This window comes from Paraburkholderia sp. MM5384-R2 (assembly GCF_014201025.1).
In the GTDB taxonomy this organism is placed as follows: domain Bacteria; phylum Pseudomonadota; class Gammaproteobacteria; order Burkholderiales; family Burkholderiaceae; genus Paraburkholderia; species Paraburkholderia tuberum.
Genome location: NZ_JACHDI010000001.1, coordinates 1 through 57671 on the forward strand (window position 1 = coordinate 1; position 57671 = coordinate 57671).

General features: G+C 66.0%; 48 protein-coding genes and 2 pseudogenes (1 of these 50 running past the window's edge). 27 read left to right on the forward strand and 23 right to left on the reverse strand.

What is annotated here, in order from left to right:
- Positions 1–504: pseudogene (locus HDG37_RS00005) on the forward strand (threonine ammonia-lyase, biosynthetic); the annotation flags it as partial.
- A gap of 238 nt (positions 505–742) precedes the next feature.
- Positions 743–1933: a 4-hydroxybenzoate 3-monooxygenase gene (locus tag HDG37_RS00010; protein WP_184043302.1), complete on the forward strand. Its 1191-nt coding sequence runs from the start codon at positions 743–745 to the stop codon at positions 1931–1933.
- Between the two features lie 35 nt (positions 1934–1968).
- On the opposite strand, the gene HDG37_RS00015 is transcribed toward HDG37_RS00010, so the two are convergent.
- Positions 1969–2859: a helix-turn-helix domain-containing protein gene (locus HDG37_RS00015; RefSeq protein WP_184043304.1), complete on the reverse strand. Its 891-nt coding sequence runs from the start codon at positions 2857–2859 to the stop codon at positions 1969–1971.
- A 178-nt stretch (positions 2860–3037) separates the two neighbouring features.
- Here HDG37_RS00015 and HDG37_RS00020 point away from each other — a divergent pair, with 178 nt between their 5' ends.
- The 4 genes from HDG37_RS00020 (at position 3038) to HDG37_RS00035 (ending at position 7606) form a co-directional block, all read left to right on the forward strand.
- Positions 3038–3919, forward strand: coding sequence for an SDR family NAD(P)-dependent oxidoreductase (locus HDG37_RS00020; RefSeq protein WP_184043306.1), 882 nt, complete (start codon positions 3038–3040; stop codon positions 3917–3919).
- Positions 3920–3929: 10 nt separating this feature from the next.
- Positions 3930–5717 carry an FAD-dependent oxidoreductase gene (locus HDG37_RS00025; RefSeq protein ID WP_184043308.1) on the forward strand — a complete coding sequence of 596 codons (1788 nt, stop codon included), beginning with the start codon at positions 3930–3932 and terminating at the stop codon, positions 5715–5717.
- Complete coding sequence (locus HDG37_RS00030; RefSeq protein ID WP_018417780.1) at positions 5714–6052, forward strand: NIPSNAP family protein; 339 nt, start codon at positions 5714–5716, stop codon at positions 6050–6052. The genes HDG37_RS00025 and HDG37_RS00030 overlap by 4 nt, the downstream gene beginning before the upstream one ends.
- Before the next feature lie 171 nt (positions 6053–6223).
- Positions 6224–7606: an aromatic acid/H+ symport family MFS transporter gene (locus tag HDG37_RS00035; RefSeq protein ID WP_184043310.1), complete on the forward strand. Its 1383-nt coding sequence runs from the start codon at positions 6224–6226 to the stop codon at positions 7604–7606.
- A gap of 46 nt (positions 7607–7652) precedes the next feature.
- On the opposite strand, the gene HDG37_RS00040 is transcribed toward HDG37_RS00035, so the two are convergent.
- The 5 genes from HDG37_RS00040 to kduI all read right to left on the reverse strand — a co-directional run bounded on the left by HDG37_RS00040 (position 7653) and on the right by kduI (position 11714).
- Positions 7653–7901 carry a hypothetical protein gene (locus HDG37_RS00040; RefSeq protein WP_026225344.1) on the reverse strand — a complete coding sequence of 83 codons (249 nt, stop codon included), beginning with the start codon at positions 7899–7901 and terminating at the stop codon, positions 7653–7655.
- A gap of 75 nt (positions 7902–7976) precedes the next feature.
- Positions 7977–8357: a hypothetical protein gene (locus tag HDG37_RS00045; RefSeq protein ID WP_184043312.1), complete on the reverse strand. Its 381-nt coding sequence runs from the start codon at positions 8355–8357 to the stop codon at positions 7977–7979.
- A 693-nt stretch (positions 8358–9050) separates the two neighbouring features.
- Complete coding sequence (gene kdgR, locus HDG37_RS00050; protein ID WP_184043314.1) at positions 9051–10001, reverse strand: DNA-binding transcriptional regulator KdgR; 951 nt, start codon at positions 9999–10001, stop codon at positions 9051–9053.
- Between the two features lie 99 nt (positions 10002–10100).
- A complete protein-coding gene (gene kduD / locus HDG37_RS00055; RefSeq protein ID WP_184043316.1) occupies positions 10101–10856 on the reverse strand; it encodes a 2-dehydro-3-deoxy-D-gluconate 5-dehydrogenase KduD in 756 nt (251 codons plus the stop codon).
- Positions 10857–10877: 21 nt separating this feature from the next.
- On the reverse strand, positions 10878–11714 hold the full coding sequence (kduI, locus tag HDG37_RS00060) for a 5-dehydro-4-deoxy-D-glucuronate isomerase (RefSeq protein ID WP_184043318.1): 837 nt from the start codon (positions 11712–11714) through the stop codon (positions 10878–10880).
- 293 nt (positions 11715–12007) lie between these two features.
- Here kduI and kdgT point away from each other — a divergent pair, with 293 nt between their 5' ends.
- Positions 12008–13030, forward strand: a complete 1023-nt coding sequence (gene kdgT / locus HDG37_RS00065; protein WP_184043320.1) for a 2-keto-3-deoxygluconate transporter — start codon at positions 12008–12010, stop codon at positions 13028–13030.
- A 31-nt stretch (positions 13031–13061) separates the two neighbouring features.
- Here the strand turns inward: kdgT and HDG37_RS00070 are convergent, their stop codons facing one another.
- Together HDG37_RS00070 and HDG37_RS00075 are read right to left on the reverse strand one after the other, a co-directional pair.
- Positions 13062–13682, reverse strand: a complete 621-nt coding sequence (locus HDG37_RS00070) for a GNAT family N-acetyltransferase (protein WP_184043322.1) — start codon at positions 13680–13682, stop codon at positions 13062–13064.
- Positions 13683–13815: 133 nt separating this feature from the next.
- Positions 13816–15261: an NAD-dependent succinate-semialdehyde dehydrogenase gene (locus tag HDG37_RS00075; protein WP_184043324.1), complete on the reverse strand. Its 1446-nt coding sequence runs from the start codon at positions 15259–15261 to the stop codon at positions 13816–13818.
- 292 nt (positions 15262–15553) lie between these two features.
- Between HDG37_RS00075 and HDG37_RS00080 the strand changes: the two genes are divergently transcribed.
- From HDG37_RS00080 to HDG37_RS00100, 5 genes are all read left to right on the forward strand, one after another.
- Positions 15554–15757: a cold-shock protein gene (locus HDG37_RS00080; RefSeq protein ID WP_007181784.1), complete on the forward strand. Its 204-nt coding sequence runs from the start codon at positions 15554–15556 to the stop codon at positions 15755–15757.
- A gap of 36 nt (positions 15758–15793) precedes the next feature.
- Positions 15794–16204, forward strand: a complete 411-nt coding sequence (locus tag HDG37_RS00085; RefSeq protein WP_184043326.1) for a hypothetical protein — start codon at positions 15794–15796, stop codon at positions 16202–16204.
- Positions 16205–16596: 392 nt separating this feature from the next.
- The gene (gene hpnJ / locus HDG37_RS00090; RefSeq protein ID WP_184043334.1) at positions 16597–18018 is read left to right on the forward strand and encodes a hopanoid biosynthesis associated radical SAM protein HpnJ; all 1422 of its coding nucleotides are present in this window, start codon (positions 16597–16599) and stop codon (positions 18016–18018) included.
- On the forward strand, positions 18015–19175 hold the full coding sequence (hpnI, locus tag HDG37_RS00095) for a bacteriohopanetetrol glucosamine biosynthesis glycosyltransferase HpnI (RefSeq protein ID WP_090805232.1): 1161 nt from the start codon (positions 18015–18017) through the stop codon (positions 19173–19175). The genes hpnJ and hpnI (HDG37_RS00095) overlap by 4 nt, the downstream gene beginning before the upstream one ends.
- 151 nt (positions 19176–19326) lie before the next feature.
- Entirely contained in the window at positions 19327–20388 is a 1062-nt protein-coding gene (locus HDG37_RS00100; protein ID WP_184043336.1) for a lysylphosphatidylglycerol synthase domain-containing protein, read from the forward strand.
- Positions 20389–20403: 15 nt separating this feature from the next.
- Here HDG37_RS00100 and HDG37_RS00105 read toward each other — a convergent pair whose 3' ends face one another.
- The gene (locus tag HDG37_RS00105) at positions 20404–21807 is read right to left on the reverse strand and encodes an ATP-binding protein (protein WP_184043338.1); all 1404 of its coding nucleotides are present in this window, start codon (positions 21805–21807) and stop codon (positions 20404–20406) included.
- Positions 21804–22463, reverse strand: a complete 660-nt coding sequence (locus tag HDG37_RS00110; RefSeq protein ID WP_090805227.1) for a response regulator — start codon at positions 22461–22463, stop codon at positions 21804–21806. The genes HDG37_RS00105 and HDG37_RS00110 overlap by 4 nt, the downstream gene beginning before the upstream one ends.
- Positions 22464–22844: 381 nt before the next feature.
- Between HDG37_RS00110 and HDG37_RS00115 the strand changes: the two genes are divergently transcribed.
- Genes HDG37_RS00115 through hpnK form a run of 3 tightly spaced genes read left to right on the forward strand, consistent with a single transcriptional unit; the run spans position 22845 to position 25310 of the window.
- Entirely contained in the window at positions 22845–23195 is a 351-nt protein-coding gene (locus tag HDG37_RS00115; protein ID WP_184043340.1) for a hypothetical protein, read from the forward strand.
- A gap of 19 nt (positions 23196–23214) precedes the next feature.
- Positions 23215–24480: a bacteriohopanetetrol glucosamine biosynthesis glycosyltransferase HpnI gene (hpnI, locus tag HDG37_RS00120; RefSeq protein WP_184043342.1), complete on the forward strand. Its 1266-nt coding sequence runs from the start codon at positions 23215–23217 to the stop codon at positions 24478–24480.
- Positions 24480–25310 (forward strand): hopanoid biosynthesis-associated protein HpnK, encoded by an 831-nt coding sequence (hpnK, locus tag HDG37_RS00125; RefSeq protein WP_184043344.1) that lies wholly within the window; start codon positions 24480–24482, stop codon positions 25308–25310. Before hpnI (HDG37_RS00120) ends, hpnK begins: the two co-directional genes overlap by 1 nt.
- 38 nt (positions 25311–25348) lie before the next feature.
- On the opposite strand, the gene HDG37_RS00130 is transcribed toward hpnK, so the two are convergent.
- The 3 genes from HDG37_RS00130 to HDG37_RS00140 are packed head-to-tail and all read right to left on the reverse strand — an operon-like array spanning position 25349 to position 30934.
- Complete coding sequence (locus tag HDG37_RS00130; RefSeq protein ID WP_184043346.1) at positions 25349–28411, reverse strand: efflux RND transporter permease subunit; 3063 nt, start codon at positions 28409–28411, stop codon at positions 25349–25351.
- Entirely contained in the window at positions 28408–29532 is a 1125-nt protein-coding gene (locus HDG37_RS00135) for an efflux RND transporter periplasmic adaptor subunit (RefSeq protein WP_184043348.1), read from the reverse strand. The genes HDG37_RS00130 and HDG37_RS00135 overlap by 4 nt, the downstream gene beginning before the upstream one ends.
- Positions 29522–30934, reverse strand: coding sequence for a TolC family protein (locus HDG37_RS00140; protein ID WP_184043350.1), 1413 nt, complete (start codon positions 30932–30934; stop codon positions 29522–29524). Before HDG37_RS00140 ends, HDG37_RS00135 begins: the two co-directional genes overlap by 11 nt.
- 222 nt (positions 30935–31156) lie before the next feature.
- Between HDG37_RS00140 and HDG37_RS00145 the strand changes: the two genes are divergently transcribed.
- The 3 genes from HDG37_RS00145 (at position 31157) to HDG37_RS00155 (ending at position 34173) form a co-directional block, all read left to right on the forward strand.
- Positions 31157–31819 (forward strand): response regulator, encoded by a 663-nt coding sequence (locus HDG37_RS00145; protein WP_018417800.1) that lies wholly within the window; start codon positions 31157–31159, stop codon positions 31817–31819.
- Complete coding sequence (locus tag HDG37_RS00150) at positions 31816–33180, forward strand: ATP-binding protein (protein WP_184043352.1); 1365 nt, start codon at positions 31816–31818, stop codon at positions 33178–33180. The genes HDG37_RS00145 and HDG37_RS00150 overlap by 4 nt, the downstream gene beginning before the upstream one ends.
- Positions 33181–33270: 90 nt before the next feature.
- Positions 33271–34173: a ProQ/FinO family protein gene (locus tag HDG37_RS00155; RefSeq protein WP_184043354.1), complete on the forward strand. Its 903-nt coding sequence runs from the start codon at positions 33271–33273 to the stop codon at positions 34171–34173.
- A gap of 27 nt (positions 34174–34200) precedes the next feature.
- On the opposite strand, the gene HDG37_RS00160 is transcribed toward HDG37_RS00155, so the two are convergent.
- From HDG37_RS00160 to HDG37_RS00170, 3 genes are all read right to left on the reverse strand, one after another.
- Positions 34201–35550: a TAXI family TRAP transporter solute-binding subunit gene (locus HDG37_RS00160; RefSeq protein ID WP_184043356.1), complete on the reverse strand. Its 1350-nt coding sequence runs from the start codon at positions 35548–35550 to the stop codon at positions 34201–34203.
- A 123-nt stretch (positions 35551–35673) separates the two neighbouring features.
- The gene (locus HDG37_RS00165) at positions 35674–36561 is read right to left on the reverse strand and encodes a LysR family transcriptional regulator (RefSeq protein ID WP_184043358.1); all 888 of its coding nucleotides are present in this window, start codon (positions 36559–36561) and stop codon (positions 35674–35676) included.
- 132 nt (positions 36562–36693) lie between these two features.
- Positions 36694–36855, reverse strand: a complete 162-nt coding sequence (locus tag HDG37_RS00170) for a hypothetical protein (RefSeq protein WP_184044524.1) — start codon at positions 36853–36855, stop codon at positions 36694–36696.
- 615 nt (positions 36856–37470) lie between these two features.
- Between HDG37_RS00170 and HDG37_RS00175 the strand changes: the two genes are divergently transcribed.
- On the forward strand, positions 37471–38217 hold the full coding sequence (locus HDG37_RS00175) for a glucose 1-dehydrogenase (RefSeq protein ID WP_184043360.1): 747 nt from the start codon (positions 37471–37473) through the stop codon (positions 38215–38217).
- 115 nt (positions 38218–38332) lie between these two features.
- On the opposite strand, the gene HDG37_RS00180 is transcribed toward HDG37_RS00175, so the two are convergent.
- Positions 38333–39232, reverse strand: coding sequence for a LysR substrate-binding domain-containing protein (locus HDG37_RS00180; RefSeq protein WP_184043362.1), 900 nt, complete (start codon positions 39230–39232; stop codon positions 38333–38335).
- A 119-nt stretch (positions 39233–39351) separates the two neighbouring features.
- On the opposite strand from HDG37_RS00180, the gene HDG37_RS00185 reads away from it, so the two are divergent.
- Together HDG37_RS00185 and phnX are read left to right on the forward strand one after the other, a co-directional pair.
- Positions 39352–40602 carry a 2-aminoethylphosphonate--pyruvate transaminase gene (locus HDG37_RS00185; protein ID WP_221311853.1) on the forward strand — a complete coding sequence of 417 codons (1251 nt, stop codon included), beginning with the start codon at positions 39352–39354 and terminating at the stop codon, positions 40600–40602.
- A gap of 62 nt (positions 40603–40664) precedes the next feature.
- A complete protein-coding gene (gene phnX, locus HDG37_RS00190; RefSeq protein ID WP_184043363.1) occupies positions 40665–41468 on the forward strand; it encodes a phosphonoacetaldehyde hydrolase in 804 nt (267 codons plus the stop codon).
- A gap of 4 nt (positions 41469–41472) precedes the next feature.
- Here the strand turns inward: phnX and HDG37_RS00195 are convergent, their stop codons facing one another.
- The gene (locus tag HDG37_RS00195) at positions 41473–42402 is read right to left on the reverse strand and encodes a LysR family transcriptional regulator (protein ID WP_184043365.1); all 930 of its coding nucleotides are present in this window, start codon (positions 42400–42402) and stop codon (positions 41473–41475) included.
- Between the two features lie 621 nt (positions 42403–43023).
- Between HDG37_RS00195 and argG the strand changes: the two genes are divergently transcribed.
- From argG to HDG37_RS00220, 5 genes and pseudogenes are all read left to right on the forward strand, one after another.
- Positions 43024–44358, forward strand: a complete 1335-nt coding sequence (gene argG, locus HDG37_RS00200; RefSeq protein WP_184043367.1) for an argininosuccinate synthase — start codon at positions 43024–43026, stop codon at positions 44356–44358.
- 179 nt (positions 44359–44537) lie between these two features.
- A complete protein-coding gene (locus HDG37_RS00205; RefSeq protein WP_311540826.1) occupies positions 44538–45569 on the forward strand; it encodes a diguanylate cyclase in 1032 nt (343 codons plus the stop codon).
- A gap of 157 nt (positions 45570–45726) precedes the next feature.
- The gene (locus HDG37_RS00210) at positions 45727–47262 is read left to right on the forward strand and encodes a transglycosylase SLT domain-containing protein (RefSeq protein WP_184043369.1); all 1536 of its coding nucleotides are present in this window, start codon (positions 45727–45729) and stop codon (positions 47260–47262) included.
- Positions 47263–47378: 116 nt separating this feature from the next.
- Positions 47379–47897 carry a RidA family protein gene (locus HDG37_RS00215; protein WP_184043371.1) on the forward strand — a complete coding sequence of 173 codons (519 nt, stop codon included), beginning with the start codon at positions 47379–47381 and terminating at the stop codon, positions 47895–47897.
- 38 nt (positions 47898–47935) lie between these two features.
- A pseudogene (locus tag HDG37_RS00220) lies at positions 47936–48382 on the forward strand (3-hydroxybutyrate oligomer hydrolase family protein); the annotation flags it as partial.
- A 109-nt stretch (positions 48383–48491) separates the two neighbouring features.
- Here HDG37_RS00220 and HDG37_RS00225 read toward each other — a convergent pair.
- The 5 genes from HDG37_RS00225 to HDG37_RS00245 all read right to left on the reverse strand — a co-directional run bounded on the left by HDG37_RS00225 (position 48492) and on the right by HDG37_RS00245 (position 56208).
- Positions 48492–51359, reverse strand: coding sequence for an Hsp70 family protein (locus HDG37_RS00225; protein WP_221311854.1), 2868 nt, complete (start codon positions 51357–51359; stop codon positions 48492–48494).
- Between the two features lie 5 nt (positions 51360–51364).
- Positions 51365–53212 (reverse strand): Hsp70 family protein, encoded by a 1848-nt coding sequence (locus HDG37_RS00230; RefSeq protein ID WP_184043375.1) that lies wholly within the window; start codon positions 53210–53212, stop codon positions 51365–51367.
- Complete coding sequence (locus tag HDG37_RS00235; RefSeq protein WP_184043377.1) at positions 53209–53808, reverse strand: DUF2760 domain-containing protein; 600 nt, start codon at positions 53806–53808, stop codon at positions 53209–53211. Before HDG37_RS00235 ends, HDG37_RS00230 begins: the two co-directional genes overlap by 4 nt.
- 334 nt (positions 53809–54142) lie before the next feature.
- On the reverse strand, positions 54143–54739 hold the full coding sequence (locus HDG37_RS00240) for a hypothetical protein (RefSeq protein ID WP_184043379.1): 597 nt from the start codon (positions 54737–54739) through the stop codon (positions 54143–54145).
- 224 nt (positions 54740–54963) lie between these two features.
- Positions 54964–56208 carry a tyrosine-type recombinase/integrase gene (locus tag HDG37_RS00245; protein ID WP_184043381.1) on the reverse strand — a complete coding sequence of 415 codons (1245 nt, stop codon included), beginning with the start codon at positions 56206–56208 and terminating at the stop codon, positions 54964–54966.
- A 546-nt stretch (positions 56209–56754) separates the two neighbouring features.
- On the opposite strand from HDG37_RS00245, the gene katG reads away from it, so the two are divergent.
- A protein-coding gene (gene katG, locus HDG37_RS00250; RefSeq protein WP_184043383.1) for a catalase/peroxidase HPI crosses the window boundary here: on the forward strand, positions 56755–57671 show its start. It continues 1342 nt past the right edge of the window; only the first 917 of its 2259 coding nucleotides appear in the window; the start codon lies at positions 56755–56757; the stop codon falls past the right edge of the window.

A 57671-nucleotide genomic window follows, 5' to 3' on the forward strand; every position in this document is an offset into this window, starting at 1 on the left:
TTCAGGCGCTTCTGCGAGCTGCTCGGCACGCGCAGCGTCACCGAGTTCAACTACCGGATCGCCGACGCGAACTCGGCGCATATTTTCGTCGGCGTGCAGATCCGCAATCGCAGCGAATCGGCGCAGATCGCCGGCGCCTTCGAAGCGCACGGCTTCGCCACCGTCGACCTGACCTTCGACGAACTGTCGAAGCAGCACATCCGCTACATGGTCGGCGGCCGCTCGCCGCTCGCGCGCGACGAACGGCTGTTTCGCTTCGAATTTCCGGAACGTCCGGGCGCGCTGATGAAATTCCTGTCGTCGATGGCGCCGAACTGGAACATCAGCCTGTTCCACTACCGCAACCAGGGCGCGGACTACAGCTCGATTCTGGTCGGCATTCAGGTGCCCGGGAGCGACCACGCGGCGTTCGAGCGCTTTATCGAAACGCTCGGCTATCCGTGCTGGGAAGAGACGAAGAATCCCGTCTACCGACTATTTCTTGGCGAGTTGAAGCTCGTTTAGCGGATCGGGGTTTACCTGAGGGCACGCCATGCCGCAGCACGAGCCGCGGGTCGTCCAAATCGCCGGAAAACCCCACCAGTCTTGCGTTTGCGGCCGAAACAGCCGCGCGGCGCTGGCTCCCGCCTTACACCTTCTATCGCGCAACGCGATACGGCCTATCCGCTATATCGCATTGCGGGATAGGCGTCGCGATCGTCACACTGAGCGCAAATTTCATCACCGCATTCAGGAGACATACATGCGCACCCAAGTCGGCATCATCGGTGCAGGGCCCGCTGGCCTGCTTCTTTCCCATCTGCTTCATTTGCGCGGTATCGACTCGGTCGTGCTCGAAACGCGCACGCGCGATCAGATCGAATCGACGATTCGCGCCGGCGTGCTCGAGCAGGGCACGATGGACCTGCTGACGCAAACCGGTCTCGGCGAACGCATGAAAGCCGAAGGCGCGCTGCATCACGGTTTCGAACTCGCGTTCGAAGGCAAGCGTCGCCGCATCGATCTGACCGGCCTCACCGGTCATGCGATCACGGTTTATGCCCAGCACGAAGTGATCAAGGATCTAGTCGCGGCGCGCGTCGCCGCGGGCGCGGAATTGCGTTTCGGCGTATCGGAGACGTCGGTGCACGGCATCGATACCGAGAAGCCGTCGATCCGCTATCGCCATGAAGGCACGGAGCACGAACTGCAATGCGACTTCGTGATCGGCTGCGACGGCTCACAAGGCGTGTCGCGCCAGGCGATCCCGCAGACGCTGCGCAAGGATTTCGAACGCGTCTATCCGTTTGGCTGGTTCGGCATTCTGTGCGAAGGCCCGCCGTCGTCGGACGAGCTGATCTACGCGCGCCACGAGCGCGGCTTCGCGCTGATCAGCACGCGCTCGCCGAACGTGCAGCGCATGTATTTCCAGTGCGATCCGAAGGACTCGGTCGACAACTGGTCCGACGATCGCATCTGGGCCGAGCTGCATGCGCGCGCCGATTCGGACGAAGGCCACAAGATCATCGACGGCAAGATCTTTCAGAAGAACATCGTCGGCATGCGCAGCTTCGTGTCGACGACGATGCAATACGGGCGCCTGTTCCTCGCTGGCGACGCCGCGCATATCGTGCCGCCGACTGGCGCGAAGGGCATGAACCTCGCGGTCGCCGACGTGAACGTGCTCAGCAAGGCGCTCGACGCGTTCTACAAGGAAAACCGCGCCGATCTGCTCGACCGTTACAGCGAAACCGCGCTCAAACGCATCTGGCGCGCCGAGCACTTCTCGTACTGGATGACCAGCATGCTGCATCGTATCGAAGGCGCTTCGGCGTTCGAGCAGCAACTGCAGGTCGCCGAGCTCGAGTACGTGACGACGTCGCGCACGGCCGCGACCGTACTGGCGGAGAACTACGTCGGCGTCGCCGGCGCGCAGATGCAGACGCAGCTGTAAGCGTTACTGCAAGCACCGCGCGATCATCGGGATCGCTAATTGATCGACAGATCCCGATGCGCGGCCGCCTGAAACTCCTTGGGCGTGACGCCGGTCTGCTTGCGGAAATAGCGGCTGAAATAGGCCGCATCTTCGAAACCGAGCGCATGCGCGATCTGTTTGATGCTCGAACCCGAGTAGACCAGATCGCGCTGCGCCTCGCGTATCAACTGATCGTTGACGAGCGACAGCGGCGAATGGCCAAGCTCCTCACGACAGATGCGGCCCAGTTGCGCCGCGGTCACCCCCAATTTTTCCGCATAAAAATCGATTGGCAGATGCTCGCGCACATGCGTGGCGATCAGTTCGCGTAGCCGTTTGATCTGCGCGGCGCGCCGGTCGTTGACGGTCGCGCCCGCGCTCGACGCGGCATCGGTCAGCCGGGCGACCTGCAAAAAAAGTGCAATCATCAGCGACATGCCCGCGGCGATATGGCCGCGCGCGCTGCCGCGAAATTCCTGCTCCAGCAAACCGAACAAGGGCATCAACGTGCGCTCGCCGACCGAGGGCCGCACGGCAATCAGCGCGGGCCGTTGCAGCACCGGCACGAGGCCCGGCGACACCGCTTTCGAAATCGACTCCAGCGCGCGCTGCGCGGCGGTAATCACGAGCCCGTCGATCTCCGGCGAAAACACGAAACCGTGCACCGTTTGCGCTGGAATCAGGATCAGGCATGGCGCTTCGATCGTGAGCTTTTCGCTTTCGATCAGCACGTGGCCCGAACCGCTGCGGATATAGAGAATCTGCAGCAATGCATCGTGCCGGTGCGCGGCGATATGCCAGTCGTTCGGACGACTGCGCTCGACGATCCATTCGAAATTGAACGCGTCGTACCACGGCGGCCGCGCGGACTCTCCGTACAGATCGTAGTTAGGGATATTCCTCATGCGGTTTTGTCTCCAATGTTCGAATTGTCCTGCGATGCGCTGCCTTTGTCCAATTTCGTCCCGAACCGCGTGGCTATACTTTTTCCATCGAAGACGCGGTCGGATGACGCAGTTTGGTGAAGCCAGCCAACCTAAGCTCGCCGCTATCGTGAACATGGAGATCGGGAGGACTAAGCAAATGAATCAACGGAAAGATCGGCGCGACACACCCGCCAACGCGCGACACTGGCTCGGGCTCGAAGGCAGCGTCTGCGTCGTGAGCGGCGCGGCGGGCGGCATCGGCAGCGCGATTGCTCAGGTGTTGGGCGACGCTGGCGCACGCGTGGCGCTGCTCGATCGCGATGAGCAGAAGTGCCGTAACGTCGCGCAAGCGCTGAACGCGAGCGGTGTCGAAGCGCTGGCGCTCGCCTGCGATATCGGCGACATCGATAGCGTGCGCGGCGCGGTGTCGGAGGTCCAAGCGCGCCTCGGCGTCGCCGATGTGCTCGTAAACAACGCGGGCCTGTTGCGGCCGGGGGGCATCGAAGAGATTGGACTCGATGCATGGAACGCGATGCTGCGCGTGAATCTGACCGGCTACATGCTGTGCTCGCAGCAATTCGGTCAACGCATGCTGAAGCGCGGCGCTGGCGCAATCGTGCATGTCGCGTCGGTGGCCGCGCATCATCCGCAGACCTATAGCGGCGCTTACAGCGCGGGCAAGGCCGGTGTCACGATGCTGTCGAAGCAGATCGCGGCGGAGTGGGGGCCACGCGGTATTCGCAGCAATACCGTGTGCCCGGGCATGATCCGCACGCCGCTGTCGGCGGCGTTCTACGAGCACGGCGATATCGAACGCCGGCGCAGCGCGATGACGGCGAGCCGCCGGATCGGCGAGCCGAACGATATCGCCGATGTCGTCGCGTTTCTCGCGAGCGAACGCGCCGCCTATGTGAACGGCGCCGAAGTCGTCGTCGATGGGGGCTTCGAAAGCATGCTGATGGATCTCGTGCCGCGTCCCGGCTTCGAAGCCAACCAGGCCGCGCAAGCCACCCAGGCCGACCGCCAGGTCCGCGGGTAAGGAGACCGTCATGACCAACGCAACACGCGGCGCGACACTCACGTGCGACGTGCTCGTGATCGGTTCGGGTGCGGGAGGGCTGTCGACCGCGATCACCGCGCGCAAACACGGTCTCGATGTCGCCGTGATCGAGAAGGAGCCGTTCTTCGGCGGCACGACCGCCTTTTCAGGCGGTGTGCTGTGGATTCCGGGCAACCGTCACGCAAACAGCAACGGCGTCAGCGATACGCGCGAAGCGGCGCTGACCTATATGCGCAGCGAAACCGGCGCGTGCTTCGATGCCGCCGCCGTCGACGCGTTTCTCGACACGGGCCCTGAGATGCTCGACTTCTTCGAGCGCGAAACTGCCGTCAAATTCGTGCCGACGCTGTATCCCGACTATCACCCGAACGTGGGCGGCGGTGTCGACATTGGCCGCTCGGTCGTCGCCGCACCGTTCGATGCGCGCGCGCTGGGCCAGGACATCTCGCGATTGCGCCCGCCGCTGAAGACGATCACGTTCATCGGCATGATGTTCAACTCGTCGAACGCGGACCTGAAGCACTTCTTCAATGCGACGCGTTCGCTCACCTCCGCGCTGTACGTCGCGAAGCGCCTCGCGAGCCATCTGAAGGATCTTGCGCTGTACCGGCGCGGCGTGCAGATCACGAGCGGTAACGCGCTCGCCGCGCGGCTCGCGAAGTCCGCGCTCGATCTCGGCATTCCGATCCATACGAACACGGCCGCTCGCGAGCTGACCGTGGCGAACGGCAGCGTGACCGGCGCGCTCGTCGCCGGACCGCAAGGCGAGATGCGCATCGTCGCGCGACGTGGCGTCGTGCTCGCGTGCGGCGGCTTCTCGCATGACGTCGCGCGGATCGCCCGCGCGTATCCGCATCTGCGGCGCGGCGGCGAACACCTGTCGCCGGTGCCGCGCGGCAATACGGGCGACGGCGTCGGCATGGCCGAACGTCTCGGTGCGCAAGTGACGATCCGTTATCCGCAGCCCGCCGCATGGATGCCGGTGTCGCGCGTGCCGATGAGCGACGGCAGCGTCGGCGTGTTTCCGCATCTGGTGGATCGCTACAAGCCTGGCGTGATCGGCGTGACGCGCGCGGGCAAGCGCTTCACCAACGAAGCGAATTCATATCACGACGTGGGTGCCGCGATGATCGAGGCCTGCGCGAACGAACGCGAAACCGCGATGTGGCTGATCTGCGATCACGCGACGATCCGCAAATATGGGCTCGGTTACGCGAAGCCGGCGCCCGTGCCGCTCGGCCCGCTGCTGCGCAACGGCTATCTGAGCAAGGGCCGCACGCTCGCGGAACTCGCGCGCAACGCGGGTCTCGACGGCACGGCGCTCGAGGCGACCGTGAAGCGCTACAACGCCGACGCGGTGCGTGGCGAAGATCGCGAATTCGGCCGCGGCACGACGTCGTTCAATCGCTATCTGGGGGACCCGGAGCACCAGCCGAACCCGTGCGTCGCGCCGATCGGCGACGGTCCGTACTACGCGCTGAAGGTCGTGATGGGCGATCTCGGCACCTTCGACGGCATCTCGACGAACGTGACCGGCGAAGTGCTCGATGTGAAAGGCGCACCGATCGCCGGCCTGTACGCGGTCGGCAACGATCGCGCGAGCGTGATGGGCGGCAACTATCCGGGCGCGGGTATCACGCTCGGGCCGATCATGACGTTCGGCTATATCACCGGTCGTCATCTCGCGGGCGTGAGCGTGACAAGCGCAAACAGCGCGAAGAGCGCAAGCAACGCGGACCCCCGCGCAGCCGAAACCGTATTGAGGACCGGCATATGAGCCAGGGCAAACCTTTCGTCGATCATCGCATCTACACGATCCGTCCGCGCGGCATGGCGGAGTTCATCGACGTTTTCGACCGGCTCGCGATGCCGATTCAGCTCAAGTATCTGGGCGCGCCAGTCGGCTTTTACATGAGCGATATCGGCGCGCTGAACCAGGTCGTGCATCTGTGGGGCTACGAGAGCATCGGCGACTACGATCAGCGCCGCACCGCGCGCGATGCCGATCCGGAGTGGCCCGCGTATCTGCAGGCGTCCGCGCATCTGATCGTCGCGCAGGAGAGCCGCATCATCAGGCGAGTCGACTTCAGGACGCTGACGATGCTGCGCTAGCCGCCCGTTCGAGGAGGAGACAGGCATGAACGAACGGACAGCGCGACGCTCGCAAGCACGGTCGCGACCACCGTCGCGGCGTCCGCGCGTTGAACAGCAATTCGAACAACAAGAAAACACCTCTTCATCTCAAGGAGACATCGCAATGAACCAGCTGAAAGGAGCACGCACATGAGCCGCTCCGAACGCAGTGTAGACGTGCAGGCCTTTATCGACGGACAGCGCTTTTCGCCGTTTCAATGGACGATTCTGGTGCTGTGCTTTCTGGTCGTCGCCGCCGACGGTTTCGACACCGCCGCGGTCGGCTTCATCGCGCCGTCGCTCGTGCAGCAGTGGGGCATCGCGCGCAGCGCGCTCGGCCCGGTGATGAGCGCGGCGCTGGTGGGACTCGGCATCGGCGCACTCGCGGCCGGCCCCTGCGCGGACCGCATCGGACGCAAGACGGTGCTGGTGCTGTCGGTGTTCTTCTTCGGGCTGTGGAGTCTCGCGGCGGCCCGCGCGAGTTCGATCGAATCGCTGACCTTGCTGCGCTTTTTCACGGGCCTCGGTCTCGGCGCGGCGATGCCCAACGCGGTCACGCTGATGGCCGAGTACGCACCCGCGCGGATTCGCGCGGTCGCCGTCAATGCGATGTTCTGCGGCTTTTCAGGCGGTCTCGCGATCGGCGGTCTCGCATCCGCATGGCTGATTCCGCATTTCGGCTGGCCGAGCGTGCTGGTCGCCGGCGGCGCCGGTCCGCTCGTGCTGAGCGTGATGCTGATACTGTTTCTGCCGGAATCGGCGCAATTTCTCGCGGTGCGTAAGCGCGCCGATCAACGGATCGCGCGAATCCTGCAACGCATCGCGCCCCACGACCGCTTCGACGGGTGCCGTTTTTTCGCGGTCGACGTGCGCCGCAATACCGGCGACGCACGTTCGCAATGGGCGCTCGCGATCATCCTGTCGGCGCGCTACCGCTTCGGCACGCTGATGCTGTGGCTCGCCTATTTCATGGGGCTACTGATTTACTATCTGCTGACCAACTGGCTGCCGACGCTGTTCAAGGACACCGGCTTCTCCGGTGAAAAGGCCGCGTTGATGACGTCGCTGTTTCCGCTCGGGGGCATCCTCGGGAATCTGTGCGTCGGCTGGGTGATGGATCGCTTCGCCGGGCATCGCGTGATCGCGTTCACCTATGTCCTCGTCGGCGCGCTCGTGTTGCTGGTCGGGCGGGGCGTCGGCCATCAGGTCTGGCTCGGGACGCTGATCTTCCTGACCGGCACGGTCGCGACCAGTGCGGTCACGTCGATGTCGGCGCTCGCGGCGAGCTTCTACCCGACCCGGGCGCGCGCGACGGGCGTGGCGTGGATGCTGGGAATCGGCCGCGTCGGCGGCGTGGCGGGCGCGCTCATCGGTGCGGCGTTGATGGGGTTCGGCTGGCACTTCGGCGCGGTGTTCAGCCTGCTCGCGGTGCCGGCCGTGATTGCGGCGGGTGGGGTGGTACTGATGATGCGGCGCGAGCCGCTCGATCACGCATCGGTCGATGAAAACGTCGGCGCCATAGCGATCGAATGAGCGCGGCGTCGGGCGTGCCGCTACGTCTCGAAAGACGCGCGACGACTCAGGACGCGCGCAGCAACGCCATTTCGTTGTGCAGCAGCGCGAGCAATTCGTCGTCGGTTGGCCGCGTGCCCCAGTGGCGCGCGCCGGCCACCGACGCGATCGCCATCCACGAATGCGGCGGAAACCATTCGCGCACCAGCGTGCCGTCCTGGCGCAGGCACAGCTGGCCGGTCAGCTCGCTGTATTCGGCGCAAATGTGCGCGCCGTCGACCTGCGCGGTTACTCGTCTCGGATCATTGCGTAGCACGTCGTCGCTCCTGTCAAAGGGGTGGCGCGAATGCAATCGCGACACGGTGGCGCGATGGACGCCACCTGCCGTCTATCAATGGTCATGCCCGCGATCGTCATGACCATGACCGTGCCAGCCGTTGTCGTGCCAGTCGCCGTGCGGGCCGCGTGCGTCGCGCCATTCGTCGTGATGACGCTCCCACTGGCGACGCTCCCAATAGCGATGACCATCGTAGTAGCGTTCGCCGTACCAGCCCGGAGCGACTATGACCGCGGGAGGCGGCGCAGGCGCATAGACGGGCGCGGGCTGCACATAGACGGGCGGCGGAGCCTCGATCACGGCGGGCGCGACCGCGATGCCCGGCACGCCGATGTTCACGCCGACATCGACGTGCGCGAAAGCGGCCGTCGATGCGCCGATCGCGAGACCCGCGACGACGGTCAACGATACCCAGCGGTTGCGTGAAAGACTCATGATTGTTCTCTGTTGTGTGGATGTCTGTGATGAAGTGGCGAGCCGGACGCGCACCTACTGCGCGTGATGGCCCGATCAATAGCGTTCGTAGTAGTGGTCATGATGCGGATGATCGCCAGGGACGACGATGCAGCCGCTCAACGCGCCACCGAGCGTGGCGGCAAGAATGACCAATGCGAGGATTTTTTTCATGATGTTGCTCCCTGAAATCTGTGATGCGAGTGCCTGTCGTGCGAAGCGTTTCATCTGATCCGCTTTCGTTTGAACCGAACTCTACTGAGCGGCGCGATTACCGGTGTGTTTGTGTGTAACAGGACGTGTCGATCCGAGCTCGCGCCGAAACGTCGATGCGAGTGCGATGAACGAGGAGGGAAGGCGCCGTGGGTTACGGGTCGAAGTGCCGGACGACTGTCAAGCGCGCGTGCAAACCCTTGAAGGGTCTATGAAAAAAAACGCATTCAAAGGCAGACGAAGCATGGATTCGAAGCGAAGGTTCGGCGGCTCGCTTGCTGAAAAAAGAAGCGCATCGATTTTCGGCATATGTATGCGGCGCAGATACATTCGGTTGCAGACTGGGTAAGAAGTTCGGTAGTGCGCTCGGGCAAGCGTGATGGAAAGACGCTACACCTGTAGCGTCATCAGCTTGTCTTAAGCTTCGGTGGGATAGGTAAAAACGCATCGCGCGCGCGCAACCTACTGCGCGGCCGCGGGCTCCGGGGCGGTCGCTTCGCGATAGCCGAGCCGCGTCGAAATCGCGAGACCGGCCTCTTTGAGCAACGCGACGTAATGCTGCTTCGTGTCGGCACCGCAGCGCATCGTCGGAAACGAAATCGACAGACCGGCGATCACACGGCCGAAGCGGTCGAACACGGGCACCGCGATGCATTGCAGGCCTTCTTCCTGCTCCTCGTTGTCCTCGCCGTAGCCCTGCTCGCGTACGCGCGGCAGGATGCTCAACACCGCTTCGGCGCAGGTCAAGGTTTTTTGCGTCGACTTGCGAAATTCGATGTGCGAGAGCACGTCACGCGCGTCGGCCGGGTCCATCCATGCGAGCAGCACCTTGCCGATCGCCGTGCTATGCAGCGGATTGCGTCGGCCGATCCGCGACTGCATGCGCAGCCCGTAGTCGGCGTCGATCTTGTGGATGTAGATGATCGCGTCGTCGTCGAACGCGCCCAGGTGTACCGCTTCGCGCGTCATCTGGCCGATGCGGCGCATCTCGATGTCGGCCTCGCGCACCAGATCGACGCTTTCGAGCGCTTTCGCGCCGAGCTCGAACAGACGGATCGTCAGCCGATAGCGTTCGGTTTCGACTTCCTGGCTCACGTAGCCGAGCGCCTTCAGTGTTTGAATCACACGATGCACGGTCGTCTTCGACATGCCGAGCCGTTGCGACAGCTCGCTGATGCCGATCTGTCCGGTGTCGCCGATCGCGCCGAGAATCGCGAACACGCGCCCGATCGACGACGCCGATTCGCCGCGCTCACCGCTGTCCGCATCGAGCGACGCTGCGCCGGCGGGTTCCTTGCGGGCTTTGCCGCGGGTCTTATCGAGCGCCTTGTCGAGCGTCTTGTCGCGCGCAGTGTTCCTCGCAGTATTCCTCGCAGTATTCCTGTGTGTTCCCGTTGCCGCCATGTCCGTCATTCCCTGTCTGTGCCAACTCGCCGCTGCCGCATCGAGCCGATGCTCAGCGGCGCGAGAGCATAGCGCGTGGCGCGCACTCGTGGCGAGCTTGTGCCGTCCCTAACGCGCGAGCCAGCCGCCATCCACCGCCAGTGTATGCCCATGCACGTAGTCCGACGCCGACGAGGCGAGAAAAACCACCGGCCCCGCGAGATCGTCGGGCACGCCCCAGCGGCCGGCCGGAATGCGGCCGAGTATCTCCTCGTTGCGCTGCGCGTCGTCGCGCAACGCTGCGGTGTTCGCGGTCGCCATGTAGCCGGGCGCGATCGCGTTCACGTTGATGCGTCGCGCGGCCCATTCGTTCGCGAGCAGTCGCGTCAGACCGAGCACGCCGCTTTTCGATGCGGTGTACGACGCGACGCGGATGCCGCCCTGGAACGACAGCATCGACGCGACGTTGATGATCTTGCCGCCGCTTTGCTGGCGCACGAACTGACGCGCCGCGGCCTGCGACAGGAAGAACAGGCTCTTGAGATTCACGTCCATGACCGCGTCCCAGTCGTCTTCGCCAAACTCGAGCGCGTCTTCGCGACGGATGATGCCTGCGTTGTTGACGAGCACGTCGATGCGGCCGAACGCTTCGAGCGCGGCGCGCACGATGTCGTCGACCGAAACGCTCGACGCGAGATCGGCGCGCACGTCGGCGAAGCGGCGTCCGAGCGCCTCGACGCGCGCGGCGGTCGCGCCCGCGTCCGCGCGACTGACGCCGACGATGTCGCAGCCGGCCGCGGCGAGCGCGACGGCCATGCCGGCGCCGAGGCCGGTGTTGCTGCCGGTCACGATGGCGACCTTGCCGGTCAGATCGAAAGTGTTCACTGTGTTCGGACTCGTGTTCGCTCAGCGCAGCTCGCGGACCGCGAGATGGTCCATGTCGCCGAACACCTGGTTCTCGCCGGCCATGCCCCAGATGAATGTGTACGCGCGCGTGCCGACGCCCGAATGGATCGACCAGCTCGGCGAGATCACCGCCTGCTCGTTGCGCACGACGATGTGCCGGGTTTCGTGCGGCTCGCCCATCATGTGGAAGACGGCGGCGTCGTCGGCGACGTTGAAGTAGAAATACACTTCCATGCGGCGCTCGTGCGTGTGGCAGGGCATCGTGTTCCACAGGCTGCCCGGTTCGAGCTTCGTCATGCCCATCGACAGCTGGCAGGTCGGCAGCACGTCGGGCACGATGAACTTGTAGATGGTGCGGCGGTTGCTCGTGGCCGGATCGCCGAGGGTTTCGGGCGAGGCCTGGTCGAGCGAGATCGTGCGGGTCGGATAGCTGGTGTGCGCGGGCGCGCAGTTCAGATAGAACTTCGCCGGCCGGGTGGCGTCGGCGCTGCCGAACCCGACCGCTTGCGCGCCCTTGCCGATATAGATCGCCTCTTCGCGGCGCACCGTGTGGCGCGTGCCGTCGACGTCGACCCAGCCGTCGCCGCCGATGTTGATCGCGCCGAGTTCACGCCGCTCGAGCAGATAGTCGACGCCGATCGCCTTGCCGAGCGAGCCGGGCACTTCGACCGCGCGCTCGACCGGCCACACGCCACCGACGATGATCCGGTCGCTATGGCTATACGTGAGCTTCAACGCATCGCGCTCGAAGATCTGCTCCACCAGAAACTCGCGACGCAGCCCGGTGGTGTCGAGCGTCTTCGCGTATTCGCTGTTGATGGCCTGTCTCACGTCCATTGATCGTTCTCCTGTCGGTATACGGGGCGCGGCGCCGCCTTCCTCGTGCCCGAGACTGTAACGCAGAATCTTGATTTCGGAACACTGGTCCGAAAATATTGCGGCGGGTGATTGCGGCTGGCAACACATAGCGAGAACGACCGGGTAAACGATAGTCAGGTTTAAGAAATAAAACGGAACGGCGTTCCTTTCATGATGCTATATTGCGCCGGACAGGGAGAGCCCGGCGTAGAACGGGACACCAACGCGGGTCATTAGCCCGTCAACGGGACGTCACCGTCCATGGAGGAGGCATGAAGATCAAGAAGGCCATCGACCGCATTCCTGGCGGTCTGATGCTGGTGCCGCTGCTGCTCGGCGCCTGTGTGCATACGTTCGCGCCGGGCGCGGGTAAATACTTCGGCTCGTTCACCAACGGCCTGATTACCGGCACCGTGCCGATCCTCGCGGTATGGTTCTTCTGCATGGGCGCGACGATCAACCTGCGCGCGACCGGCACCGTGCTGCGCAAGTCGGGCACGCTGCTCGTCACCAAGATGCTGGTCGCGTGGATCGTCACGCTGATCGCGGCGCGCTTCATTCCGATCGATGGCATCAAGACCGGGCTGTTCGCGGGACTGTCGATGCTCGCGATCACCACGTCGATGGACATGACCAACGGCGGGCTGTACGCGGCCGTGATGCAACAGTACGGCACGAAGGAAGAGGCGGGCGCGTTCGTGCTGATGTCGGTCGAATCGGGGCCGCTGATCAGCATGATCATTCTGGGTGCGACGGGGGTCGCGTTCTTCGAGCCGCGCCTGTTCGTCGGCGCGGTGTTGCCGTTTCTGATCGGGTTTGCGCTCGGCAACTTCGATAGCGAGCTGCGCGAGCTGTTCGGCCGCTGCGTGCATCCGCTGATTCCGTTTTTCGGCTTTGCGCTCGGCAACGGCATCGATCTGAACGTGATCGTCACGAGCGGCCTGCCGGGCGTCGTGCTGGGGCTTGGCGTGATCGTCGTGACTGGCGTGCCGCTGATTCTCGCCGATCGCTGGATTGCCGGCGGCAATGGCGCGGCGGGGCTGGCGGCGTCGTCGACGGCAGGGGCCGCGGTCGCGAATCCGGCGATCATCGCCGACATGATTCCGAGCTTCAAACCGCTGGTGCCGGCCGCGACCGCGATGGTCGCCACCGCTTGCCTCGTGACCGCGATTCTGGTGCCGATCCTCACGGCGCTGTGGGTGCGCCGGCATCATGCGCGCGACGCGCTGCGCGAGGAGTTCGCCACCGCGACGCAGGCGGCGCCGCTCAACGAGCAGCGCGATGCGCCCGTTTGAATGAGTCGGTAGCAGGAAGCCGGCGCGCCGCTCAGCGCGCCAGCTTCGCTTCGAGCATCGCTTTCACCGCCGGCCATTCGTCGTCGATGATGCTAAAGCGCACCGAGTTGCGCTTGCGCCCATCGGGCATGATCCGCTCGTGCCGCACGATGCCTTCCTGTTGCGCGCCGATGCGCAGGATCGCCGCGCGCGATTTGTCGTTGAGCTCGTCGGTCGTGAACTGCACGCGCACGCAGCGCATCACGTCGAAAGCGTGGCACAGCAGCAGATACTTCGCCTCGGTGTTCACGACCGAGCGCTGCGCCGAGGCGGCGAGCCACGTATGGCCGATTTCGAGCTTGCGGTTCGCGCGATCGATCTTCCAGAACCGCGTACTGCCGACGATCGGGCCAGCACGGTCATTCTCGTCATCCTCGTCGCGCCGCACGATCACGAACGGCATCACCTTGCCGGCCGCACGGCCGGCGAGCGCGGTGGCGATATAGGCGTCGATCGTCGCCGGGCCCGGCACGACGGTCAGCTTCATGTCCCACAGTTGCCCGTCGGCGGCGGCGTCGACGAGGGCCTGCGCGTGCTCCTCGCGCAGCGGCCGCAGCTCGACTAACGAGCCGCTCAGCGTGGGCTGTATCGATTCGGCGGAAATATCGTTCATGGCAATAAAAAAGGTCCGCGAGCGTAAGACTCGTGGACCTGGCAGATCGGTTGAGCCGCGCTCGGGAACGATGCGAGCGGCAAAACCGCGGCGCCGTTCCCGAAGCGCGTGATTGGCGTGATTAAACCCGTGATTAAACCGACATCACCGTGACCGCCTTGGTCACGAGGTAGGCTTCCATCGCCTCCGGGCCGCCTTCCGAGCCGTAGCCGGAATCCTTGACGCCGCCGAACGGCATTTCCGGCGTCGGCGTGGCAGGCTGGTTGATCCACAGCATGCCGACTTCCATGCGCTGCGACAGCAGGTGCACGTTGGCGAACGACTTCGTATACGCGTAGCCGGCGAGGCCGAACGGCAGACGGTTCGCTTCGGCGATCGCTTCTTCGAGCTTGTCGAAGCCGCGAATCGCGGCGACCGGGCCGAACGGCTCGTTGTTGAACACGTCGGCGTCGAGCGGTACGTCGGTCAGCACGGTGGCCGCGAAGAAGTTGCCTTCGGTACCGACGCGCTCGCCGCCCGTCGCGACCTTCGCGCCGGTCTTGCGGGCGTCGTCCACGACCTTGGCCATCGCCGTCAGACGGCGCGAGTTGGCGAGCGGCCCGAGCGTCGTGCCTTCGGCGAGACCGTCGCCGAGCTTCAGGCTTTCAGCGTGCTTGACGAGCGCCGCGGCGAACTCCTCGCGGATGCTGTTGTGCACGAGAAAACGCGTCGGCGAGATGCAGACCTGGCCCGCGTTGCGGAACTTCGCGGCGCCGGCTGCCTTGACGGCGAGCGCGACGTCGGCGTCTTGCGCGACGATCACCGGCGCGTGGCCGCCGAGCTCCATCGTCGCGCGCTTCATGTGCGAGCCGGCCAGCGCCGCGAGCTGCTTGCCGACCGGCGTCGAGCCCGTGAACGTAACCTTGCGGATCACCGGATGCGGGATCAGGTAGCTCGAGATTTCAGCCGGATCGCCGAACACGAGGCCGACCGTGCCGGCCGGCACGCCGGCCTCGACGAAGGCTTGCAGCAGCGCCGCCGGCGACGCCGGGGTTTCTTCCGGCGCCTTGACGAGGAACGAGCAGCCGCAGGCGAGCGCCGCCGACAGCTTGCGCACGACCTGGTTGACCGGGAAGTTCCACGGCGTGAACGCCGCGACCGGGCCGATCGGCTCCTTCAGCACCTGCGACTGCGCGGCAAGGTTGCGCGACGGCACGATGCGGCCATACACGCGGCGGCCTTCGTCCGCGAACCATTCGATGATGTCCGCGGCCGCCAGCACTTCGCCGCGCGCCTCGGCAAACGGCTTGCCCTGTTCCTGCGTCATCAGGCGGCCGATGTCCGCGGCGCGCTCACGCACGAGGGCGGCGGCACGGCGCATGACGGTTGCGCGCTCGTTGGCCGGCACCTTGCGCCAGGCTTCGAAGCCGCGCTGCGCGGCTTCGAGCGCGCGGTCCAGATCGGCGATGCCGGCATGCGCGACCTTGCCGATGGCCTGGCCGGTCGCGGGGTTGATCACGTCGAGGGTCTTGCCGCTGGCGGCGTCGCACCATTCGCCGTTGATCAGAAGACGGGTATCGGTATAGCTCGAGATGGCCATGCTGGGTTCCTGTGAGTGGGAAGACAACTGGCCGCGCGGACGTGCGGCACGAGGCGACATTCCTGCGCGGCCATGAATGAATTGCGGATACCATTTATCTTATCTGATTGCGGGCAATCGCACCGGCGCGGCCCGCAGGCGCCCGGTCGCGGCATGCGGCTTGCTGAGGCTTGGCACCGGAGCGATTTTGCGGGTCGTGCCGGGGCGCCGCGTCAGCGCCGCACGAAACGCTTGCAGGACGCAGCGCTTCATCCATTCAACCGCTACTACAGCGCATCACGAGGACATCGCCATGCCAACCGGAACAGTGAAATGGTTCAACGACGCAAAGGGCTTCGGCTTCATCACTCCCGATGACGGCGGCGAAGATCTGTTCGCCCATTTTTCGGAGATTCGATCCGAAGGTTTCAAGTCGTTGCAGGAAAACCAGAAAGTCAGCTTCGAAATCAAGCAGGGGCCGAAAGGCAAACAGGCGGCCGACATCAAGCCCGTGTGACGCCGGCCGGGCGGCTCATCCGCATGCGAGGCAACCATGGATAAGGACGCCGCCTACGCGGAAATCGAGCGCAATGGCGGCGCCGCCTATGCGAAAACCTTCGCCGCGCGCTATCCCGACGAACCGCTGACGCCGTTCTGTCATCGCTATCTGTTCGAGCAGGCGCAGCGCGACGACGCGGCGCATGAGGCGGCCGCCGCCACGCGCGACGACGAGCGAGGTTTCGCGCTGAGGTCGCTCGCGCGCATGGAGGCGTCGTCGCATATCGCGCAGGCGGCGGCGAGCGCGTCGCGCGACGCTGCGGCCGCCGCCCACACGTCGGCGCGCGCGGCGCGGCGCTCGGCCTTCTGGACCATGATCGCCGCGCTCGCGTCGGCGCTCGGCGTAGTGGTAAACGCGGCCCTCAATCTCGGCTGGCTCGAATGGGCGAGGCATCTCGCGCGATGAGCGCGCGATGAGCGACGCGTCGGGCCGAGCGTTCGCGCCCGTGAAGGTGGCGTGAATCGGCGGCGCCGGCGGCGCTCGCCCGCACGCCACGCGAGAACCTATCCATTTACCACACCGATACGACATCGATGCGACACGATTGCACGAGCGCGTCGATTACACAAATCGCCCCATCGGAGCACGCCGCGCGCGCTCTGAACGCAGTATTATTCTTCAGGTTTCCTTCAGCTTTGCTCCGTACTATTTGCGCCACTGCCCGTGGCCTTTCCGGACCGCGGCCACCGCTACGTGCAGGTCGAGCACAGGCTTTTCCGACCTGCATTCGGGCAATGGAACAGAATAGATTCCCGACTGAAAACCGAAAGCGCCTATAAAGGCTTGCTGGAGCATCCATGAAAACTCTGTTCTTGCAGGCGCCGTCGTACGACGGCTTCGATGGTGGTGCGGGTTCGCGCTATCAGGCCAAGCGTGAAGTTCGCTCGTTCTGGTATCCGACGTGGCTCGCCCAACCCGCGGCACTGGTTCCCGACAGCCGCGTGCTCGACGCCACTGCAGACGGCCTGTCCGTCGACGCCGCCCTCGACATCGCCTCGCAATACGAGCTGGTGGTGATCCACACCAGCACGCCATCCTTCCCGACCGACGCGTTGTTCGCCCAGGACCTCAGGAAGCGCAAGCCGTCGCTGCTGATCGGCATGGTCGGCGCGAAGGTCGCGGTCGATCCGCATAATTCGCTGACCGCGACCGAGGCCATCGACTTCGTGTGTCGCGAGGAATTCGATTTCACCTGCAAGGAAATCGCCGAAGGCAAGCCGTTCGCGCAGATCCTGGGCTTGAGCTATCGCACCCCCGACGGCTCGATCGAGCACAACGAAGCGCGCCCGATCCTCGAGAACATGGACGAGCTGCCGTTCGTCGCGCCGATCTACAAGCGCGATCTGACCATCAAGAATTACTTCAACGGCTACCTGAAGCATCCGTACGTGTCGCTCTACACCGGCCGCGGCTGCCGCTCGAAGTGCACGTTCTGCCTGTGGCCGCAAACGGTCGGCGGCCATCGCTATCGGGTGCGTTCGGTCGAGAACGTGCTCGAGGAAGTCAAGTGGATTCGCGACAACATGCCTGAAGTCAAGGAGATCATGTTCGACGACGACACGTTCACCGACTTCAAGCCGCGCGCCGAAGAAATCGCGCGAGGCATGGGCAAGCTGGGCGTCACATGGTCGTGCAACGCGAAGGCGAACGTGCCTTACTCGACGCTGAAGATCATGAGGGAAAACGGCTTGCGCCTGCTGCTGGTCGGCTACGAGTCCGGCGACGACCAGATCCTGCTGAACGTCAAGAAGGGCTTGCGTACCGACATCGCGCGGCGCTTCGCCCAGGACTGCCGCACGCTGGGCATCAAGGTGCACGGGACCTTCATTCTCGGCTTGCCGGGCGAGACGCCGGAAACGATCCAGAAGACCATCGAGTACGCGAAAGAGATCAATCCGCTGACGATCCAGGTGTCGCTCGCCGCGCCGTACCCGGGCACTACGCTCTATAACCAGGCGGTCGAGAACGGCTGGCTCGCGGAGAACAAGGTGATCAATCTCGTCAGCAAGGAAGGCGTGCAGCTGGCGGCGATCGGCTACCCGCATCTGTCGCGAGACGAGATGTACCACCAGCTCGAAAACTTCTATAAACGCTTTTATTTCCGGCCGTCGAAGATCTGGGAGATCCTGCGCGAAATGCTGACGAGCTGGGACATGATGAAACGGCGCCTGCGCGAAGGCGTCGAATTTTTCCGCTTCCTGCGCGCGCACGAGGCGTGAGCGCCGCACACCTCGCCGCCGTCACGCTCGCGTACGCGTGCGCGGCGGCGACCGTTGTCGGCATCGGCTACACCGTGCTCGCGAGTGCGCTGATCGGGCGCTTCTTCGCGAGGGATGTAGCCGAACCCTCCAGCTTTCCACCCATTACGGTGATCAAACCGTTGCATGGCAACGAGTGGGCGTTGCTCGACAATCTGTCGAGCTTCTGCGCGCAAAATTATCCCGGGCCCGTGCAATTCCTGTTCGGCGTGCATGACTGCGCCGACCCCGCGCTGCAAACCGTCAACGAACTGCGGCGTCTCCATCCTCAGGCGGACATCACCGTCGTCGCCGATGCGCGTCTGTACGGCCCGAACCGCAAGATCAGCAATATCCTCAACATGGTGCCGCAGGCGCGCCACGACGTGCTCGTGTTCGCCGACAGCGACGTGTGCGTCGGCCCGGACTATCTGCGCAACGTGATCGGCGAATTGCAGCAGCCGGGCGTCGGGCTCGTCACCTGCGCATATCGCGGCCAGCCCGATCCGGGTTTCTGGCCGCGGCTGTCGGCGATCGCAACCAACTACCAGTTCCTGCCGGGCGTCGTCACCGGACTCGCGCTCGGGCTCGCGCGGCCGTGCTTCGGCCAGACCATCGCGATGCGGCGCGACACCTACGAGCGGATCGGCGGTTTCAAGCCGTTCGTGCAGCATCTGGCCGAGGACTATGAGATCGGCGCGGCGGTGCGCGCGGCGGGCGAGCAGGTCACGATCCCGCCGTTCGCAATCGCGCATGCGTGTGTCGAAGCGAGCGCCGCGCAACTCGTGACGCACGAACTGCGCTGGAGCCGCACGATTCGCCGCATCGATCCGCTCGGACACTTCGGCACGGCGCTCGTGCATCCGTTGCCGTTCGCGCTGCTCGCGCTCGCGTGCTCGGGCGGCGCGCCGTGGGCGTGGCTGCTTGCGGCAGTGACGGTGGTCGCGCGTCTCGCGTTGAAGTGGCGCGCGGATCGGGCGTTGCGTCAGCGCTGCCGCGATCTGTGGCTTCTGCCGTTATGGGATATCGTATCGTTTGCGATTTTCGTCGCGAGCTTCCGCTCGTCGCGGGTGATCTGGCGGGGCTTCAGCTTCAAGGTCGACGGCGATGGGCTGCTGTCGGCGGCGCAGGACGAATGACGAACGAACGGCAGATTGGGCTGGCAATGAACGAAGAAGTTTCGAGCGGGCGAAATGGGAGCGCCCTGGAGACGCATGGCAGCGCCCCGGCGACACGCGGCGTGCGGCGCATCACGATCACGTATACCGAGGTCGTGTGCGAGGTGCCCGCATGATGAAGCATCTGGGCCGCGCGGCTGCGCTCGCGGGTTTGCTGATCTCTTTGTGGCTCGTCTGGCGCGAAGATCCGCGCGCGGTGCTCAGCGCGTTGCGCGCGGCTGGCGCGGGCCTCGTGGTGGCCGCGCTCGCGCATGTGCTGCCAATGATCGCCAACGCGTGCGACTGGCGCTCGCTGATTCGCGGCGCGAACCGCCCCAGCTTCGGCAGGATGCTGCATCTGGTGTGGGTGCGCGAATCGGTCAACTGCATGCTGCCGGTCGCGCGGATCGGCGGCGAACTCGTGTCGTTCCGTATGTTCAAGCGCTGGGGCGTCAGGCCGTCGACAGCGGTGGCCAGCACCATCGTCGACATGCAGCTGACCGTGATCAGCCAGCTGATGTTCACGATGGTCGGGATTGGTTTTCTGTTCGCCAATGCGCAATCGGGCACGCTGCGGCTCGCCGGGCAGCTCGCGTGGGGCGTGGTCGCGTTGACGCCGGTGCTGTTGCTGTTCGGGCTCGTCCAGCATGCCAATCCGTTCGAGCGCATCACGCGCGTGGCGAACCGCGTGACGAGCGGCAAGCTAACCGCGCTGGTCGGCCAGTCCGCGCAGATCGATCAGTCGATCAAGGTGATCTGGCGCCGCCGCGCGGTCGTGCTGCGCTATCTGTTCTTCTGGCAGCCGCTGCAATGCGTGTTGACCTCGCTCGAAATCTGGCTCGCGCTGTATTTCCTCGGCGCGCGCGTGACGCTAGTCGAGGCGATCGTGATCGAATCGCTGATCCAGGCGGTCAGCAGCGCCGCGTTCTTCGTGCCGGGCGGTCTCGGCGTGCAGGAGGGCGCTTTCGTACTGATTGGCGGCGCACTGGGGCTCGACCCCGCCACCTGTCTCGCGCTCGCGGCCGCGCGGCGAATTCGCGATCTGCTGATATTCGTGCCGGGCCTGATCGCGTGGCAGCTGTTCGAGGCGTCCGGCAGCGCGCGGCCGCATGCCGCACCGCACGGCGTGCGCGCAGAACTGGCCAAGCAGCGTTCGGGCGTCGCTGACGCGAACCGGCGCGGCGAGCGGCGCTGAGCGACTGGCGCGCCTTCAGCGCGTCGCGCGATAGGCCGGAAACGACACCCGCACCGCAAGCCCCTGGTCCCCGATCCCGGCGCCTAGCTGCAGACTCGCGCCGAAATGCTCGGTGATCCGCGCAACGATCGACAAACCGAGCCCGCTGCCGGTCGCCTGATTGCCGGTCGCGCGGAAAAAGCGGTTCGTGAGCCGCGCGAGATCGTCCGGCGCGACGCCGGGGCCGTCGTCGCGCACGATCAGCTGCACCTGCTCGTCGGCACGGCGCACCGCCACTTCGACAGTGCCGCCCGAGCGTCCGTACTTGATCGCGTTATCGAGCAGATTGTCGAGCAGGATGCCGATCAGCACGGGCTCCGCGTCGATCTCGGCGAGCATGTCGCCGACCAGCATTACATTGATGTGCTTCTGTTGCGCATTGCGCCTGTTCGCGAGCAGCGTATCTTTCGCGATCGCCGCCGGCCTAAGCGGCTCGGTGGGCAGCTTCTCCTGCACGTCGAGCCGCGCGAGCAGCAGCAGTTGCTCGGCGAGCCGCGCGCTGCGATCGACGCCTTGCACGACGCGCTCCATCGCGAGCCGCTGCAGCGCGATGTCGGGCTCGGCGAGCGCGACCTGCGCCTGTACCTTGATCGCGGCGAGCGGCGTCTTCAGTTCGTGCGCGGCATCGGCGGTGAAGGCGCGCTCTAGCTCGCGCGCATGGTGCAGACGCGCCAGCATCTGGTTGATCGCGTCGACGAGCGGGCGCACCTCGAGCGGCGTGCGGCCGATGCCGACCGGTTCCATGCGGTTGATGTCGCGCGAACGGATCGCGGCCGACAACACCTTCAGCGGCGCGAGACTCCAGCCGATGCTGAGCCACACGAGCACCGCGAGCACTGGCAGCGCGATCAGCGTGGGCCGCGCGATGCGGCTCGCGACACCGCTCACCAGGTCGCTGCGGGTGTTGGCCGGTTCGAACACGCGCACGCTGTGACCGAGCGCCGTTTCGCGCAACGTGAACGAGTGATAGAGCTGGCCGCCCAGCGTGACGTCCTGCGAACCGCTCGCGGGCGGCAACGGCAAATCCCACGCGGCGAGCGCATGCAATTGCGGGCTGCCCGCCAGAATGGCGCCGTTGGCCGCGCGCACCTGGAAGAGGGCGTCGCGCGGCAGCGTGTCGTCGTCGTCGAGATCGCTCGCGCCGGGCTCACCGCCTCTCTCTTCTTCGCGCACGTCGATGCGCGCATTGGCTAGCGTCATCAGATTGGTCGAATCGAGCAGCGCGAGCATCTGCGCGAGTTCGGCGAGACGCGCTCGTTCCCACGCGGCGACTTCGTGGATGGCTTGCCGGTAGCTCGACGCGAGCGCGCCGCCCCATACGATCGCGATGCTCGCGAGCACGAGCAGCACGAGGCGCCGCCGAATCGACGGACCGATCATTCTTTCTCCATCACATAGCCGATGTTGCGCACGGTCTTGATCAGGCTTGCGCCGAGCTTCTTGCGCAGGTTCGACACGTGCACCTCGATCGCATTGCTTTCGATTTCTTCCTGCCAGCCGTACAGGCTTTCTTCGAGCCGCGAGCGCGACTGAGGAATGCCGAGATTGGTCAGCAGTTGCAGCAGGATCGCCCATTCGCGCGACGTGAGCGGCACGCGCGCCTCGTCGATCTGCACCGTTTGCGCGGCCGGATTCACTGTCAGATTCTGGTAACGAATCAGATCGATACTGCGACCTTGTGCGCGGCGCAACAGCGCGCGGCACCGCGCCACCAGCTCGGTGAGATCGAACGGCTTGCCGAGATAGTCGTCGGCGCCCGCTTCGAGTCCGCCGACCCGATCGACGACCGTGCCTTTTGCGGTCAACACCAGCACCGGCACGTCATTGCCGGCGTCGCGCACGCGTTTGAGCAGCTCCGTGCCGCTCACGCGCGGCAGGCCGAGGTCGAGTACCACCAAGGCATATTGAGTCGTGTCGAGCGCGAGGCCGGCCTTGTGGCCGTCGCGTGCCCAGTCGACTGTGAAGCCGGCCTGACGAAGGCCCGCCTCGACACCGCAGCCGATGAGTTCGTCGTCTTCTACGAGGAGTAAGCGCATGAGGCAAATATTCCATTGTGGGGCGTTATTGCATAACGTCGAGCATTTTGAAGCAAGCGGCATTGATGCAATAGACGAACCATCTGCCGCGTTCCGAAGTGTAACCACGCCGTTCGTTAGCCGCTTCATGCCATGCGCGTGCTTAAGGTTTCCTTCAGCTTGAATCGATACCATCGACGCGCTATAAAATGGTCGTCGCAGATCGTAATGCATGTGCGAGACCACGTTGTCGTCAGACCATCGCAACCTGATCGTAAGGACTTCGATGGAGCCACGCGCGAGGCATTCTTTATGCTGGTCGATGGCGTCAACGGACGATCTCGACGAGTCCCGCCATTGCCAGCATCCGGTCAGGCCGCAAGGCCGCGCACGAGGCACGTTATGAAGCGAGTCACCATCGACATGCTACGAGCCCATCTGCTAGTGGCGTCTCTGACGGCTGCGGGCACCGAAGCGCTGCTGTGCATGGCGTTGCCGGTACTGCCGGTCTCTGACGCTTTTTTCGCTTCGGCATCGTTCAGGCTGTTCGCGCTCGCGCTGATCATCGGCGGCGTGGTGATCGCGCGCGAATTTGCCGAGGTCGCCTTCGAGGTCGCGGTGCGGCGCGACTGCGCGACTCGCGCTGCTCGCGGCGCATGGCCCGCCGTGATCGCAGCGAATTGTCCGCGCCGGTGGCTCGTCGTGCTTCATCTGCGGCTAACGGGGCAACCTTTCGTGCTGGCCGAGCACTGACGGACACGGACGGCACACAATGGCGGCGCACGCGTTGATTGCATGTCAATGGCTTCTGTTAGCCGGCTGCGTTAGCGCTTCGATCTACACGGCAGCCGCCGCGCTCGCCATGCCGTTTTTCACCGCCCGACATAAATCGAACCATCATGGGGGCAGGGCCGTCAATCGCGCGCTCAGCCGCTCGCTGATGGATTCGCTCGATTGCCCAACCGGGCCGTTCGCGCAGGTCGGTGTCAGCGTGCTGAAGCCGCTGTGCGGCGCCGAGCCGCGTCTCTACGAAAATCTGCGAACCTTCTGCGAGCAGCGCCATCAGCATTTTCAGCTGGTGTTGGGCGTGTCGTCGCCGCACGATCCCGCCATCGCGGTGGTGCGCCGATTGCAGGCCGCCTATCCGAAGTGCGACATCGAGCTTGCAATCGACACGCGCGTACACGGCAGCAATCTGAAAGTCAGCAACCTGATCAACATGGCGGCACGCGCGCGCCACGACATGATCGTGATCGCCGACAGCGACATCGCGGTCGACCCGGACTATCTCGACAGCGTCGCCGCGCCGCTCGCGGACCCGAACGTCGGCGTGGTCACGTGCCTGTACGTCGCGCGCGGCGTCGGCGGCTTCTGGCCGCGTGTCGGTGCGCTGTTCATCAACGAGTGGTTCGCGCCCTCGGTGCGGGTCGCCCATGCGATGGGCTCGCGCCGCTTCGGCTTCGGCGCGACGCTCGCGTTGCGGCGCGCGACGCTGGAGCGCATCGGCGGCTTCGGAGCGCTGAAAAACTGCCTCGCCGACGACTACTGGCTCGCCGAGCACGTGCGCGCGCTCGGTCTGCAAACGGTGCTGTCGCGCGTGATGGTCGCGACCGACGTGATCGAGCCGACCTTCGCGGCGCTGTGGCAGCGCGAAACGCGCTGGCTGCGCACGATCCGCTCGGTCAATCCGCCGGGCTTCGTGTCGCTGCTGATCACGTTCCCCACACCGTGGCTGTTGACGAGCGCGGGGCTGACCGTGTCGCTCGCGACGTGTGCTCACGCGCCTTTCGCGGCGGTGGTCGCGAGCGCGTCGGCCACCGCGGTCTGCGTTGGCGCGCGCCTGCTGCTGCACCTGCGCGCGGCACGCCGCGCGCGCACGTTCTGGCGCGATCTGCCGCTGGTGCCGTTGCGCGATACGCTGCTCGCGCTCCAGTGGCTCGTCAGCGCGTTCGGTTCGCACGTCGTGTGGCGCGGCGAGCGCATGCAGCTCGGCACGCCGTCCGCCGAGCGCAGCGGCCGGCTGGACAGCCTCACGTGATGGACAGCGCAAAACCCACCCAGCCGCGCGGACTGATCATCACCGCCGACGATTTCGGTCTGCATCAGCGCGTCAATATCGCGGTCGAGCGCGCGCATCGCAACGGTGTGCTGCGCGCCGCGAGTCTGATGGTCGGCGCGCCGGCCGCCAAAGACGCGGTCGCGCGCGCGCGCATGCTGCCGGAACTGCGCGTGGGCCTGCATCTGGTGCTGGCCGACGGCGCCGCGCTGGCGCCGCGCGAGCAGGTCGCCGCGCTGCTCGACGAGAATGGCCGCTTCGGCAGCAACATGGTGCGTGACGGTGTGCGCTTCTTTTTCCTGCCGCACGTGCGCCGGCAGCTCGCGCACGAAATTCGCGCGCAATTCGAAGCCTTCGCCGCGACCGGCCTGACGCTCGACCACGTGAACACGCACAAGCATTTTCATCTGCATCCGACCGTGCTCGGCCTGATCCTCGACATCGGCCGCGACTACGGCATGAAGGCGATGCGTCTGCCGTTCGAAGCGAACGCGCCGCTGTGGCTGCGGCCGTGGATCGCGCACGTGAAGACGCGGCTCGAGCGCGCGGGGATCGCGCACAACGACTACGTGGTCGGCATCGCGGCGAGCGGACGCATGGATGAGGCGGCCTGGCTCGCCGCGCTCGCGAATCTGCCGCATGGTGTCGGCGAAATCTACTGTCATCCGGCGCTGGCCGGCGACGCGCTGAGCGACGGCATGCACGACTACCGGCATGCCGACGAGCTGCAGGCGCTGCTGTCGCCACGGGTGGCCGCCGCGATCCGCGCGCTTGGGGGGCGGCTCGGCGGGTTCGCGGATGTGCTTGCGTAGCGCCATGCTTCGCGAAACGCGGAAAACTTTGGCCACGCTCACAGCGGCTGCTTTTTCATCAACAGCTTCAGCAACGCCGGCAGCAGCAACAGCACGAGCGGCAACTGCACGATCAGTCCCGAAATGATCGCGATCGCGAGCGGTTGCTGCATCGCCGAGCCTTGCCCCAGCGCGAACGCGAGCGGCAACAGCGCGAGGATCGCGGCGATCGTCGTCATCGCGATCGGTCGCAGACGGTTGCGGCCGGCGGCCTGCAACGCGTCGTCGAAGGGCATCTCGTCGTCGCGCACCAGCGCCTGCAATTCCGACACATAGAAGATCGCGACCTCGGTCACGATGCCGATGATCATCGTCATGCCCATCATCGCGGAGATGTTCAACTCGATGCCGGTGATCCACAGGCCGATGAACACCGCGCCGGCCGCGAGCAGCGGCATCGCCAGCACCGCGAGCGCGACGCGCAGGCGCTCGTACAGGAACAGCAGGAGGCCGAACACGAGTGCGATCGCGGCGCCGAACACGGTCAACAGCCCCTTGAAGGCGATCTGCTGTTGCTGGTACAGACCGCCGAGCTCGTAATAGACGCCCGAGGGCAGCAGGTTCGCATCGCCGAGCGCCTTCTGCACGTCGGCGATCGTCGAGCCGAGATCGCGCCCGGCGATGCGCGCGGTGACCGCGACCATCCGCTTCAGATTCGAGCGGCTGATCTCGGGCTGACCGGTGACGCTCACGCGATCGGCGACGCGCTTCAGCGCGAACAGATGTCCGTCCGGCGCGCGTATCTGTAGCTGACCCAGTTGCGTATCGGTCATCTGGCGCGCGCCGTTCACGCGCACGCGCACGCCGACCGTTTTCGGGCCGCTCTGGAACTGCGTCGCGACGTTGCCTTCGAGCATGTCGGTGACGGCCTGCGCGATCGCTTGCGGGTCCATGCCTTCGGCCGCGGCTGCGGCGGGCAGAATGTGCAGTTCGATCGCGTCGCCGGCGGGGTTGATGCCGTCGTTCACGTCGACGATGCCCTGAATCCGGCCGATGCGCGCGGCCACCTTGCGCGCGGTGGTGTCGAGCGTGCGCGGGTCGTCGGAGAAGATCTTGATCTGCACCGGCTGCGGCACCGCGGTCAGATCGCCGATCAGGTCTTCCATCAGCTGCGCGAGCTCGATGCTGACGCCCGGCACCTGCGTGTCGATCTGCGAGCGGATTTCTTCCATCACGGCGTCGATCGGCTCGCGTTTGCCGGACTTCAGCCGCACGAAGAAGTCGCCCTTGTTCGGCTCGTTCAGATCGCCGCCGAGGCCCGCGCCGGTGCGGCGCGAATAGGTCGCGACGTTCGGATTCGCGCGCACGATCTGCTCGATCTGCTTCATCAGCCGGTCCGTTTCGGTGATCGAGGTGCCTGGCTGCGTGTGATAGTCGAGCACGAAGCCGCCTTCGTCCATGCTCGGCATGAAGCCGCTGCCGACCCGCGTGAACGCGAACGCCGCGATGACGATCAACGGCACGACGCCGAGCAGCACGAGCGGCGGCCGCGCGATCACACGCTCGACCGTCAGCGCATAGCGCCGGTTCAGCCACGCGGCGAAACGTGTTTCCTGGTGCTCCTCGGCGTCTTTGGGCTTCAGCCAGTGGTCGCACAGGATCGGCACCGCGAGCCATGTGACGAGGAACGAAATGAACAGCGCGCTCGCCATCGTCAGCGACAGCGCCTTGAAAAAGGCCCCCGTCACGCCCGACAGAAACGCGAGCGGCACGAAGATGATCAGTGTCGCCGCCGACGAACCCGCGAGCGGCCGCGTGAATTCGAGCGCCGCGGCCATCACGCGGCCGTGGAACGCGCGCGCGCCGGCTTCGCGCATGCGCCGCACGATGTGCTCGATCATCACGATCGCGTCGTCGATGACGAGGCCGACCGCGGCCGCCATACCGCCCAGCGTCATGATGTTGAAGCCCATGCCGAACACGTCGAGCAGCAGGATCGTCGCGGCCATCACGACCGGCACCAGCGCAACCGCGATCGCGGTGATCTTCCAGTTGCGCAGGAAGAAGAACAGCGTCAACGCCGCGAGCACGATGCCGATCATGATCGCGTCGCGCACGCTGGTGGCAGACGCGAGCACGAGTTCGCTCTGGTCGTACCAGTTCGACAGATGCACGCCCGCGGGCATCTGCGGCTCGAATGCCGCGAGCTTCGCGCGGATCGCGCGCGCCATCGCGACACTGTTGGCGCCGGGCTGCTGGTACACGTTCAGTAGCACCGCATCCTGGCCATCGGCGGTGACGCGCATCCATTGCGGCACGGCGCCCCGGCTCACCGCCGCGACGTCGCCAAGACGTATCTGCGCGCCGTTCGCATTGCCGCCGTTGGCGGACACGACGACGTTGCGCAGTTCGTCGAGTTGCGTGATCGTCGAGTTCGTGACGACGAGGTACAGCTTGTCATGATCCTCGATGCGGCCGTTCGCCATCAGCACATTGCTCGCGCCGATCGCCTTCGATACGTCGACGAGCGACAGCTTGTACGCGGCGAGGCGGGCGGGATCGACCGCGACTTCGAACTCGTCCTGCGCGCCGCCGGTCACCTCGACGCGCGCGACGCCTTCCACCGACGACAGCAGCGGCCGCATCTGGAACTGCGCGAGATCGCGCAGCGCCGATAAGGACTGCCGCGTCGACGTGAGGCTGTACGCGAGCACCGGAAACACGGTCGGGTCCATGCGCCGCACATGCATCGTCGTGCCGGGCGGCAGCGTCGCGAGAATTTCGCTGATCGCCGACTGCGCCTGCAAGGTCGCCTGCGCCATGTCGGTGCCCCAGTCGAAGTTCAGCGAGATCTCCGCGGCGCCGCGGCTCGTCGTCGATTCGACGTCGCGCACGTTCGGCACGCGGCGCAGCGCTTCCTCGACCGGCATCGTGACGAGCGTCGTCATCTGCTCGGCGGGGCGGTCGCCCGCGTCGAGCGACACGACCGCGCGCGGAAACGCGACGTTCGGAAACAGCGAGATCGGCAGACGGAATGCGCTCAGCGCGCCGGCTATCGCGAGCAAGGCGATGACGAACAGCAGCGAGCGGCGATGCGCCTGCATCCATTGACCGAAGTTCATCGCGCGCCATCCCCGCCGGCGCGTACCGTCATGCCGTCTTTCAGCTCGTAGTTGCCGCTGCTCACGACGCCGAGCGTGGGGTCGAGCGGACCGTCGACGCCGTAGCGCTCGCCGTTTTCGACCGCGATGCTCACCGCGACGCGGCGCGCCTTGTTTTGCGGCGTGATCTGGAACACGTACGCGTGTTGGCCATCCTGCAGCACGGCCGCGCGCGGCACGATCCAGTGCGTGCCGGTGCGGGTCGCGATGTCGCCAGAAACGCGTGTGCCGGGGATGAACGGCGTCCGCGCGAGCGGTACCGTCGCGCCGATGTTGACCAGTTGCGATTGCGGATCAATCGCGGCTCCGACGAGCACCACGCGGCCTTCGATCGACGTCTGTGCGAGTGCCGTGGACAGGCCGTGCAGCGTGACGATGTCGCCGGGATGGATCGTTGCGGCGTCGGTGGGCTCGACGCCGAGCGTCACGTTTGCGCGCGCGTCGCGGCTCGCGCCACTCGCGAGTTGCAGAATCGCCGCGCCCGCTTGCACCTGGTCGCCTTGTGCCGCCGATAGCTGCAGCACCACGCCGTCGAACGGCGCGGTCACGACCTTGTTGCCGCTCGTGATGCCCGTCTGATTCTGCGCGGCGAGCGCTTCGCGCGCATCGTCGACGGCCTTGCTCGCGCTGGCGAGCTGCGATTGCGTCGCGAGTCCCTTGTCGTACAGCGACCGGGTCCGCACGAGTTCGCCTTGCGCGAGCGTCAGCGCGCTTCTCGCCTGGGTGGCGGCAAGCACGGCGGCAGGATCGGCCTGCACGACGAAGAGCGGCGTGCCGCGTTTGACGGCCTCGCCCGCCTGCACGCGCATCTGCACGATACGCGACAGGTAGGGCAGGTTGATTGTCGTCAGGTTCGACGCGGTGGCCGCGACGATCCCGAAGCCGCGCACCGGCTGCGCGATTGCGGCGCGCTGCACGCGCACGGTCTGTACCGCGACCGACGGTTGAGCTTCGCTGGCGGCGTTGTCGTCCGCACGAACCGGATGGACCGATGCATACAGCAGGATCGCGCAAACGAGCGGCGCGGCGACGGCCGCAACGCGCGGCCACGGATGCCGCGATGAAAACAGGCTATTTCGCATGAGTGTCGATGAAAGTCTGAGCGGAAGAGAAAGCATCGGGAATCGCGCTGCCGAGCAGCGCCTGCAAGCCGACGCGTTGTTCGTCGAGCGCTTCGCGCAGCGTCGCGACGTCGATGCGTTTCGCGAGCGCGGCGCTTTGCGCATCGGTGTATGCGCCGAGCACGAGGTTGTGTTCGGCGTAGGCCGCCGCGGCTTCGCGCGCGGCGCGCTCGACGCCGGGCAGCGCGGCTTCGGTCTGCTGCAATTGGCGCGCGAGAATTGCGCTGTCTTCGCGCAGCCGGGCGACGTCCGCATACGCCTGGTTCAGGCGGGTCTGGTACTCGTCGCGAAGCCGCTGGCGGGTCGCTTTTTCGATCGCGACATTGCCCTGGTTGCGGTTGAAGATCGGCAGACTCAGGTTGACCTGAAAGCCGCTCGTGTAGATGTTCGACGTGTCGCGCGCCCGCACGAAGCCGACCGACAGACTCGGGAACTGGCTCAGAATCGCCGCGCGATATTTCTGCTCCTGCGCTTCGTAGCCTGCCTGCAGCGCGATCAGGTCGGGGCGGCGGCGGGCGAGCTCGGCGAGCGCTGAGTCGAGTGTGGCGTCGGGGAGCGGCGCGACGTCATCGTCGCTGCCCGATCGCAATTGCAATTGCACGTCGGGCGCGAGGCCCAGCAACGCATTCAGATCGTGATGGGTTTGCGCGGCCGCGCGCTCGGCATCGGTGTATTGCTTGCGTGCGTTGCCGTAGGCGAGCAGCGCGGCGGTGAGCGAATCGTCGGTCAGATTGCCAGCGGCGCGCGCCGCGGCCATGCGCTCGTAGCGCGTGCGCGCGAGCTCGCGCTGCTGTTGCAACAGCGGCAGCGTGCGCTGCTGGAAGCAGCGCTTCACGAACAGCTGCCGCGCTTGCGCGACGACCTGCCATTCCTGCCACAGCAGGCCGAGATCGGTCTTCGCGAGCGTCGCGTCGGCGGACTGTTTATTCGCGCTGCGCAGCACGATCGCCATCACGTCGATGCTGAGGCCATAATTGAACGCGCGCGTGGTGCCGGCCGCGCCCGGATAATCGCTCGACACGCTCAGTTGCGGGTCGGGCAGCAGACCCGCCGAATAGGCCTGGGCGCCGGCGATGCCGAGATCGTCGCGGGCCAGCTTCAGATCGGGGTTGTTGGCGACCGCGAGCATCGCGACTTCATCGATGTCGAGCCCGTCGGCGGGATCGAAACGATGCGCGGCCAGTCCGGGCAGCGGCATGCTGGCGGGATCGATGCGGATCCGTTCGAGCGATCGCGCGGACGTCGAGGTGTCCTGCGGCGCGAGCGGCTCGCGGTGATAGGTCGCACAGCCGCTCATCAGCAGCACGCACAACGGCATCAGTGCGCGCCGACGCAGCGCCGCCACGGGATGGAAATCGGGCAAAATCCGGCTCCTGCGAATCATCGGAAGGGGCGAGCGACTCGCGAACGAGGCCTCGCAGAGAGGGCTGATTTTCCGCAGCGCGCGCTTAAGACAGCCTTAACGTCGAATCGCGCGACCCGGGCCGTGCGAAATCGACGCGTCGTCCGTACCCCCGTAAGGGTTCGTTAAGCTGCGACGGCCGATAATGCGGCGGCCAAAACCGCACCAAGGAGAGGAGAGGCCATGCGCCTGCTACTGGTCGAAGACGACGACATGATCGCGGAATCGGTGCTGGGCGCGATGCGTCGCGCCGGCTACGCGATCGACTGGGCCGAGGACGGCCGCGCGGCGGAACTGTCGCTCGATAACGGCGTGTACGACCTCGTGCTGCTCGACCTCGGCCTGCCGAAAAAAGACGGCATCGACGTGCTGAACGCGTATCGCCGCAACGGCGGCGCGGCGCCCGTGATCATCCTGACCGCGCGCGACGCGGTCGACGAGCGCATCCGCGGTCTCGACGCCGGCGCCGACGACTACCTGATCAAGCCGTTCGATCTCGACGAACTGGCCGCGCGCATTCGCGCGCTGCTGCGCCGGCGCACCGGCCAGAAGCAGCCGGTCTACAGTCACGGCGAACTGACGCTCGACCCCGCCGCGCATGAAGTCACCAAGGACGGCGTGCCGCTGCCGCTGGTGCCGCGCGAATTCGCGTTGCTGCAGGCGCTGATCGAGGAGCCGACCCGCGTGTTCACGAAGGCCGAGCTCGAAGAAAAGCTGTACGGCTGGGGCGAGGAAGTCGGCAGCAATACGATCGAAGTGCATGTGCACAGTCTGCGGCGGAAGATCGGCGCGGACCAGGTCGTGACCGTGCGCGGGGTCGGCTACCGCCTGAAGAGATGCGGATGACGTCGATTCGCCGCTGGCTGCTCGGCTGGCTGATCTTCGGCATGGCGGCGGCGTCGATGGTCGCGGCTTTCGCGATCTTCCATACCGCGCGGCGCGAGGCGAGCGAGCTGTTCGACTACGAACTGCGCACCGTCGCGCTGTCGCTGCCGTCGGCGCTGAGCGGTGCGGGCAGCCGCGAGCGTCGCAACCCCGACCTCGGCGATCTCGCCGACGACCGCATCGTCATCGAAATCTGGGACCGCGGCGGTACGCTCGTCTATCGCTCCGCGCAGGCGCCGGTGTTCGAGCGTCTGCCGCCGGGCTTTCACACAGTGCCGCGCGGCGAATACCACTGGCGCATCTTCGGCGTCGCGCAGACAGACCGCTACGTGCAGGTCGCGCAACCGGTCTCGGTGCGCGAAGAACTCGCGTTGCAGCTCGCGCTGCACACGCTGTGGCCGCTCGGCGTGCTGCTGCCGGTGACGATCGCGCTGGTGCTGCTGGTGGTCGCGCGCGGGCTCGCGCCGATCGGCGGGCTGTCGCGCGCTCTCGCGACGCGTTCGATCGATTCGCTCGAACCGCTGCGGCTCGACGGCAACCTGCCGGTCGAAATCCGGCCGCTCGTCGAAGCGCTGAACGATCTGCTGCAACGGTTGCATACGGCGTCGCAGGCGCAGCGCACGTTCATCGCCGATGCCGCCCACGAGCTGCGCTCGCCGCTCGCGGCGCTGAAGCTGCAACTGCAGGCGGCGTCGCGCGATGGATCGCTGAGAGGCGAGGGGCAGACGCTCGAGCGCGTCGAACATCGGGTGAACCGGATCATCCACCTCGTGCAGCAACTGCTGACGCTTGCGCGCGAAGACGCGCAGCCGGTCACGTCGACGGTGCCGGTCAGCCTGCGCCGCATCGGCGAGCAGGCGGTCAGCGATTGTTCCGTGCTCGCGGAGTTGCGCGAGATCGATCTCGGCCTCGAATGCGAACACGCGCGCACACCGAACGACGCCTATACGGTGCTCGCGGAGCCGCACAGTATCAGCGTGTTGCTAGGGAACCTGATCAATAACGCAATCCGTCATACGCCGGCGGGCGGCCGTGTCGACGTGGTGCTGCGACGCACGGGCGAGCGCGTGGGTTTCGAGGTCGTCGACAGCGGCTCGGGAATTTCCGAGGCGGAACTCGAACGCGTGTTCGACCCTTTCTATCGCGGCGAGGAGTCGAAGGGCGAGGGCAGCGGGCTCGGTCTCGCGATCGTCGCGCGGATCGCCGAGCGGCATCAGCTCGGCCTGTCGTTGAGCAACAATGTCGGGGCGCCCGGTTTGCGGGTGTCGGTCACGGGGCTGCGCGCGCCCGCCGCCGACGCGCCCGTTACGTCCGCGAATTGACGATCGTCACTACGGCTCGGGTTGTCACAAGCACGTAGGCGCACGCTGCTACAATCTCGTTTTTACAGATCGACAGATTGGTTGTGCACTATGGGTTTCGAACAACTCGCTGAACTGAAGAAGCAACTGGCCGCGGCGCGTGCCGCCGCAGAGTCCGCCGGCAAGCCCGATCGCAAATCGGCCGCGCGCCCCGCTTCGACGTCCGCTGGCAAGCCCGCTTCAAATTCGGCGGCACATCCTGGTTCACATGCCGACCGTGGCGCCCATCCGGGCACGAAGCCCGGTGGCCGGCCCGGCGCGAAGCCGGCCGCGAAGGCCGGCGCTCGCCCGGACGGCAAGCCGGGTACGCGAGCCGGCGGCCCGCAGCCGGCCCGCCACGCCGCGCCCGCCAAGCCGGCGGTGGACGCCAAGCCGGTGGACCCGGTGGTGCGCTCGATCGGTCGTCTGCAAAAACGTTTTCCGGTTGCTTTCCCGAAGAATCCGGCCCCGAAGCTGCCGCTGAAGATCGGCATTTTCGAAGACCTCATCGCGCATGCGAAGGAGCTGTCGCTGAGCGAAGCCGAACTGCGCGACGCGATCAAGACGTGGTGCCGTGGCGGGCGCTACTGGAAGAGCCTCGTCGAAGGCGCGGCGCGCGTCGACCTGGCGGGCGTCGAAGCCGGCAAGGTCACGGCGCAGGAAGCGGCGGGTGCTCAGCGCCTGCTCGCGCATCGTGCGGCGAAGGGCGCGCAGAAGGCCGCCACCGCGACGGCAAGCGCGAATGCGCCGACCGATGCAGGTACACCGGCCGAGGGCGCGGCCGCTGAAGCGTCACATGCCGAAGCAGCGGTAGCGGCAGTCGCGGAACAAGCGGCCCGCCAAGCGGATGCCGCTGCTGCGTCGCCGGAAGCCGTAGCGGCGGATGCCGCCGGGAGCGCGGACACCCAGGCGCAGACCAGCGCGCAACACGAACCGCAAGCCACCGCTCCCGCCTCGCCCCCCTCCCAAGCCTAACCTTGGCACAGCCCGTCATGGCCTCGATCACGAGGCCATGACGGGCGGCGCAGCCGTCAACCGGCTGCGCACGAATCCCACATGCTCGCGCAGCACGTAAAACGCATCCGCATACGCGAGCGGCATGCGCAGGTGGCTCAGCGCCGCCTCGATCTCATCCAGTTGCCCCAGTAGCTGAGTGCGCTCCTCGTCGGTTGCGCCGGCGAGCGCGTGCCGTTCGATCGCGATCAGCGAGCCGTAATAACGATAGATGCGCGAGCGCACCCGCCACCGGTACAGCGCCGGAATCACACGCATGGCGGGCAACAGCAGCACGGCGACCGGCAATAGCAGGAAGAGCGTGCGATCGCCGATGCTCGCGAGCCAGAAAGGCAGCGTCCGATACAAAAAGCCCTTGCCGGTCCGGTAATAGCGCTGCGCGTCTTCGCTGATCGGATATTCGTGCTCGACCGGGTTCGGGAACTGGCCGGCGTGCTGCAACAGGCCCGCGGCGCCGTGCACTTCCTGCGCCGCCTCGATCAATAGATCCGAAATCGCCGGATGCAGCGTGCTGCGCGCGACGAGTTCGACCGTCGGACTAATCAGGTGAATGGTCTCGGGCGGAATGCGCCGCTTCAGATCGAGCACGCCGGGCGGCAAGTCGATCTGGTCGAGAAACGGAAAGACGCGTGTATAGGCGCTCGCTTCGTCGAAATTCATCACCGAGATTCCGGGTACGCGCAACAGCCGCAGCATCAGGCCGCGCGTGGCCGAATCGCCGCTCAGGATCGCCGCGTCGACCTCGCCGGCAACCAGCTGCGTGGCGGCCTGCAGGCCGTCGCTCGGCACTAGCGTCGTGGCGCCGCCGGGCTCGATGCCGTTCGCCGCGAGCAGTTGCAGCGCGAGCAGCCGCGTGCCGCTGCCTTCGCGGCCGACCGCGATCCGCTTGCCTTCGAGCTGCGCCAGTTGCGTGAGCGCCGCGCCGCGATAGAACACGACGATCGGCACATAGAACACGCTACCGAGCGACACCAGCGACGAAGTATCGAGCCCTTCGGCCACCCCGCCCTGCACGAGAGCGATATCGACGTGCTGCTTCGGATCCAGCAGCCGCTGCAGGTTCTGCACGGAACCTTCGGATTCGAGCACGTTCAGGCGGATGCCGTTGCGCGCGAGGATCTTGCGGTACTGGTTCGCGGTGACGACGAACGAGCTGTCGCGCGGGCCGGCGCTGATCGTGATCGTGCGCGGCGGCGCCGGATTGGCGATCCAGACGATCAGCACGATCGCGAACGCGATCAGCAGCGCCGTGATGAAGTAGGGCAGCAGGTGCTCGCGCCATTCGGCGCGCGTAGGTTCGGCGGGAAAGTGCGGAGGCCGCGGACGCTGCGCTTTCATGAAGACTCCGTGCGGGAAGTCAGGTGAAGGCATTGTCGCCTGTGCGGGGCGGCTTTGCCGTCGACGGTTCGCTCTATTGACCGGGCGCGCGGCGCCGCGTCGCCGTGCTCACGCACGCGGCGCTCAAACGCGCTTGAACAACTGCCGCGCGAGCGAGCACATCAGCAGCGTCGCCGGCGATTCGTCCTGCAGGCGCCGGCTCATGATGATCGGCGACGCGGCGCTTGCCGACGGAATCGGCCGGTACGCGACGCCATGCGCGCGCAAGCCCTCGACGCTCTCCGGCACGAGACACACGCCGACCTGCGCGGCGACCAGCCCCAGCGCGGTCTGCAACTCCCGCACTTCATGGATCGCTTTCGGCTCCAGCGCCTGATCGTGCATTGCCGAGATCTGCTGGTCTGCATAGCTCGGCCGCGGTGTGCTCGGATAGACGATCAGCGTTTCCTCGGCGAGCGCGGCGAGCGTGAGCGGCTTCTTTTGCCGCGCGAGCGGATGGTCCTGCGGCAATGCGGCGATCATCCGTTCCTCGACCAGCACTTCGCGCGCGAGTTGCGCATCGTCGAAGCGCAGCCGGCCGAAGCCGACGTCGATCCGGCCACCTTTGAGCGCGGCCAACTGCTCGATCGTGAACATCTCGATCAGCGACAGCTCGATGTGCGGCGCGGCCTCGCGAAACGAGCGGATCACCGCGGGCAGCGCGCCATACAGCGTCGACGGTACGAAGCCGATCACGATGCGTTCCGCGAGTTGCGCGAGCCGGCGCGTGAGCGGCGCGAGCTCGTCGGCTTCATCGATCAGACGTTTCGCCTGCGTGTAGAAAATGCGGCCGGCTTCGGTGAGCCGCAACGGCCGCGAGCGGCGTTCGAACAGCGGCAGGCCGACACTTTCCTCGATCTGCTGGATCTGCCGCGACAGCGGCGGCTGTGTCATATGCAGACGATTGGCCGCCCGCGTGATGTTCATCTCCTCGGCGACCGCGATGAAGTAGCGAAGTTGGCGAAATTCCATGCATGCCTCTGAGGTGTGATGCGTCGGCGATTGGTGTTGCGTTGGTCTGCTGCGCCTTGGGCGCTGCCGGTTGCGGTACGGTGCTGCCGCCGCGGCGCTGCGCGAGGGCAACGAATGATAGCAACAGCGCCGCTAAATACCGGCCAGATGACGCACGAGCGCCTTTTCCGCGCGCGGCAGCGCATTCAGCTCGCGCATGCTGTTGCCGTCGTTCGTCACCAACGGGTGGCAGCTGTTTGCGGGATCGGGCGTGCGCGCGCTCGTCGGACGCTTATGGCCGATGCTGGCGGGCATCGTACTCGGCACGCTGATTGCGGCAGTACGGTCAGCGCGTGCGCGGTTCTTTATCTGTCTGCTCGGCCCCGACGTTCAATCGATGGCGCGCGCATTCGTTTAAAAGACGTTGGGAGCAGCGGATCGCGGAGGAGGGAGATCGTGTGGCCCATTATTCTCGATACGCTCGGCGCGCTCGCGGTGCTCGCGAGCGTGGCCGCGCACATCGCGCTGCTGCTCAGCAGCGAACAAAAGTGCGATGAATAAAAGCGCCTTGAGTGTGTAGCGCCTGATCGCGGCGTCTGCAGGTAGGAGTCTTGTGCGGCTGCACGTCTCTGCTGCCGTGTGCCGCTCTTGAGGTCGGTCAGCGCGCGCTTGCGCGACGCCGACGCCGCGGCGCAAGCCAAACAGCATCAATCGTCGTAGCCACGCGTAAACGGGGCCATCGAGGTCTGATGCGAATCGATTGTTCGTCGGAAGCGGCGTATCAATTCGTATCGAGCCGCTTTATCCGGCCTCGCGCCATGCCTAAATTAACGACCAGTGACAGCGCCACTGCATTTCCGGCTTTTATTGGCGTGGACCCCGCGACTCCTCGCGAGGCATGCCGGCGCGAACCATTGAAAGGACACGATGATGAGCAAGCTCACAGGCAAGGTAGCGGTTGTAACGGGTGCATCGAAAGGCATCGGAGCGGCGATTGCGAAGGCATTGGCGGCGCAAGGCGCGTCGGTCGTGGTGAACTATGCGTCGAGCCGCGCGGGCGCCGACAAGGTGGTCGCCGATATCACGGCGGCAGGCGGCAAGGCGGTCGCGGTTGGCGGTGACGTGTCGAAGGCCGCGGACGCGAACGGCATTATCGATACGGCGATCGAAACGTACGGGCGGCTCGACGTTCTCGTCAACAACTCGGGTGTCTATGAATTCGCGGCGCTCGAAGAGATCACCGAAGCGCATTTCCATAAGCACTTCGATGTCAACGTGCTCGGGCTGCTGCTCGTGACGCAGGCGGCGGCCAGGCATCTGGGCGAAGGTGGCAGCATCGTCAACGTGAGCTCGGTCGCGAGCCGCATCACGCCGCCGACCACCGCGGTCTACACGGCGACCAAGGGCGCGGTCGATGCGATCACCGGCGTGCTCGCGAAGGAACTCGGACCGCGCAAGATCCGAGTGAATTCGGTGAATCCGGGCATGGTCGAGACCGAGGGCACCCACAGCGCCGGCGTGATCGGCTCGGACTTCGAAACGTGGGCGATCAGCACGACGCCGCTCGGCCGTATCGGCCAACCCGACGATATCGCGGATGTCGTCGCGTTCCTCGCGTCGGATGACGCGCGCTGGTTGACGGGCGAGAGCCTGATCGCGAGCGGCGGCTCGCGTTAAGTCTGAAGGGGTTGCCAACGCTGGTGGCAACCCGCGGAACGATTCGGGCGCAATCGCGGGCGGCGGGGCCGGCAGCATGAAGGCCACGCCGCTCCTTGCAGCGACGGCGCGCGAGCTACGCGCGTTGAACCTCGCCTCCCGAGACCTCTGTTTCGGCTCCCGGCAACTCCACCGCAAAAAACGCGTCGAGCAGATTCGAACCCGGCCGCTCGACGAGCCGCGTCAGCGATTCGATCATCTGCACGCGGCAATCGAGCAGCGGCACCATCCGGATCCGCCGCGACTCGTTGAACTCTGCGCGCGCAATGACGCCGACGCCGATTCCCTGCGCGACCGCTTCCTCCAGCGCCTCGCGGCCATCCACGTACATGACCGGCTCGACTTGCAACGACTCGCGCACGAGCTCGATTTCGAGCAGTTGTTGGGTGACCGATTGCGGCTCGCGGAAGATCATCGGCTGTTCGACGAGCTCCGCGTAACTCAGCCGGCGCTTCTTCGCGGCCGGGTGGCTCGCCGGCACCATCGCCACCAGCGGATCGCGCCGCAACACGCGCGACTGCAAGCGGCTATGCACCTGCGGCGCGGCCGTGATCGCCGCGTCGACCGCGCTCGACAGCACGCGCTGCATGCACTCTGCCGCATTGGCGATCGACAGCGTGACGACGATGCCCGGGTGCCGCTGGCGAAACGCGCCGATCAGCGCGACGGCGAGATCGGGCGCATCGGCCGCGAGCGATAGCGAACCCGACTCCAGCCCGCCCGCTGATTCGAGCAGTTGGCGCGCGTCCCGCTCGCAACTGAGCATATGCCGTGTCACGCTGAACAGGCGCAGCCCGAGTTCGGTCGTCTCCACGCCGCGCGGCCCGCGCTCGAACAGCTTGACGCCGTAATCCTGTTCGAGCCGCCGCACGTGATCCGACACCGCCGGCTGCGTCAGCGACAACGCCTGCGCCGCTTTCGAAAAGCCGCCATGTTCCGCGACCGCATGGAACGCCCGCAATTGCGCGTATTGCACGTGTGCCCTCGCCAGCAAATAAGTTTTTACGATACCACCATCGATTATATCGATTTTACCGATGGACAACGCTTCTGTATCGTGCGAGCTATCGACATAGCGATATCGGAGTTGCGGACATGGAAAGCGCGATCGGCGGTTCGGCGGCGGCATTGGCGGTGGCAGCCGCGGCAACATCGACCCGTTGCACCACACCCTGCGCCGCGCCGGCTGGCGGCGAGCCTTATCTGCTGACGCCGGGCCCGCTGACCACGGCACTATCGACGAAACAGGCGATGCTGCGCGACTGGGGCTCGTGGGACGGCGACTTCCGCGCGATGATCGCCGAGTTGCGCGCGAGCCTGCTGGCGATCGCCGGCGACACCGCGGGCGACTACGACTGCGTGCCGCTGCAGGGCAGCGGCAGCTACTGCGTCGAAGCGATGCTCGGCAGCCTGATTCCGCGCGACGGCCACGCGCTCGTGCTTGCGAACGGCGCGTACGGCAAGCGCGCGGCGATCACGCTTGGCTATCTCGGCCGCGCCTGCACACTGCTCGACAAGGGCGACTACCTGCCGCCGCGCGGCCTCGAAGTCGAGCGCATGCTTGCCGCCGATCCATCGATCACGCACGTGGTCGCGATCCATTGCGAAACGAGCTCGGGCATCCTCAATCCGCTCGATGAGATTGCAGCCGCGGTCGCGAGGCACGGCCGCAAACTGCTGATCGATTCGATGAGCGCCTTCGGCGCGGTGCCGCTCGACGTGCGGCAGATCGCGTGCGAGGCGTTCGTGTCGTCGGCGAACAAGTGCATCGAGGGCGTGCCGGGTTTCGGCTTCGTGATCGCGCGCAAGAGCGCCCTGCGCGAGGCGAAAGGCCGCAGCCATTCGCTCGCGCTCGATCTCTACGATCAATGGGAGGTGATGAATCGCACGGGCCAGTGGCGCTTCACGCCGCCCACGCATACGGTGGCCGCGTTCATCGAGGCGCTGCGTCTGCACCGGCTCGAAGGCGGGCAGCCCGCGCGGCTCGCGCGCTACGCCAACAATCGCGACGTGCTGGTGGCCGGCATGCACGAGCTCGGCTTCGAGCCGCTGCTCAACGGGCGCTGGCGCTCGCCGATCATCGTGACGTTTTTTTCACCGGCGCATCCGTCGTTCGAGTTCGCGCGCTTCTATGAACTGATGAAGGAGCAGGGCTTCATCATCTATCCGGGCAAGCTGACGGTGGTCGACAGTTTCCGCATCGGCTGCATCGGTCAGGTCGACGAGCAGGTGATGCGACGCGTGGTCGATGCCTGCGCGCAAGCGCTGCGCACGATGGGCGTCACGCACGCGGGGCCGTCGCCCGCCGCGCTCGACGAACGCAAGGCGCTCGCGCAGGCGGCCTGAGCCGCGACAGCAAACCCGCGACGGCAAACCCAATACATTCGGATTCCTGGGGATTCAAGCAGATGAAATACGTGAAGGCAGTGATTTTCGATTGGGCCGGCACGGTGGTCGACTACGGTTCACGCGCGCCGATGGGCGCCTTCGTCGAGACCTTCGAGCAGTTCGGCGTGCCGATCACGATCGACGAAGCGCGCGGCCCGATGGGCATGGCCAAGCGGCCGCACATCGCGGCGCTGATGGCGCTGCCGCGCGTCGCGCAGGCTTGGGCCGAGCGCCACGGTCATACGCCGACCGACGCCGATATCGACGCCGTGTACGACGTGTTCGTGCCGAAGAACATCGCGGTCGCGGCGAGCTACAGCGCGGTGATCCCGGGCGTCGCCGAAGTCGCGAGCGCCTTGCGTCAGAACGATATCCGCATCGGCACGACGACCGGCTATACCCGCGAGATCATCGACGAAATCGTATCGGGCGCGGCCGCGCAGGGCTTTGCACCGGACAGCATCGTGTGCACCGGCGATACGCCGGAAGGGCGGCCGTCACCGTACATGATCTACCGGACGCTGCCGCAGCTCGGCGTGTGGCGCGCGAAAGAGGCGATCAAGGTCGACGACACCGAGGTCGGCATCGAGGAAGGCATCAACGCCGGCACGTGGGCGGTCGGCGTCGCGGTGAGCGGCAACGCGTTCGGCATGAGCGAGGCCGAGGTGAAGGCGTTGCCGGCCGACGAATTCGCCGCGCGCCGCAACGCCGCGACAGCCAGGCTGAAGGCGGCGGGCGCGCATTACGTGATCGATAGCGTCGCGGATCTGATGCCGGTCGTGTACGACATCGACGCACGGCTCGCGCGCGGCGAACGGCCTTGAAGCGTCACTTGAAGAAACCGACCGCGAGATCGATGAACTCGCGCACCTTGCGCGGCACGAACTCGCGGCTCGGATACACCAGCGACACGGCCACGTCGCCATTGAGCACCGCATAGCCGTCGAGCACGCGCACCAGCGTGCCGGCGCGCAACTCGTCCTCGACCATTTCGAGCGGCAGCAGCGCGATGCCCATCGCGCCCAGCGCGGCCTGCTTCTGCATGATCATGCTGTTGACCGTGAACGATGCATCGATCGCGATGCTCTCGCCGCTATCGTCGCCGTCCTCGCTCGCGCTTTCGGCATCGCCGTCACCCTTGCGGAAGATCCACATCGGGCCGGTCGTGTCGAACGGCGCGGCAATCAGCCGATGCCCGTCCAGTTCGGCCGGCGTTTGCGGATGACCGGCCTGCGCGAGATACGCGCCCGCTGCCACCGTCACCGCGTGCGAGTTGATCAGACGCCGCGCCACCAGCGACTCCGAGCGGATCATATGCTCGGTCACGATGCCGACATCGAAGCCGCCTTCGAGCAGATCGACCCGTTTTTCCGTCAGCGTGACGCGCAGGTTGACTTGCGGAAAGCGCGCCTGATATTCGGCGAACAGCGGCGTTAGCCGAAACAGCGAAAAACTGCCGAGCGCGACGATGCGCAGGTCGCCGGCCACGTCGCGCGAGGCCGTGGTCGCGCGCGACTCCACTTCCTCCAGTTCGGCGAGCAGCACGCGGCAACCGTCCGCGTATTGCGCGCCGGCCTCGGTCAGCACGACCTTGCGCGTGGTGCGCTGAAACAGGCGAATGCCGAGATGCTGTTCGAGGCTCGACACATGACGCGTGACGACCGACGTCGACACGTTCAGTTGCCCGGCGGCCTGCGCGAAGCTGCCGACATCGGCCACCTTGACGAAGGCCTGCATGGCCTGAAAAAGATTGATCATTCGAGTCCAAAAAACGTCTTTGTTGTAGCGGACGGCGTGGCGCATGCGCGCGCGGCGGTGCCGCTGACGCAATCGGAACGCGAGCGCGAGATCGTCGTCGCGGCGCAGGCCGTAGCGCATCGCGTTCGCGCTCGGGCAGCGCGCCGAGACAGAACGCGTGACTGACCACCACTTGCCCCTGCATGCCGTGCGCGGCGACGCGATCGAGCAGCCCCGATTGCGGAAACACGACGATCGACACCTCGGCGCGCTTGCCGTCGGCGAGCCGCACGTGGGTGACCAGCGAGGCGTTCGTCGTGGGGCGCGGGGTGGTCGTGGTCATGGGCGGCGGGCAAGGGGAATGAACGGGATGAAAGGGGTGAACGGCCGGTGCGTTGACGCAACCCGCGATGCTACCCTTAGACGATAATAAATCCGCCCCCGTTACGCAAAAACAGCGTGAATTAATCCGGAAATGCGGCGCGGCGAGATTGCGGCGCGAGGCCGCGCCGACCGGCAAAATCCAAGGCCGGACGGCGGTTCACGGTATACTCCCGCGTAACTTGCCTGATCGCCAGGCTTGCCCGATACTCAGCTGTTACCCCCAAATCTCCCCGTACGTCGAGTTTAACGCTACTGCTTATGAGCACAATCCTTGAAAGTCTTCCGATCGGCCAGAAGGTCGGTATCGCGTTTTCCGGCGGCCTCGACACTAGCGCCGCGCTGCACTGGATGCGCAAGAAGGGCGCCGTGCCGTACGCCTACACGGCCAACCTCGGTCAGCCCGACGAAGACGATTACGATTCGATCCCGCGTCGCGCCACGCAATATGGCGCCGAAGGCGCGCGCCTGATCGACTGCCGCGCGCAGCTGGTCGCGGAAGGCATCGCGGCGCTGCAGTGCGGCGCGTTTCATATCTCGACGGCGGGCGTCACCTACTTCAACACGACGCCGATCGGCCGCGCCGTGACCGGCACGATGCTGGTCGCCGCGATGAAGGAAGACGGCGTCAACATCTGGGGCGACGGCAGCACGTACAAGGGCAACGACATCGAGCGCTTCTACCGCTACGGTCTGCTCGTGAACCCGGACCTGAAGATCTACAAGCCGTGGCTCGACCAGCTGTTCATCGACGAACTGGGCGGTCGTTCTGAAATGTCGGAATTCATGCGCCAGTCGGGCTTTGACTACAAGATGTCGGCCGAAAAGGCGTATTCGACCGACTCGAACCTGCTCGGCGCGACGCACGAAGCGAAGGATCTCGAAAGCCTCGAGTCCGGCATCAAGATCGTGAACCCGATCATGGGCGTCGCGTTCTGGCGCGACGACGTGCAGATCGCGAAGGAAGAAGTGACGGTCCGCTTCGAGGAAGGCCAGCCGGTCGCGCTGAACGGCCAGACGTTCCCGAACGCGGTCGAGCTGCTGCTCGAAGCGAACCGGATCGGCGGCCGTCACGGTCTCGGCATGAGCGATCAGATCGAAAACCGCATCATCGAGGCGAAGAGCCGCGGCATCTATGAAGCCCCGGGCCTCGCGCTGCTCAACATCGCATACGAGCGTCTCGTCACCGGCATCCACAACGAAGACACGATCGAGCAGTTCCGCGAGAACGGCCGCCGCCTCGGCCGTCTGCTGTACCAGGGCCGCTGGTTCGATCCGCAATCGATCATGCTGCGCGAAACCGCGCAGCGCTGGGTCGCGCGCGCGATCACCGGCGAAGTGAGCGTCGAGCTGCGTCGCGGCAACGACTACTCGATCCTCAGCACGAAGTCGCCGAACCTCACCTATCAGCCCGAGCGTCTGTCGATGGAAAAGGTCGCATCGACGTTCTCGCCGCGCGACCGCATCGGCCAGTTGACGATGCGCAACCTCGACATCACCGACACGCGCGACAAGCTGCGCATCTACTCGCAGGTGGGCCTGCTATCGTCGAACGAGACGTCGGCGCTGCCGCAGGTGAAGGGCGACAAGGAGTAAAGCGGCGCGTCTGATTACCTGAACGTCGCATCGATGGATGGGCCGGCTCGCGAGAGCCGGCCCATTTCCTTTGGGGCTCCCGGATGCGCTCCGGCGCTTGGGCGCGATCCCACATTCTGTGCTCAAGTTTCGCGTGCCTATGCCGTTGACATAAGCTAAGCCCATTCTGGAACCCTTCCGTGCAACTCGCTTACAGTAACGACCGCCTCGCCAGCCGGATGCCAGTCGACTCGACCGCCGCCGGCGAACCCGAGGTCGAGTCTTCGGTCATCGAGTGGCTGTTGCACGACGACCAGGTGATGCGCGAGTGCTTCACGCATGCGGCAGAGATTCTGAAGAGCGTGACCGGCGCGGCAATTACCGCGATCGTGCTGCTCGACGAGGAGCATCAGCACTATCGCGCCGAGGTCGGCATGGCGATGCCGCTCGTCACGCGTGCGCGCTCGCTCGCCGACTACGCGGTGCGCGATGCCGACCTGTTCGTGATCGAGGATGCGCACAACGACAGCCGCTTCGGCGAATGCATGCTCGTCAAGCGTCATCCGTTCGTGCGCTTTTACGCGGCGATCGCATTGCGCGCGCCGAACGGCGAGATCGTCGGCGCACTGTGCGCGATGGACCCGGCGCCGGGCCGGCTCGACGCGGGCCGGCGCGGCGTGTTTTACCACCTGCGCGCGATGATCGAAAACGATCTGAAGATGCGCACGGCCACCGCGATCGATCCGCTCACCCAGTTGTACAACCGGCGCTTCCTGCTCGAAACCATCGCGCGCCGCTGGAAGGAGGCGCGCGACGGCGACGTGATGGGCTCGGTGGTCGTCGACGTCGACTGGTTCAAGCAGTACAACGACACCTACGGTCATCAGGCCGGCGATCACTGTCTGAGTCTGGTTGCCTCCGTGATGCAGGCCGCCGCCGACAGCGAGCGCATCGTGGTCGGGCGCATGGGCGGCGAGGAGTTCGGAATGCTGGTGCTCGAAGCGCAACCATCGATGCTCGAAGACACGCTCGAAACGCTGCGCCAGCGCGTGGCGGACCTCGCGATCGAGCATCGCGCGTCGCCGCTTGGGGTGGTGACGGTCAGCATTGGCGCGTCGCTCACGCGTATCAGCGACCTGTCGCGACCCGCGCATCGCGACGGTTTCGCGAGCGCTGACCGTGCGTTGTATCGCTCGAAGCATCAAGGACGAAATCGCGTGACGATGGCGTAGCGGGCGTTGGCGATTGCGTCGGTACGGCTCTATCTTCAGTCATGGCGCATTGCTTATAGGACCATCGTCCCATTTTCAGCCGTTGCCATCGTGGCAATATGGATGCGCGTAGTGAACGTCGACGCAGTCGCCGGGTGCGACAGCGGGGTGTCTTACGATGCGCATCATTCAAACGTTGCTGTACGTCGCGGCGTTCTGCTCAGGCATGATCGTCGGCCCCGCGGCGTGCGTCGCCGCCCAAAGTGTCGCCGCGCAGCCGGCCGCCTCGTCGGCCCTCCCGGCATCCCCAACCGCCGCGGCGTCGGCTCCCGCAGCGCGCCGGATCGATCTCGGCAATCAACCGTTCACGGGCGATTTCGACGCCATGCTCGACCGGCGTCTGATCCGCGTGCTGGTTCCCTACAGTCGAACGCTCTATCTGAATGAGCAAGGTCACGAACGTGGGCTGACTGCCGGTCTCATGCGGGACTTCGAGCGTTATGTGAACAAGAAGTATCAGGCGACGCTCGGCAAGCGTCCGCTCACCCTGGTCATCATTCCGACGACTCGCGACCAGTTGCTCCCGGGGCTGATAGCGGGCCGGGGCGACATCGCCGCGGGCAATCTGACGGTCACGGAGGCCCGCCTGAAGCAGGTCGACTTCGTGGCGCCGCGTGACCGGACAGCAGTACGCGAAGTGGTCGTGACCGGGCCGAAGTCGCCGGTCATCGCGAAGCTCGACGATCTCAGCGGTAAGACGGTCCATGTGCGGCCCAGCAGCAGCTATTACGAGAGCCTGAACGCGTTGAACGCGCGTTTTGGCAAGGAAGGCAAAGCTCCGGTGAAACTCGTGCCGCTGCCCGACGCGCTCGAGGACGAGGACGCGATGGAGATGCTCAATGTCGGGCTGCTCCAGATCCTCGTCGTGGACGACTGGAAGGCAAAGGTATGGGCGCCGGTACTGGCTGGAATCGTCGTGCATAACGATATTTCGGTGCGCGACGCAGGCTACATCGGCTGGGCGGTGCGCTTCAAAAGCCCCAAACTGCGGGACGCGATCAACGACTTCTACCTGAATTACGTGAAGAAGCAGAGTGTCGCGGAAGTCCGTCTGCAGCAGGAAATGAAGCGCATCAAGCAGATCTCCAACAATACGGAGTCAGCGGAGCTGAAACGGTTCAGGCAGACGGTCGGTCTTTTCGACAAATACGGTGCGCAGTACCGCTTCGATCCGCTTTTGCTTGCGGCTCAGGGCTATCAGGAATCCCAGCTGAACCAGAGCGCCCGCAGTCACGTTGGCGCAATCGGGATCATGCAGTTGATGCCAGCCACGGGGAAGGAACTTGCGGTTGGCGACATCAGGGTGGCGGAGTCCAACATACATGCGGGAGCGAAATATCTCGACGTGCTGATGGCCCGTTACTTTCCCGATGCTCACTTCTCGGAAAGGGACCGCTCGCTGTTCGCATTCGCAAGCTACAACGCAGGACCCGCAAAGATCGCCAGAATGCGCAAGGAAGCGGCGGCGCGCGGTCTCGATCCTAACAAGTGGTTCAACAATGTCGAAATCGTAGTCGCCGAGAAAATCGGCATCGAGCCAACCACGTACGTGCGCAATGTCTTTAAATATTACGTTGCGTACCGGCTCGTCCGGGAGGCCGAGGCTGCACGCGCTCGCGCTATCGGGCAGATGCGCAAGCAGGGCGGAGCGTGAGGGAAGCGGGCATCTGAAAGCGCTGTCACCGCAGCGACGTGCCGCAGCCACGCCGCTGCGCGATTATCGAGGCGCGCGCGAATAAACGCCGTCGGGCCTTCACGTGGAGTCTGAATATGTCGACCGTTGAAGATCGCTTGCACGCACTTGGCTACGTCTTGCCGGAACCGTTGCGGCTTCCTCCCGGCCTGACGCTGCCGTTCCCATGGGTGCGGGTAGTCGGCCACAGGGCTTGCATCTCGGGCCATGGGCCGACCAACGCGGACGGCTCGCTGGCCGAGCCACTTGGCAAGGTGGGCAGTCAGGTCTCGCAGGAGCAGGCCTTCGTGGCGGCTCGTCTCACCGCGCTCGCTATTCTGGGCAGCCTCAAGCGCGAGCTCGGAAGTCTGGAGCGCATCGCCTGTTGGACGAGGGTGTTCGGCATGGTCAACTCGGCACCCGGGTTCAACCGACAGCCCGCGGTGATCAACGGCTTTTCGGAACTGATACTCGCTGTCTTTGGCGAGGAGCGCGGCGTTCACGCTCGCAGCGCGGTGGGACTGGCCGAGCTTCCCTTCAACATTCCCGTGGAGATCGAGGCTGAAGTCGAACTTTTTCCACGAGACGCTCGAGCGCTTGCATCGAGCGAGGCGTGAGCTCGTGCCGCCACCGCTGTCGCGAGCGATCGTCTGAGACCAGCGTCGATGCAATTCGCGTGAATGCGAATCTGCATGGCAAGCCGACCATCATCGTGCAAGGACGCGCGGATGCGCTGGTGCCGATCAATCACGCGTCGCGGCCGTATCTCGGATTGAACCAGGTGGTCGAGGGCGGCGCGAGCAAGCTGGCGCTGTACGAAGTCACGAACGCTCAGCACTTTGACGCGTTCCTCGGCGTCGCCGGTTTCGATACGCGTTTCGTGCCGTTGCATTACTACAATCTTCAGGCGCTCGACCTGATGTGGGCTCATCTGAAGAACGGCACGCCGTTGCCGCCGTCGCAGGTGATCCACACGATACCGCGCGGCGGCGTGCCGGGAGCCGCACCGGCGCTGACCACGGCCAACCTGCCGGCGATCGCGGCGACCCCGGGTGTCAATGCGATTTCCGCAACGAATGGCGCCGTGAACGTGCCGAATTGAGCGGCGCGTGCTGAAGCAATGCGCGCACACAAGTATCCGCCTGGGTGCGCGTTGCTGTGCATCTGGACGCCGCACGAGAGGTGCTGAGCTTCGCGCCGCGCAAAACGCTTCAGCCGCCGATCAGCGTCAACCCGACCGGCAGCGATTCGCCGAACACGCGGCCTTCGTCGGCGTTATCGAGCGCGACGACTTCGCTGACCATCGTGACCCAGGCGCGCGGCGTGCTCGCCGCTTCGAGGCGTCGCACGAGGCTCGCGCGCAGCGCGTCGGGCAGATCGCGCGAGCGGTCGCCGGTCATGCGGGCGATCTGGACGGCCGCGAAGGCGGCGGGGTCGACCTTCTTCCAGTCGAGCGCGAGGATCGCATCGAGCCATTGCGCGGCGACCTCGGGCGGCACGACGCTATGCGCGCTGCCGTAAAACGGCTGGCGCGCGCCGATCCGTCCGACCGCCCACCAGCTTTGATGGTTTTCCGCTGGTTTTTTGAGGCGAGCGAGCACCGCCTCGCCGAGTTCGATCTTGCGTTCGGCCGGAATCCGTTCGAGCGATGCGGACAGGCGCACCATATCGGCGAAACCGGTCTTCGCGAGATCGAACGGCAGCTTGTGACGCGATTGCGCGGCCTTCTGCAGGTAGTCCATCGCGTCGAGCACGCGCAGCTGCGCATCTTCGCCGAGGCCGCCGGCCGCGCGGCGCCACAGCGTCCACCATTCCGACCATACCTGGCTGTCGGTCACGTACTGGATGCCATCGTCGAACAGCGTCCACAGTTGCTCGACGCGCCATTCGTCGAGCGGATAACCGAAGCCGGGCCGCACGCAATAGCCGGCCAGATTCAGCCACAGCCGTTCGTGATCGGCCGAGCGGCGGCGGCGGCGCGCGCGCTCCCACAGCGCGCCGAACAGTTCGCGCAGCAACGCGCTGTTCCAGCTGTCGCGCGGGCCGTGCAGATGTTCGAGCTGCGCGCGCAGTCGTTTGATCTCCTTCGGGTCGACGTTTTGCGCGCGGACGCCGAAGCAACGGTCGATCAGTTCGATCGCGCGATCGAGCGCCGGGTGGCGTTGCGGTGCGCCCTCGGCGGATAGCTCCACTGGTGCGTCGGCGTGGCGCAACTGGAATTCGAGCAGCCAGCGTTGCGACGGCTCGTCGAGTTCGATGCAATGGACGTCGAGCGTGCCGACCTCGGTCAGCGACGTCGCGATGCGCACGGCGGTTTCGCGAGCGCGATGGCCGTCGCGTGGCTGGACGATCGTCGCGATCGGCGGCAGACGCACGAAGTCGCCGCCCGCGAGGTCGACCAGTTCGCCGGGCTGATAGGCGGTGTCCGCGCTCGACGACACCAGGTGAAAGCGCACCGGATGCCCGAGCCGCAGCGCGAACGTGCGCTCCGCGATCAGAATCTCGTGACCTTCCTCGGTGCCGCGCGGCAGCAGGCAGATGCCGCGTTGCGCCGGCGCCGCGTCCGGCTCGGCGTCGTCTTTGCCGGCCGGCGTTTCGTCGAGCACCAGAAAATAGCTGCGCGGCGAACCGCCGCCGATTTTCGGCGCGAAGCCCGCGCGCGCGAGCGTATAGGCGACTGCGCCGCGCGCGACCGCGACGTCGGGGTTGTCGTTGTGCAGCACGTTGAGCGGCGCGCCGCGCCACCCGCCGAGCGTGTCGGCCAGACGCCGCGACAGCGCGTCGGCGCGGAACACGCCGCCGTTGAGCAGCAGCGTGTCGGGAACGGGCAGGGCGGCTGTGCCGGATGCGTCCGGCGTGCTGGAATCCGCGCCCAGGGCCTTGCGCGACTGCGCGGCGAAACGTTCGAGAAATGCCGCGATATGCCGCGTGAGCGCCGCATCGGTCGCGTACGGCAGGCCGAATTCGACGATCGCGCCGCGCGGCCGGCCCGGACGCTCATCGGCTGCCACCCGCGGCAAGAAACCATCGACGATGATCTTCTCGACCTCGTCGCGCGTGACCTGCGTCGTGCGCGCGCCGCCGATCAGCTTCGAGCCCGCGCCGAGCAAGGTGACCGGCGCCGACTCGGGCGCCTGCGCGCCGAGCAATTGCTCCTTCGCGACGCGGCATCGCTCGACCAGCTGCGACAGGCTCGCCGCCGATAGCCGTTGCGGCGCCTGCGCACCGCCGCCGGCACCACCCAACAGCCGCGCCTCGACCCGATGCGCGAGCGCGAGGTCCATGTTGTCGCCGCCGAGCATCAGATGATTGCCGACACCGACGCGCGTCAGGCGCGGCTCGCCGTCGTCGGACAGGCCGACTTCGATCAGCGTCAGATCGGTGGTGCCGCCGCCGACGTCGCAGATCAGCACGAGCCGGGTGTCCGCCAACTCGTCGGCAAGCGTGTCGCGATGCCGGAACAGCCAGTCGTAGAACGCGGCCTGCGGCTCTTCGAGCAGCCGCAGCGACGGCAGCCCCGCGAGCCGCGCCGCTTCGACGGTCAATGCGCGCGCGCCTTCGTCGAACGAAGCGGGCACCGTCAGCACGACGTCCTGCTGTTCGAGCGGCGCCTTCGGGAAGTGCTGGTTCCATGCGGCGCGCACGTGCGCGAGGTAGCTCGCGCTCGCCTCGAGCGGCGAAATCTTGCGGACGTCGTCGGGCGCGCCCCACGGCAGGATCGGCGCGACGCGATCGACCGACGCGTGCGACAGCCAGCTTTTCGCGCTGGCGACGAGCCGCCCCGGCACCTGCGCGCCGAGCAGCCGCGCGAGCCGGCCGACCACGACCGGCTGCGTCGCGTCCTTACCGAGGCCCGACGCCGCACGCGCACCGGACCACGGCAACTGCAGATCGGCCGCGCTCAGTTCGCCGTCGGCCGCCTGATAGCGCACCGACGGCAGCAGCGGCCGCGCGGCGACTTCGCCGGGGCTCACGAGTTGCTCGATCTCGAACACACGAATCTGCTGCGATCCGGCTTGCGCGTACGCGAGCACCGTGTTGCTGGTGCCCAGATCGATGCCGACGCTGTACCGCTTCATGTCAATCACGCATTCGCATTGCCGCGCACGTCGAATTCGACTTTCCAGCGCTCGTCGGAGCCGCGCGGGATCGCTTCGAGTTCGAGCGTGCCCGCTTCGGTCACGCGCGCGTGCAGCTTCACCGGCACGACTTCGCCGGCGGTGCGGCCGGCCGCCGGCAGCGTCGCCTCGATTTCCTCGAGTTCCTGCAACTCCTCCGGGCCCCAGTAATCGAGCAGCGTGCCGACCTGATCCTGACGACGCACCGACGAGCCGAAAAAGCGGAAATGCACGGGCTCGCCGACGACCAGCCCGAACTCCTGCGCGGGCAGCTCGGCGTCGGTGCCTTCTTCCATGCCGAACGGCGCGACGCACAGCGCCTGCACCGGCGGCTCGAGCCCGGGTACGGCCGGCATCGCCGATTCGATCGCGATGTAGTACGCGCGCGCGGTGCCGCCGCGAATCCGCACGCCGCGGCCGCGCCGCACGTAGCCGTAGTAGGCCGCGCCGCGCGCGACCGCCAGATCGAGGTCCGCGCCTTCGAGCAGACGGGCCGGAGCCGCGCCTTCGGTCGCGAGCCAGCCGTTCAGCGTGCCCATGATCCGTTCGACCAGCAGCGTCGACTTGAACACGCCGCCGTTGAACAGCACCGCGGTCGGATGCAGGAAGCTCGCGTTGGGCGCGACATGCTCGCGCAGCCCTTCGAGTTCCGCCAGCGCGCCGACCTGACGCCCGAGGAACGCCGCCAGATGCCGCGTGATGCCCGCGTCCTGCGCATACGGCAGGCCGAGCTGCGTCAGACCGACCCGCGCGCGGCTCACCGGACGCGCGGCGCTGTCGATCTGCGGGAAGAAGCCGTCGAGGATCGTCTGTGTCAGTTCGGCGCGCGTCAGCTCGGTGCGGATCGAGCCGCCGATCAGCTTCGAGCCGCGGCTCGGCACGACGAGCGGCACGGTGTCGGTGGCGGGATCGCTGAGCAGCGTTTCCTTCGCCGCGCGGCACGCGTAGGTGAGCGCGCGCAGTTGCCACGCGTCGGCCTGGGTACCCTGCGCCGCGAGCTTGCGCGCGACCACGTGCGCGAGCGCGAGGTCCATGTTGTCGCCGCCGAGCAGGATGTGATCGCCGACCGCGACGCGATGCAGTTCGAGATTGCCGTCGCGCTCGATCACCGCGATCAGCGACAGGTCGGTCGTGCCGCCGCCGACGTCGACGACGAGGATGATGTCGCCGATCTTGACCTGCTTGCGCCACTGGCCGCCGCTCTTCTGGATCCAGCTATAGAGCGCCGCCTGCGGCTCTTCGAGCAGCGTCATGCGGGTGAAGCCGGCGGCCTCGGCGGCCTCCGCCGTCAGCTCGCGCGCCGCGGGGTCGAACGACGCGGGGATCGTCACGGTGACGTCCTGCTCGCCGAACGGCGCGTCCGGATGCGCGTGGTCCCACGCCTCGCGCAGGTGCGTCAGGTAGCGCACCGAGCTTTCCAGCGGCGACACACGCGCGACTTCGGGCGGCGCATCGTTCGGCAGAATGCCCGCGCGCCGGTCGACGCCCGGATGGCACAGCCAGCTTTTCGCGCTCGACACGAGCCGGATCGGGGTGCCGGCGCCGCGGCTGCGCGCGAATTCGCCGACCGCGAATTCGCGCTGGCCGGTCCACGGCAGGTAGAGGTCGCCGGAGGCCAGTTCGTCGGGATGCGGCAGGTACAGGAACGAGGGCAGCAGCGGCAGATTATCGATTGCGCCGGGGCCCGTGAGCTGGGCGATCGACAGCACGTCCTGGGTGGTTTTCTCGCCGTCGCTCGCGTGCGTGTCCACGTAGGACAACGCGCAGTGCGTGGTGCCGAGATCGATGCCGATCGAATAGCGTGCGTCGCTCATAGCTCCACCTCCGCCGGTGCGATGACTGTTGCGTTATGACCGTCCGCCAGCTTCGGCAGACGCACATCCTCGACGCGCCAGCCGCGATGGCTGATGCTGCCGTTGAACGGCGCATTGCCGACCACGTTGCCGGTCAAACGGACCGAGCTCGCGTCGAAGCCTGCGGGCAGCGTCACGCGGCTGCCTTCGGCTTCGTCGCGCACCGGGCGGATCGTGAAGTGCTCGCGCAGCGTCGCACGGCAGCCTTCGTGCACGAGGCGCGCGGCCGCGCCGATGTCGGCGTCGCTATAGGCCTTGATGTCCTCCTCGACGAAATCGATGAAGCGCGCGTCGCGTTGCAGCAGGCCGAGCAGTTGCAGCGCGGCGTCGGGGGAGGCCTCCTTCAGCACCGGCGCGGGTTGCGGCTTCGGTTGCGGGGCGGCGGCGGGGGCCGGGGTTGGCGTGGCGGCGGGGGCGGCTGCCGGGGCCGCGCCGATCTTTTCGCCGTTGCGCAGGCGCAGGACCTCGGCGGCGAAGTCGCCATTGCCGAGAATGCTGAAAAACGTGCCGACGGCCAGCGAAATGCGGCCGAGGAAGGATGGATTCGAATCGCTCATAAAGGCTCCTGATCTGCTCTGTTGGGGACGAGCGGTCCTCGCCGCGCCGCGTGCGCCGGGCAGCGAAGCTGACGGGCCGGGCGGGGCTGTGATGTTGCGGGTCGGCGCGCGGCCCGGAGCGACGATGCAACCGCCGGGCCCGAAAACGGCTTGGGGACGCTTCGCGACCGGGTCGGCCGCGCGTGCGGCGCGCGCAAAACCCGTATTTTGCCTTGCGGCGCGCCCGACGCGGGCAAAGCCGGCAATTCTAGCGGGCAATGGGGTGGGATTGGCGGGGAGTTGGGGGAAGCGGGCGATGCAGGAAGGCGCTTTGGCAGCGCGCCTGGCAGCGACGTTACGACTTCTTCGGATCCTTCGACACCCGCTTTGCCGATGCTGCGGGCGCGGGCCTGAGCGGCTCGGCGACATGCATGACGGCGCGGCGCGGTTGTCCGTGCGCGGCCGTCGCGGGCGCAGACCTGACCGGTCCGGCGGCGTGCCTGTCGGCTCGCGGCGGCTGTCCGTGCGCGGCCATCGCCGGCGCGGGGCCGCCCGGGTGCCCGAGCGGCGGATGCGCGCCGCCCGGATGCTCGCCGCCGCCCGGATGCTCCGGCAGATGACCGTCATGGCTCGCCATCACGCGATGCAGTTCCTCACGGCGATGGAAAACCTCGGCGCGATGATCGCCATGAGCATAGAACTGGCGATGCCGGACGCCGTCCCGGCCGACGACCCAGATATACGTATCGCCGCCGACGAGCACCACATCGCGATCGACCACATTGGCGACGTACACATCGGTCGGCAACGGCTGATACGCGGTCACGCTCACTTCGTTGACCCGGTTCGGGGCGTTGACGAGCCGGCCTTGCCCACTGGTCACGCAGCCCGCGAGAAAGGTAGCGCACGCAGCCGACGCCAACAGCGCGTTGGTGATGGTTTTCAAGTTCATTACCCGGTTTGTATTGGTTATTTGTCGAGCGACGCCCGTTTAACGGTCGGCGTTTTGCATTCTTGAGATATGAATCGACGACCAGGGAAACGAGCGGGTAGACGCGCAGGCGCAAACGCATGCCCGGCGCGCATCGCCTGATGAATTGATCCAACTGGGAAATAGAAAGAAGAAAGAAATAACGCAAAAATTCCGGCGGCGCGTTTCACCCGCCCGATCCGCGCTTAGTTGCCGCCCGCATTGCCGTCTTCGGACTTCGCGTCGTCCCAGTTCATCCGGTGTCGATTAACGGTCTCGGTATGCCGCACGTCGTCCTCGGTGTGGAGGTAAAGACTGGTCGTATTCAGCGAAACGTGGCCGAGGTTGTCGCGGATCGTGCGCAGATCGACGCCGCCGTCCGCCTGATGCGAACCGGCCGTATGCCGTAGCCAGTGCGCCGACGCACGCTCGAGCTCGTCGGCGCGATCGGCGAATTCGGGACCGCGCGCACGCAGCCACATGGCCGCGCCCGCGAAGATGCCCTTGATCGCGTCGTGAATCGCCGAGCGCGACAGGCAGCGGTTGCGGCCCTTGAACGGCAGCACGAGCGGCGTTTCCTCGGCGCGGGTCGGCAGGGCGGCGAGGCCATTGAGCGTGCGGTAGCTGCGCAGCTCCTGAACCAGTTCTGCCGACACCGGCACGATCCGCTCCTTGTCGCCCTTGCCGAGCGTCTCGAGCCACCACTGGTCCTGACCATCGGCGCCGAGCCTTCTGAAGAACTGGCCCATCTGCCCGCCAGCCACCTCGGAAATGCGCATGCCCTGCAAATAGAACAGCGTGGTCAGCCAGCGGCAACGCGCGTAGTATGCGCGTTGCGCATCGGTATCTTGCGGCAGCTGCTCGACGAACAGCTTCACTTCGTCCCACAGCGACGTCGACAGATAGCGCGTCACGCGCGGCGCCGAGCGCTTCGCGCGTTGTCGCAGGAGCGCCATCGGATTGCCGCGCAGATAGCCGGCATTGACGAGCCACGTGAACATCGCGTTCAGGATGATCAGCGCCTGGCGCTGGCTGGCCGGCGACAGCGGCCCGTTGAACGGCCGCCAGCGCGCGTCGCCGCGCGCGTACTTGCCGCCGTTCGCCGACACCCAGCGCGCGGCCGGCTGCGGATCGGCGATGAACGCCTTGAACAGCAGCAGATCCTCGTGCGTCAGCGACGACAGCGGCTTGCCGAGCTGCACGACGGCCCACAGCAGCAGCCGCTCCGCTTCCTTGCGGTAGTTGTCGAAGGTGGTCTTGGTGTCCGCGTAATTGGACAGCCAGGCGCGCACGGCGTCGAGGTCGTTGCGCGCCGATAGCTGCGAGTTTTCCGCCGCGCCGCGATTGGTGCCGTCGCGGCCATCGAGCAGTTCCGGCACGACGAGCGATTCGACGGGCTGGACGGTGGCGAGCTCAGCGTTCGGGGCAGCTTTCGGCACGGCTTTGGACACGGTTCGGGATACTCCTCGGGCGCACGCCGGTTGGCGTCATTCTGCTTCGCTCAGGTGCTATCAGAAGCGCTTGCCTGAAGAGAAAGCGGTGCCCATTCTGTTACGGACGAAACGCGAAACCCTATCACACAGTCGGCTGCGCCTGGCGCAAAACAGCCGGGTGCGCTCAAGCTTCGACGCGGTGACGATCGATCGGCATATAGTGATGCAGGGCGGCGCTCGTTTTGCGTCCGCTATAGTCGCCGTCTATTAGTGGCATTGCCGTATTCGAATTCTATTGAACTTTGTCCTCGCCTATATTCGAATAGGAGTGGAGCGCCGACCGGAGTCAGCCGTTTCGGACATCGGCTGCGTTGCCCTCGCCCCTGGATTTCATGAGTGCACTGCCGAGCCATTCGGCTGACTGTCGGGTTTTCGGGTCGTCAAATTGCCACGCAAGCCTGACACGATGACAAACGCATAACAAGTACCTTGCATGGGATTGGAGAAAGTACCCAGGCACCGACTCCGATCGACAACGGAGACATCCTCCAAAGGAGAGAACGCATGTCAAACGAAGCAAAGTGCCCGTTCATCCATACCGCCGGCGGCGGGACGACCAATCGGGACTGGTGGCCGAAGCAATTGCGCCTCGACCTGCTCAACCAGCATTCGAACCGCTCCAATCCGCTAGACAAAGACTTCAACTATACCGAGGCATTCAAGAGCCTCGACTACGCCGCGGTCAAGAAAGACCTCGCCGCGCTGATGACCGATTCGCAGCCCTGGTGGCCCGCGGACTTCGGCCACTACGGTCCGCTGTTGATCCGTATGGCATGGCATAGCGCCGGCACGTACCGCATCGGCGACGGCCGCGGCGGCGCGGGGCGCGGCCAGCAACGTTTCGCGCCGCTCAACAGCTGGCCGGACAACGTGAGCCTCGACAAGGCGCGCCGACTGCTGTGGCCGATCAAGCAGAAGTACGGCCAGAAAATTTCGTGGGCCGACCTGATGATCCTGAGCGGCAATGTCGCGCTCGAAACGATGGGCTTCAAGACTTTTGGTTTCGGCGGCGGCCGCGAGGACACGTGGGAACCGGATCAGGACGTCTACTGGGGCAATGAAAAGACCTGGCTCGGCGGCGACGTGCGCTACGGCAAGGGCGCGGCCGGCAGGGAAAGCGACGAAGGCGTGATCGTCGCCGACGAGGAATTGCACGGCACTGAGAAGAGCCGCACCGATCCGCCCGGACGCAACCTCGAAAACCCGCTCGGCGCGGTGCAGATGGGCCTGATCTACGTAAATCCTGAAGGCCCGGACGGCAATCCCGATCCGCTTGCCGCGGCGGTCGACATCCGCGAAACGTTCGCCCGCATGGCCATGAACGACGAGGAGACTGTCGCGCTGATCGCCGGAGGCCACACGTTCGGCAAGACGCACGGCGCGGGTCCTGCCGATAGCGTCGGCCCTGTACCGGAAAGTGC

Bases quoted from the DNA above. Each gene is read 5' to 3' on its own strand.
- HDG37_RS00010 (WP_184043302.1), top strand. From the start codon at position 743: ATGCGCACCCAAGTCGGCATCATCGGTGCAGGGCCCGCTGGCCTGCTT.
- HDG37_RS00015 (WP_184043304.1), bottom strand. From the start codon at position 2,859: ATGAGGAATATCCCTAACTACGATCTGTACGGAGAGTCCGCGCGGCCG.
- HDG37_RS00020 (WP_184043306.1), top strand. From the start codon at position 3,038: ATGAATCAACGGAAAGATCGGCGCGACACACCCGCCAACGCGCGACAC.
- HDG37_RS00025 (WP_184043308.1), top strand. From the start codon at position 3,930: ATGACCAACGCAACACGCGGCGCGACACTCACGTGCGACGTGCTCGTG.
- HDG37_RS00030 (WP_018417780.1), top strand. From the start codon at position 5,714: ATGAGCCAGGGCAAACCTTTCGTCGATCATCGCATCTACACGATCCGT.
- HDG37_RS00035 (WP_184043310.1), top strand. From the start codon at position 6,224: ATGAGCCGCTCCGAACGCAGTGTAGACGTGCAGGCCTTTATCGACGGA.
- HDG37_RS00045 (WP_184043312.1), bottom strand. From the start codon at position 8,357: ATGAGTCTTTCACGCAACCGCTGGGTATCGTTGACCGTCGTCGCGGGT.
- kdgR (WP_184043314.1), bottom strand. From the start codon at position 10,001: ATGACGGACATGGCGGCAACGGGAACACACAGGAATACTGCGAGGAAT.
- kduI (WP_184043318.1), bottom strand. From the start codon at position 11,714: ATGGACGTGAGACAGGCCATCAACAGCGAATACGCGAAGACGCTCGAC.
- kdgT (WP_184043320.1), top strand. From the start codon at position 12,008: ATGAAGATCAAGAAGGCCATCGACCGCATTCCTGGCGGTCTGATGCTG.
- HDG37_RS00070 (WP_184043322.1), bottom strand. From the start codon at position 13,682: ATGAACGATATTTCCGCCGAATCGATACAGCCCACGCTGAGCGGCTCG.
- HDG37_RS00075 (WP_184043324.1), bottom strand. From the start codon at position 15,261: ATGGCCATCTCGAGCTATACCGATACCCGTCTTCTGATCAACGGCGAA.
- HDG37_RS00080 (WP_007181784.1), top strand. From the start codon at position 15,554: ATGCCAACCGGAACAGTGAAATGGTTCAACGACGCAAAGGGCTTCGGC.
- HDG37_RS00085 (WP_184043326.1), top strand. From the start codon at position 15,794: ATGGATAAGGACGCCGCCTACGCGGAAATCGAGCGCAATGGCGGCGCC.
- hpnJ (WP_184043334.1), top strand. From the start codon at position 16,597: ATGAAAACTCTGTTCTTGCAGGCGCCGTCGTACGACGGCTTCGATGGT.
- HDG37_RS00100 (WP_184043336.1), top strand. From the start codon at position 19,327: ATGATGAAGCATCTGGGCCGCGCGGCTGCGCTCGCGGGTTTGCTGATC.
- HDG37_RS00105 (WP_184043338.1), bottom strand. From the start codon at position 21,807: ATGATCGGTCCGTCGATTCGGCGGCGCCTCGTGCTGCTCGTGCTCGCG.
- HDG37_RS00110 (WP_090805227.1), bottom strand. From the start codon at position 22,463: ATGCGCTTACTCCTCGTAGAAGACGACGAACTCATCGGCTGCGGTGTC.
- HDG37_RS00115 (WP_184043340.1), top strand. From the start codon at position 22,845: ATGAAGCGAGTCACCATCGACATGCTACGAGCCCATCTGCTAGTGGCG.
- hpnI (WP_184043342.1), top strand. From the start codon at position 23,215: ATGGCGGCGCACGCGTTGATTGCATGTCAATGGCTTCTGTTAGCCGGC.
- hpnK (WP_184043344.1), top strand. From the start codon at position 24,480: ATGGACAGCGCAAAACCCACCCAGCCGCGCGGACTGATCATCACCGCC.
- HDG37_RS00130 (WP_184043346.1), bottom strand. From the start codon at position 28,411: ATGAACTTCGGTCAATGGATGCAGGCGCATCGCCGCTCGCTGCTGTTC.
- HDG37_RS00135 (WP_184043348.1), bottom strand. From the start codon at position 29,532: ATGCGAAATAGCCTGTTTTCATCGCGGCATCCGTGGCCGCGCGTTGCG.
- HDG37_RS00145 (WP_018417800.1), top strand. From the start codon at position 31,157: ATGCGCCTGCTACTGGTCGAAGACGACGACATGATCGCGGAATCGGTG.
- HDG37_RS00150 (WP_184043352.1), top strand. From the start codon at position 31,816: ATGACGTCGATTCGCCGCTGGCTGCTCGGCTGGCTGATCTTCGGCATG.
- HDG37_RS00155 (WP_184043354.1), top strand. From the start codon at position 33,271: ATGGGTTTCGAACAACTCGCTGAACTGAAGAAGCAACTGGCCGCGGCG.
- HDG37_RS00160 (WP_184043356.1), bottom strand. From the start codon at position 35,550: ATGAAAGCGCAGCGTCCGCGGCCTCCGCACTTTCCCGCCGAACCTACG.
- HDG37_RS00165 (WP_184043358.1), bottom strand. From the start codon at position 36,561: ATGGAATTTCGCCAACTTCGCTACTTCATCGCGGTCGCCGAGGAGATG.
- HDG37_RS00170 (WP_184044524.1), bottom strand. From the start codon at position 36,855: ATGCCCGCCAGCATCGGCCATAAGCGTCCGACGAGCGCGCGCACGCCC.
- HDG37_RS00175 (WP_184043360.1), top strand. From the start codon at position 37,471: ATGAGCAAGCTCACAGGCAAGGTAGCGGTTGTAACGGGTGCATCGAAA.
- HDG37_RS00185 (WP_221311853.1), top strand. From the start codon at position 39,352: ATGGAAAGCGCGATCGGCGGTTCGGCGGCGGCATTGGCGGTGGCAGCC.
- phnX (WP_184043363.1), top strand. From the start codon at position 40,665: ATGAAATACGTGAAGGCAGTGATTTTCGATTGGGCCGGCACGGTGGTC.
- HDG37_RS00195 (WP_184043365.1), bottom strand. From the start codon at position 42,402: ATGATCAATCTTTTTCAGGCCATGCAGGCCTTCGTCAAGGTGGCCGAT.
- argG (WP_184043367.1), top strand. From the start codon at position 43,024: ATGAGCACAATCCTTGAAAGTCTTCCGATCGGCCAGAAGGTCGGTATC.
- HDG37_RS00210 (WP_184043369.1), top strand. From the start codon at position 45,727: ATGCGCATCATTCAAACGTTGCTGTACGTCGCGGCGTTCTGCTCAGGC.
- HDG37_RS00215 (WP_184043371.1), top strand. From the start codon at position 47,379: ATGTCGACCGTTGAAGATCGCTTGCACGCACTTGGCTACGTCTTGCCG.
- HDG37_RS00225 (WP_221311854.1), bottom strand. From the start codon at position 51,359: ATGAAGCGGTACAGCGTCGGCATCGATCTGGGCACCAGCAACACGGTG.
- HDG37_RS00230 (WP_184043375.1), bottom strand. From the start codon at position 53,212: ATGAGCGACGCACGCTATTCGATCGGCATCGATCTCGGCACCACGCAC.
- HDG37_RS00235 (WP_184043377.1), bottom strand. From the start codon at position 53,808: ATGAGCGATTCGAATCCATCCTTCCTCGGCCGCATTTCGCTGGCCGTC.
- HDG37_RS00240 (WP_184043379.1), bottom strand. From the start codon at position 54,739: ATGAACTTGAAAACCATCACCAACGCGCTGTTGGCGTCGGCTGCGTGC.